The sequence below is a fragment of the Mesorhizobium sp. 1M-11 genome (assembly GCF_001303895.1).
GTDB lineage: Bacteria > Pseudomonadota > Alphaproteobacteria > Rhizobiales > Rhizobiaceae > Mesorhizobium.
This window is the reverse complement of the sequence record NZ_LJSD01000037.1, coordinates 1-54,559: the sequence shown is the minus strand read 5'-3', so window position 1 is coordinate 54,559 and position 54,559 is coordinate 1. Positions and strand designations below refer to the sequence as shown.

The 54,559-nt window shown below is 60.7% G+C and carries 57 protein-coding genes (1 of these 57 cut by a window edge); 38 read left to right on the top strand and 19 right to left on the bottom strand.

Features of this window, described 5'->3' with window-relative positions; all coding sequences use genetic code 11:
• The 3 genes in view from AO692_RS15235 to AO692_RS15225 are tightly spaced (at most 42 nt apart) and all read right to left on the bottom strand, a layout consistent with a single transcriptional unit that may run on beyond the window.
• Positions 1-613 carry the beginning of a GNAT family N-acetyltransferase gene (locus AO692_RS15235; protein WP_054310900.1) on the bottom strand. The gene continues 641 nt to the left of window position 1, outside the view, so 613 of the gene's 1,254 nt are visible here — the first part of the coding sequence; the start codon lies at positions 611-613; the stop codon falls past the left edge of the window.
• Positions 614-655: 42 nt separating this feature from the next.
• A complete protein-coding gene (locus tag AO692_RS15230) occupies positions 656-1,384 on the bottom strand; it encodes a glycerophosphodiester phosphodiesterase (RefSeq protein ID WP_054310899.1) in 729 nt (242 codons plus the stop codon).
• A gap of 12 nt (positions 1,385-1,396) precedes the next feature.
• Positions 1,397-1,861: a RidA family protein gene (locus AO692_RS15225; RefSeq protein WP_054310898.1), complete on the bottom strand. Its 465-nt coding sequence runs from the start codon at positions 1,859-1,861 to the stop codon at positions 1,397-1,399.
• Between the two features lie 136 nt (positions 1,862-1,997).
• Between AO692_RS15225 and AO692_RS15220 the strand changes: the two genes are divergently transcribed.
• The 5 genes from AO692_RS15220 to tsf all read left to right on the top strand — a co-directional run bounded on the left by AO692_RS15220 (position 1,998) and on the right by tsf (position 5,790).
• Complete coding sequence (locus tag AO692_RS15220; RefSeq protein WP_054310897.1) at positions 1,998-2,831, top strand: cell envelope integrity EipB family protein; 834 nt, start codon at positions 1,998-2,000, stop codon at positions 2,829-2,831.
• A gap of 19 nt (positions 2,832-2,850) precedes the next feature.
• Positions 2,851-3,129: a DUF4031 domain-containing protein gene (locus tag AO692_RS15215; RefSeq protein WP_054310896.1), complete on the top strand. Its 279-nt coding sequence runs from the start codon at positions 2,851-2,853 to the stop codon at positions 3,127-3,129.
• Positions 3,126-3,737 carry a LysE family translocator gene (locus tag AO692_RS15210; RefSeq protein ID WP_054310895.1) on the top strand — a complete coding sequence of 204 codons (612 nt, stop codon included), beginning with the start codon at positions 3,126-3,128 and terminating at the stop codon, positions 3,735-3,737. Before AO692_RS15215 ends, AO692_RS15210 begins: the two co-directional genes overlap by 4 nt.
• Positions 3,738-3,946: 209 nt before the next feature.
• Complete coding sequence (rpsB, locus tag AO692_RS15205) at positions 3,947-4,750, top strand: 30S ribosomal protein S2 (RefSeq protein ID WP_054310894.1); 804 nt, start codon at positions 3,947-3,949, stop codon at positions 4,748-4,750.
• A gap of 119 nt (positions 4,751-4,869) precedes the next feature.
• Positions 4,870-5,790, top strand: a complete 921-nt coding sequence (gene tsf, locus AO692_RS15200) for a translation elongation factor Ts (protein WP_054310893.1) — start codon at positions 4,870-4,872, stop codon at positions 5,788-5,790.
• 17 nt (positions 5,791-5,807) lie between these two features.
• Here tsf and AO692_RS15195 read toward each other — a convergent pair whose 3' ends face one another.
• Entirely contained in the window at positions 5,808-6,737 is a 930-nt protein-coding gene (locus AO692_RS15195; protein ID WP_054310892.1) for a LysR family transcriptional regulator, read from the bottom strand.
• Between the two features lie 97 nt (positions 6,738-6,834).
• Between AO692_RS15195 and AO692_RS15190 the strand changes: the two genes are divergently transcribed.
• The 14 genes from AO692_RS15190 (at position 6,835) to lpxB (ending at position 20,715) form a co-directional block, all read left to right on the top strand.
• Positions 6,835-7,566, top strand: a complete 732-nt coding sequence (locus tag AO692_RS15190; RefSeq protein WP_054311213.1) for an SDR family oxidoreductase — start codon at positions 6,835-6,837, stop codon at positions 7,564-7,566.
• Between the two features lie 53 nt (positions 7,567-7,619).
• The gene (locus AO692_RS15185; RefSeq protein ID WP_054310891.1) at positions 7,620-8,159 is read left to right on the top strand and encodes a nuclear transport factor 2 family protein; all 540 of its coding nucleotides are present in this window, start codon (positions 7,620-7,622) and stop codon (positions 8,157-8,159) included.
• A 46-nt stretch (positions 8,160-8,205) separates the two neighbouring features.
• Positions 8,206-9,312, top strand: coding sequence for an aldo/keto reductase (locus tag AO692_RS15180; protein WP_054310890.1), 1,107 nt, complete (start codon positions 8,206-8,208; stop codon positions 9,310-9,312).
• 159 nt (positions 9,313-9,471) lie between these two features.
• Positions 9,472-10,194 (top strand): UMP kinase, encoded by a 723-nt coding sequence (pyrH, locus tag AO692_RS15175; protein ID WP_054310889.1) that lies wholly within the window; start codon positions 9,472-9,474, stop codon positions 10,192-10,194.
• A gap of 55 nt (positions 10,195-10,249) precedes the next feature.
• Positions 10,250-10,804: a ribosome recycling factor gene (gene frr, locus AO692_RS15170; RefSeq protein ID WP_054310888.1), complete on the top strand. Its 555-nt coding sequence runs from the start codon at positions 10,250-10,252 to the stop codon at positions 10,802-10,804.
• 31 nt (positions 10,805-10,835) lie between these two features.
• Positions 10,836-11,555 (top strand): isoprenyl transferase, encoded by a 720-nt coding sequence (locus AO692_RS15165; protein ID WP_082407389.1) that lies wholly within the window; start codon positions 10,836-10,838, stop codon positions 11,553-11,555.
• Positions 11,552-12,379, top strand: coding sequence for a phosphatidate cytidylyltransferase (locus AO692_RS15160; RefSeq protein WP_054310887.1), 828 nt, complete (start codon positions 11,552-11,554; stop codon positions 12,377-12,379). The genes AO692_RS15165 and AO692_RS15160 overlap by 4 nt, the downstream gene beginning before the upstream one ends.
• Before the next feature lie 97 nt (positions 12,380-12,476).
• Positions 12,477-13,619: an RIP metalloprotease RseP gene (gene rseP, locus AO692_RS15155; protein ID WP_054310886.1), complete on the top strand. Its 1,143-nt coding sequence runs from the start codon at positions 12,477-12,479 to the stop codon at positions 13,617-13,619.
• A 220-nt stretch (positions 13,620-13,839) separates the two neighbouring features.
• Positions 13,840-16,233: an outer membrane protein assembly factor BamA gene (gene bamA, locus AO692_RS15150; protein ID WP_054310885.1), complete on the top strand. Its 2,394-nt coding sequence runs from the start codon at positions 13,840-13,842 to the stop codon at positions 16,231-16,233.
• A 75-nt stretch (positions 16,234-16,308) separates the two neighbouring features.
• Positions 16,309-17,361 (top strand): UDP-3-O-(3-hydroxymyristoyl)glucosamine N-acyltransferase, encoded by a 1,053-nt coding sequence (lpxD, locus tag AO692_RS15145; RefSeq protein ID WP_054310884.1) that lies wholly within the window; start codon positions 16,309-16,311, stop codon positions 17,359-17,361.
• Positions 17,354-17,824, top strand: coding sequence for a 3-hydroxyacyl-ACP dehydratase FabZ (fabZ, locus tag AO692_RS15140; RefSeq protein WP_054310883.1), 471 nt, complete (start codon positions 17,354-17,356; stop codon positions 17,822-17,824). Before lpxD ends, fabZ begins: the two co-directional genes overlap by 8 nt.
• 14 nt (positions 17,825-17,838) lie before the next feature.
• A complete protein-coding gene (gene lpxA, locus AO692_RS15135) occupies positions 17,839-18,672 on the top strand; it encodes an acyl-ACP--UDP-N-acetylglucosamine O-acyltransferase (RefSeq protein WP_054310882.1) in 834 nt (277 codons plus the stop codon).
• Complete coding sequence (gene lpxI / locus AO692_RS15130) at positions 18,647-19,549, top strand: UDP-2,3-diacylglucosamine diphosphatase LpxI (protein WP_054310881.1); 903 nt, start codon at positions 18,647-18,649, stop codon at positions 19,547-19,549. Before lpxA ends, lpxI begins: the two co-directional genes overlap by 26 nt.
• Positions 19,546-20,715: a lipid-A-disaccharide synthase gene (gene lpxB, locus AO692_RS15125; RefSeq protein ID WP_054310880.1), complete on the top strand. Its 1,170-nt coding sequence runs from the start codon at positions 19,546-19,548 to the stop codon at positions 20,713-20,715. Before lpxI ends, lpxB begins: the two co-directional genes overlap by 4 nt.
• 139 nt (positions 20,716-20,854) lie before the next feature.
• Here lpxB and AO692_RS15120 read toward each other — a convergent pair whose 3' ends face one another.
• The 4 genes from AO692_RS15120 to gltX form a co-directional block, all read right to left on the bottom strand.
• On the bottom strand, positions 20,855-21,283 hold the full coding sequence (locus AO692_RS15120) for a hypothetical protein (RefSeq protein ID WP_054311211.1): 429 nt from the start codon (positions 21,281-21,283) through the stop codon (positions 20,855-20,857).
• Positions 21,284-21,433: 150 nt separating this feature from the next.
• Positions 21,434-21,826 (bottom strand): DoxX family protein, encoded by a 393-nt coding sequence (locus tag AO692_RS15115; protein ID WP_054310879.1) that lies wholly within the window; start codon positions 21,824-21,826, stop codon positions 21,434-21,436.
• A gap of 270 nt (positions 21,827-22,096) precedes the next feature.
• A complete protein-coding gene (gene gltA, locus AO692_RS15110) occupies positions 22,097-23,386 on the bottom strand; it encodes a citrate synthase (protein WP_054310878.1) in 1,290 nt (429 codons plus the stop codon).
• A 176-nt stretch (positions 23,387-23,562) separates the two neighbouring features.
• Entirely contained in the window at positions 23,563-24,984 is a 1,422-nt protein-coding gene (gltX, locus tag AO692_RS15105; RefSeq protein WP_054310877.1) for a glutamate--tRNA ligase, read from the bottom strand.
• Positions 24,985-25,076: 92 nt separating this feature from the next.
• Here gltX and AO692_RS15100 point away from each other — a divergent pair, with 92 nt between their 5' ends.
• Positions 25,077-27,620 carry a ComEC/Rec2 family competence protein gene (locus tag AO692_RS15100; protein WP_054310876.1) on the top strand — a complete coding sequence of 848 codons (2,544 nt, stop codon included), beginning with the start codon at positions 25,077-25,079 and terminating at the stop codon, positions 27,618-27,620.
• Positions 27,621-27,641: 21 nt separating this feature from the next.
• Here the strand turns inward: AO692_RS15100 and lexA are convergent, their stop codons facing one another.
• A complete protein-coding gene (gene lexA / locus AO692_RS15095) occupies positions 27,642-28,364 on the bottom strand; it encodes a transcriptional repressor LexA (protein ID WP_054310875.1) in 723 nt (240 codons plus the stop codon).
• A 359-nt stretch (positions 28,365-28,723) separates the two neighbouring features.
• Here lexA and AO692_RS15090 point away from each other — a divergent pair, with 359 nt between their 5' ends.
• Positions 28,724-29,053: a DUF1236 domain-containing protein gene (locus AO692_RS15090; RefSeq protein WP_054310874.1), complete on the top strand. Its 330-nt coding sequence runs from the start codon at positions 28,724-28,726 to the stop codon at positions 29,051-29,053.
• A 65-nt stretch (positions 29,054-29,118) separates the two neighbouring features.
• Here AO692_RS15090 and glp read toward each other — a convergent pair whose 3' ends face one another.
• Genes glp through AO692_RS15065 form a run of 5 tightly spaced genes read right to left on the bottom strand, consistent with a single transcriptional unit; the run spans position 29,119 to position 34,536 of the window.
• On the bottom strand, positions 29,119-30,324 hold the full coding sequence (glp, locus tag AO692_RS15085; protein WP_054310873.1) for a gephyrin-like molybdotransferase Glp: 1,206 nt from the start codon (positions 30,322-30,324) through the stop codon (positions 29,119-29,121).
• Positions 30,324-30,809: a cyclic pyranopterin monophosphate synthase MoaC gene (gene moaC, locus AO692_RS15080; RefSeq protein WP_054310872.1), complete on the bottom strand. Its 486-nt coding sequence runs from the start codon at positions 30,807-30,809 to the stop codon at positions 30,324-30,326. The genes glp and moaC overlap by 1 nt, the downstream gene beginning before the upstream one ends.
• A 1-nt stretch (position 30,810) precedes the next feature.
• Complete coding sequence (gene trpC, locus AO692_RS15075) at positions 30,811-31,623, bottom strand: indole-3-glycerol phosphate synthase TrpC (RefSeq protein WP_054310871.1); 813 nt, start codon at positions 31,621-31,623, stop codon at positions 30,811-30,813.
• Positions 31,624-31,633: 10 nt separating this feature from the next.
• Positions 31,634-32,644, bottom strand: coding sequence for an anthranilate phosphoribosyltransferase (gene trpD / locus AO692_RS15070; RefSeq protein ID WP_054310870.1), 1,011 nt, complete (start codon positions 32,642-32,644; stop codon positions 31,634-31,636).
• Positions 32,641-34,536 carry a SurA N-terminal domain-containing protein gene (locus tag AO692_RS15065; protein ID WP_054311210.1) on the bottom strand — a complete coding sequence of 632 codons (1,896 nt, stop codon included), beginning with the start codon at positions 34,534-34,536 and terminating at the stop codon, positions 32,641-32,643. The genes trpD and AO692_RS15065 overlap by 4 nt, the downstream gene beginning before the upstream one ends.
• A gap of 117 nt (positions 34,537-34,653) precedes the next feature.
• Between AO692_RS15065 and tpiA the strand changes: the two genes are divergently transcribed.
• The 4 genes from tpiA (at position 34,654) to AO692_RS15045 (ending at position 36,980) form a co-directional block, all read left to right on the top strand.
• On the top strand, positions 34,654-35,421 hold the full coding sequence (gene tpiA, locus AO692_RS15060; protein ID WP_054310869.1) for a triose-phosphate isomerase: 768 nt from the start codon (positions 34,654-34,656) through the stop codon (positions 35,419-35,421).
• 141 nt (positions 35,422-35,562) lie between these two features.
• Positions 35,563-36,042: a preprotein translocase subunit SecG gene (gene secG / locus AO692_RS15055; RefSeq protein WP_054310868.1), complete on the top strand. Its 480-nt coding sequence runs from the start codon at positions 35,563-35,565 to the stop codon at positions 36,040-36,042.
• Between the two features lie 169 nt (positions 36,043-36,211).
• The gene (locus AO692_RS15050; protein ID WP_054310867.1) at positions 36,212-36,595 is read left to right on the top strand and encodes a rhodanese-like domain-containing protein; all 384 of its coding nucleotides are present in this window, start codon (positions 36,212-36,214) and stop codon (positions 36,593-36,595) included.
• Positions 36,596-36,701: 106 nt separating this feature from the next.
• Positions 36,702-36,980 carry a DUF1905 domain-containing protein gene (locus AO692_RS15045; protein ID WP_054310866.1) on the top strand — a complete coding sequence of 93 codons (279 nt, stop codon included), beginning with the start codon at positions 36,702-36,704 and terminating at the stop codon, positions 36,978-36,980.
• 63 nt (positions 36,981-37,043) lie between these two features.
• On the opposite strand, the gene plsY is transcribed toward AO692_RS15045, so the two are convergent.
• Both plsY and AO692_RS15035 read right to left on the bottom strand, forming a co-directional pair.
• Positions 37,044-37,721: a glycerol-3-phosphate 1-O-acyltransferase PlsY gene (gene plsY, locus AO692_RS15040; protein WP_054310865.1), complete on the bottom strand. Its 678-nt coding sequence runs from the start codon at positions 37,719-37,721 to the stop codon at positions 37,044-37,046.
• A 135-nt stretch (positions 37,722-37,856) separates the two neighbouring features.
• Positions 37,857-38,516 carry a DNA alkylation repair protein gene (locus tag AO692_RS15035; protein WP_054310864.1) on the bottom strand — a complete coding sequence of 220 codons (660 nt, stop codon included), beginning with the start codon at positions 38,514-38,516 and terminating at the stop codon, positions 37,857-37,859.
• Positions 38,517-38,807: 291 nt separating this feature from the next.
• Between AO692_RS15035 and AO692_RS15030 the strand changes: the two genes are divergently transcribed.
• The 3 genes from AO692_RS15030 to AO692_RS15020 all read left to right on the top strand — a co-directional run bounded on the left by AO692_RS15030 (position 38,808) and on the right by AO692_RS15020 (position 42,263).
• Positions 38,808-39,932: a L,D-transpeptidase gene (locus AO692_RS15030; RefSeq protein ID WP_054310863.1), complete on the top strand. Its 1,125-nt coding sequence runs from the start codon at positions 38,808-38,810 to the stop codon at positions 39,930-39,932.
• Between the two features lie 139 nt (positions 39,933-40,071).
• Positions 40,072-41,709, top strand: coding sequence for a CTP synthase (locus AO692_RS15025; protein WP_152979848.1), 1,638 nt, complete (start codon positions 40,072-40,074; stop codon positions 41,707-41,709).
• Between the two features lie 14 nt (positions 41,710-41,723).
• Positions 41,724-42,263 carry a DUF1697 domain-containing protein gene (locus AO692_RS15020; protein ID WP_054310861.1) on the top strand — a complete coding sequence of 180 codons (540 nt, stop codon included), beginning with the start codon at positions 41,724-41,726 and terminating at the stop codon, positions 42,261-42,263.
• 62 nt (positions 42,264-42,325) lie between these two features.
• Here the strand turns inward: AO692_RS15020 and AO692_RS15015 are convergent, their stop codons facing one another.
• The gene (locus AO692_RS15015) at positions 42,326-43,774 is read right to left on the bottom strand and encodes an NCS1 family nucleobase:cation symporter-1 (RefSeq protein ID WP_054310860.1); all 1,449 of its coding nucleotides are present in this window, start codon (positions 43,772-43,774) and stop codon (positions 42,326-42,328) included.
• Positions 43,775-44,052: 278 nt separating this feature from the next.
• Here AO692_RS15015 and AO692_RS15010 point away from each other — a divergent pair, with 278 nt between their 5' ends.
• From AO692_RS15010 to AO692_RS15000, 3 genes are all read left to right on the top strand, one after another.
• Positions 44,053-44,955, top strand: coding sequence for a VOC family protein (locus tag AO692_RS15010; protein ID WP_244483370.1), 903 nt, complete (start codon positions 44,053-44,055; stop codon positions 44,953-44,955).
• Positions 44,952-45,785, top strand: coding sequence for a 3-deoxy-8-phosphooctulonate synthase (gene kdsA / locus AO692_RS15005; RefSeq protein WP_054310859.1), 834 nt, complete (start codon positions 44,952-44,954; stop codon positions 45,783-45,785). The genes AO692_RS15010 and kdsA overlap by 4 nt, the downstream gene beginning before the upstream one ends.
• A 94-nt stretch (positions 45,786-45,879) precedes the next feature.
• On the top strand, positions 45,880-46,083 hold the full coding sequence (locus tag AO692_RS15000) for a dodecin family protein (RefSeq protein WP_054310858.1): 204 nt from the start codon (positions 45,880-45,882) through the stop codon (positions 46,081-46,083).
• A gap of 264 nt (positions 46,084-46,347) precedes the next feature.
• On the opposite strand, the gene AO692_RS14995 is transcribed toward AO692_RS15000, so the two are convergent.
• Entirely contained in the window at positions 46,348-46,767 is a 420-nt protein-coding gene (locus AO692_RS14995; RefSeq protein ID WP_054310857.1) for a carboxymuconolactone decarboxylase family protein, read from the bottom strand.
• Positions 46,703-47,131, bottom strand: coding sequence for a MerR family transcriptional regulator (locus AO692_RS14990; protein WP_054310856.1), 429 nt, complete (start codon positions 47,129-47,131; stop codon positions 46,703-46,705). The genes AO692_RS14995 and AO692_RS14990 overlap by 65 nt, the downstream gene beginning before the upstream one ends.
• Before the next feature lie 187 nt (positions 47,132-47,318).
• Between AO692_RS14990 and AO692_RS14985 the strand changes: the two genes are divergently transcribed.
• The 7 genes from AO692_RS14985 to AO692_RS14955 form a co-directional block, all read left to right on the top strand.
• A complete protein-coding gene (locus tag AO692_RS14985) occupies positions 47,319-48,308 on the top strand; it encodes a 2OG-Fe(II) oxygenase family protein (RefSeq protein WP_054310855.1) in 990 nt (329 codons plus the stop codon).
• A 121-nt stretch (positions 48,309-48,429) separates the two neighbouring features.
• On the top strand, positions 48,430-49,704 hold the full coding sequence (gene eno, locus AO692_RS14980) for a phosphopyruvate hydratase (RefSeq protein WP_054310854.1): 1,275 nt from the start codon (positions 48,430-48,432) through the stop codon (positions 49,702-49,704).
• A gap of 56 nt (positions 49,705-49,760) precedes the next feature.
• Positions 49,761-50,156: a DUF6636 domain-containing protein gene (locus AO692_RS14975; RefSeq protein WP_054310853.1), complete on the top strand. Its 396-nt coding sequence runs from the start codon at positions 49,761-49,763 to the stop codon at positions 50,154-50,156.
• A gap of 128 nt (positions 50,157-50,284) precedes the next feature.
• Positions 50,285-50,608 (top strand): septum formation initiator family protein, encoded by a 324-nt coding sequence (locus AO692_RS14970; RefSeq protein WP_054310852.1) that lies wholly within the window; start codon positions 50,285-50,287, stop codon positions 50,606-50,608.
• A 271-nt stretch (positions 50,609-50,879) separates the two neighbouring features.
• Positions 50,880-51,920 carry a pyruvate dehydrogenase (acetyl-transferring) E1 component subunit alpha gene (pdhA, locus tag AO692_RS14965; protein WP_054310851.1) on the top strand — a complete coding sequence of 347 codons (1,041 nt, stop codon included), beginning with the start codon at positions 50,880-50,882 and terminating at the stop codon, positions 51,918-51,920.
• A 15-nt stretch (positions 51,921-51,935) separates the two neighbouring features.
• Positions 51,936-53,321, top strand: coding sequence for a pyruvate dehydrogenase complex E1 component subunit beta (locus AO692_RS14960; RefSeq protein WP_054310850.1), 1,386 nt, complete (start codon positions 51,936-51,938; stop codon positions 53,319-53,321).
• Between the two features lie 18 nt (positions 53,322-53,339).
• Positions 53,340-54,559, top strand: a 1,220-nt coding sequence (locus tag AO692_RS14955) for a pyruvate dehydrogenase complex dihydrolipoamide acetyltransferase (protein ID WP_054310849.1), incomplete at its 3' end; no start/stop codon positions are given.

Here is a 54,559-nt window from a genome sequence, read left to right as displayed (position 1 = left end):
GGAAATCATCATAGTTGCCATAGGCTTCGTTGAAAAAGTGAAACTGCTGATCGGTGCGGTGCAGGAAACCGGCAGCTTCGAGCGTGGCGATATCATCCTCATCTGCGAAGGTGACGTGCGATGACGATACGCCGAGCCGCTCGGTGACGAGTTTCAGTCCCGCAGCCAGCGCCGCTTTCACGGTGCCGGCATCTTCGCCGTTCGAGACGAGCAGGCGAGGGCCTGTGGCGGGCGTGAACGGAACCGAACATTGCAGCTTGGGATAATAGCGGCCGCCGGCGCGCTCGAAAGCGTCAGCCCAACCGTGGTCGAAAACATATTCGCCCTGGCTGTGTGATTTTACATAGCAGGGAACGGCGCCGAGCAGCCTGCCGTCGGCCGCTTCGAGCCTGAGATGATGACCCTGCCAGCCGGTACGCGAAACGGCACAGTTGGACTCTTCCAGAGAGCTCAGAAAATCAAATGAAACGAACGGGTTGTAGTCAGTTTCCGATGCTCTTGTCGTGCCGGCAAGACCATCCCATTCCTCACGGGTGAAGGCGTCGATGCTGGCGGCTATGCGCACGGCATAGCCTGCCCCTTCCAGTTCCCTCACATCGTCGCCCTGGTCCATGGCCTGTTACTTATGGTCCTTTGGAGCGCGTGCAAGATGGTGTCAGGCGACACGTACGGGATCAGGCTCGAATCCTTCGAATGTCATCTGGTCGGCATATTTGAAGGTGAGGTCGATTGCCGGTTGGTCGCGGATGGTCCAGGTGATGACCGGCATGCCGAGCTTTTCCCGTACGAAGGAGACGAAGCGGTTGGGCAGGTCGCCGGCGGCATAGGAGGTAAAGACAATGCCGTGCGCCAGCATGGAAAAATGCGCCTCGGTCTCGTGGTTTCCTGTGCCATAGGCGGTCAAGCCGCCGGGAATACCGGGCGCCTCTGTCTCGAATTCACGGATCAGCCAGTGATCGAACGACATGATGGCAACCTGGCCTTCGTAGCGCCTGAGCAGACGCCCGACTGCCTTGACCAGCCCGGCGTCATGTCCAGGCGTGCCCTTGATCTCGATGACGAGCGGAACGCGCCCGTCAACGAGGTCAAGCAATTCACGCAGCGTTGGCGGATGGTCGTCAGTGCCGCCGACACGCAGTTGCGCCATCTCCGCAGCCGTCCGCTGCCAAACGAAACCCTCGGTGCCGGTCAGCCGGCGCAGATCGTCATCATGGATGACGATCGGCACTCCGTCGGCGGAAAGATGCACGTCGCACTCGATGGCATAGCCACGCTCGATCGCAGCGGAGAATGCGGAAAGCGTGTTCTCCCAACACTTGTCGTTGAGATCATGAAAGCCGCGATGCGCGATCGGTCGGGCGGTCAACCAGGAAATGTCGGTCATGACGGGGTCGGCCTATTCGACTTCCAGGATCGCTTCGATTTCGACGGGGGCATTAAGCGGCAGCGACGCACTGCCGACTGCGGAGCGAGCATGCTTGCCTTTTTCACCGAGCGCGGTCGCCAGCAGATCGGAAGCGCCGTTGGCGACAAGGTGCTGTTCAACGAAGTTGGGCGCCGAGGCGACGAATACAGTGATCTTGACGACGCGGCGGATCTTTTCGAGGTCGCCGAGTGCGGCCTTGGCCTGTGCGAGGATGTTGACCGCGCAATATTTCGCGGCTTCCTGACCAGCGGCAACGTCGACATCGCGGCCGAGGAGGCCGGTAGCGGTAAGCTTGCCATCCTTCAATGGCAACTGACCGGAGGTCAGCAGAAGATTGCCGCTGCGGGCAAACGGAACATAATTGGCGACTGGCACTGCGGGCACCGGCAAGGTGATGCCGATCTCGCTTAGCCGCTTTTCGATTGTTTCGCCCATGGTAATTCCCTATTGCTTGAAGGTGTTGCGTCGGTTGGGTCGAAACTGCATTGTTTGACACGCTTCCGCCACGACTTTTTGTGATGTGGATCATCTTTTGCGGTTCGACTGACAGCCGCGACCACCGGAGCTGCCCATGCGCGTGACGCGCCTTATCGCCAGTGCTTTTCTGCTCTCTACCGCTCTGCCCGCCGCTTCTGCATTTGCTGCGCCGCTGCTGCAGCCGCACCGAGCCGTCTATGACCTCGCCTTGGACAAAGCTTCCGATCGGTCCGGCATCACCGGCCTTTCGGGGCGCATGGTCTACGAATTCAACGGCTCGCCTTGCGAGGGCTATACGGTCAAGTTCCGGTTCGTGACTCAGATCGCGACAAACGACAACAACACGCGCCTTACAGACCAGCAGACGACGACCTTCGAGGACGCTCAGGGCAAGACCTTTTCCTTCGTGACGAAATCCTTCGTCGACCAGTCGATGGACAAGGAAGTGAAGGGCACTGCAACCAAGGAGCCCAAGGATCTCAAGGTCGAATTGGACAAGCCGGACAAGAAAACGCTGGAGCTGACATCAACCCAGTTCCCGACCCAGCATCTGGTGGAACTGATCGGCAAGGCCGAGAAGGGCGAGACCTTCTACGAAACCAGCCTGTATGATGGCTCCGACACTGCCGACAAGGTGATGACCACAACCGTGGTGGTCGGAAAGCCGGCGCCGGCGGCGAAGGACGATCCCGAGTTTTCGGCGCTCGCCAAGTTCAGCAAGGACAAATACTGGCCGGTCGACATCGCCTATTTCGACCAGACCGACAAGGTGGATGGCGAAGAACTGCCGTCCTACCGCATCTCCTTCAAGTTGCACGAGAACGGTCTGACGCGGGATCTCACCATGGACTACGGCGATTTCTCGATGACCGGCAAACTGGTCAATCTCTCTCTGTTCGACACGCCGCAGAAGCCCTGCAAGCAATAGCGGCGCTGCTTCCTGTTCCATGGCGGTCTATGTCGATGCGGCGATCTGGAAATGGGCTGGCCACCGCTGGTGCCATCTGCTCGCCGACGACGTCGATGAATTGCACGGTTTCGCAGCTCGGCTCGCCGTGAAGCGTTCTTCCTATCAGGGGCCGCCGAAGACATCGGCGCCGCATTACGATATTACCGGATTCGAGCGCGATCGTGCGGTGCGGCTTGGCGCCATCGAATGCAGCCGCGAAGAAATCGTCGCCGTGTTCCGGCGTGTTCGGGTCAAGAACGGGAAGGTGAGGACATGACGCTGACGGCCTTCCTTGCCTATTCAACGGCGGTTGTTCTGGCGGCGATGACACCAGGGCCTGCGATGTTCGCCGTGATCACCAATGGCGTGTCACGCGGTTTCGCACGCGCCTTCATGGCTGGTCTCGGCGTCGCGGCGGGCGACGCAGTGCTGGTTACGCTGGCGCTGCTCGGGCTTGTCACTCTGGTGCAGACTTTCGAATGGATCTTCCTGATCCTGAAATATGCCGGCGCGGCATATCTGATCTATCTCGGCGTCAAGATGTGGCGCTCCGCTGCGGCCAGTGCAGAAGAGGGCAGCAAGGGTGAAAGCAGGTTCGCCCGTTCCTTTGTGCTCGGTGCGTCGATCGCGCTCGGCAATCCCAAGGCGATCCTGTTTCACGCCTCGATCATGCCGCTGATCCTCGATCTCAATGCCATGACCTTCGCTGATGGCGTCGTGGTGGTCGCGGTCGTGGTTTCGGCCAATATCCTGACCATGGGTTTCTACGCGGCATTGTCGGGCCGCGCCTCACGCTGGTTCCGCGTACCCTCGCGCATGCGACTGATGAACCGCGTGGCCGGAGGCGCCATGATCGGTACAGGCGCCTTCATCGCCGCGCGGTAGCGGGCGAATAGCCAGAAGGCTTGCTTTTGCGCTGCAACACGGTTATAGGCGCGACCATTCCACACACGGGCTTTGGTGTCTGTCCGGGAGAAATCCGGCTGAAACCTCCGGTGGCGGCTCAGGCAAACCCCGAAAAGCAATGCGCTTTCGATCCGGTTTTCCAGAAACCGTCAAATGCCCGTGGAGGTCAACCGGAAAGGAACTAGACAATGGCTCTGCCAGATTTCAGCATGCGCCAGCTTCTCGAAGCTGGTTCACACTTCGGCCACCAGACTCACCGCTGGAACCCGAAGATGGCGCCCTACATCTACGGCGCCCGCAACAACATCCACATCATCGACTTGTCGCAGACGGTTCCGCTGCTGCACCAGGCATTGAAGCAGGTTTCCGATACCGTTGCCCGTGGCGGCCGCGTGCTTTTCGTTGGCACCAAGCGTCAGGCCTCCGACATCGTCGCCGATGCCGCGCAGCGTTCGGCACAGTACTACGTCAATTCGCGTTGGCTCGGCGGCATGCTGACCAACTGGAAGACGATTTCGAATTCGATCCAGCGCCTGCGCAAGCTCGATGAGCTGCTTTCCGGTGGCGAGGCCCAGGGCTTCACCAAGAAGGAGCGCCTGAACCTGGACCGCGAGCGCGAGAAGCTGAACAAGGCTCTCGGCGGCATCAAGGACATGGGCTCGACACCGGACCTGATGTTCGTGATCGATACCAACAAGGAAGCGAACGCTATTCTCGAGGCCAAGCGCCTCGGTATTCCGGTCGTCGCCATCATCGATTCGAACTGCGATCCGGACAAGATCGACTTCCCGATTCCGGGCAACGATGACGCCGCCCGCGCTATCCAGCTCTATTGCGACCTGATCGCCAAGGCCGCCATCGACGGCATCGCCCGTCAGCAGGGCGCTCTGGGTGTCGACATCGGCGCCGCCGCTGAAGCACCGAGTGAGCCCGTTCTCAGCGAAACCCCGACCGCCAGCGAGACACCGGCCGGCGAGACCCCGCAGGCATAAGGGCGAAGGCCGCTTCAGGCCTTCATCAATTTCATATCTTGGCGCGCTAAGCGCCTGAACGCGGCGCATCATCGAAGACTCGATGGTGCGCCAGCCTATTGCGAAACAAAGAGGCGACAATGAGCATTTCAGCAGCACAGGTCAAAGAACTGCGCGACCTCACCGGCGCGGGCATGATGGACTGCAAGGCGGCCCTGGCCGAAACCAATGGCGACATGGAAGCAGCGGTCGACTGGCTGCGTAAGAAGGGTATCGCCAAGGCCGACAAGAAGGCAGGCCGCACCGCCGCCGAAGGTCTGATCGGCGTTGACGCCGGCGTGCGTGAAGCCGCAATCGTCGAAGTCAATTCCGAGACGGATTTCGTGGCCCGCAACGATGCCTTCCAGGAGATCGTCGCCAATGTCGCCAAGGTCGCTCTGGCCTATGGCAAGACCGACGCCGTTGCCGCTGCCAAGTATCCGGGTTCCGACAAGTCTGTTACCGACACCATCAAGGATGCGGTCGGCACCATCGGCGAGAATCTCGGCTTCCGTCGTTCGGACAAGCTGACGGTCTCTGAAGGTGCAGTTGCGACCTATATCCACAATGCGGTTGCCGACAATCTCGGCAAGCTCGGCGTGCTGGTTGCCATCGAGACCGCTGGTGACGCGCACAAGGCCAGCGCCTTCGCGCGCCAGGTCGCGATGCATGTTGCGGCCACCAACCCGCTGTCGCTCGATGTCGACGCGCTGGACCAGGCCGCCGTGGAGCGCGAACGCGCGATCTTCTCCGACCAGGCCCGCGCCTCAGGCAAGCCGGAAAACGTCATCGAAAAGATGATCGAAGGCCGCCTGCGCAAGTTCTACGAGGAAGTCGTGCTCCTGAAGCAGGCCTTCGTGCTGAACCCGGACCTGACCGTCGAGCAGGCACTCAAGGCGGCCGAAAAGGAAATCGGCGCTCCGGCCAAGATCACTGCCTATCTGCGTTTCGCGCTCGGCGAAGGCATCGAGAAGGAAGAGAGCGATTTCGCCGCCGAGGTCGCTGCAGCGGTCAAGAAGTAAAGCTCCAGGCTTATTTTCTAGGTCTTTGATCGGCCGGGTGTCCGCGAGGATGCCCGGCCGATTTCTTGCGCGGTGTCGATGAAGGCGCGCAGTTTCGGCGCCATCGAGGCGCGGCGCGGAAAATAGAGGAAGAGGCCGGGTTCCTCGATAGATGTCTCGGGCAAGACCTCGACCAGCCTTCCGGCAGCGATGTCGGCCTGAAGAAGCGGCTCGAAGGCGTAAGCCAGGCCAATGCCGGCGAGCGCAAGGTCGCGTGCCGACATCGGGTCGCTGACGATTGCGGTGCCGCGTGTCGCAACGCTGATATCCTTGCCATCCTCCAAGAGGTCCCAGCGGTACAACGCGCCAGAGCGCAACAGGCGGTAGCCGATGCAGTTGTGATCGGCGAGATCACCCAGGCTCTTCGGTTTGCCGTTCCGGCCGATATAAGCGGGCGAGGCGACAATGGCGGTGCGGAAGGGCGGTGTCAGGCGCACCGTGACCATGTCCTGCGCGATCATCTCGCCGAGGCGCACGCCGGCATCGAAACCCTCTCCGACGATGTCGGTCAGGCGCTCGTCGGCGAATATCTCGACTGTCACATCTGGATAGCGCTCCGCCATCGCAGTCAGCACCGGTAACAGGGCGAGCGTCAATGCCACGCGAGACGTGTTGAGCCTGAGCAGACCACTGGCGCGGCCCTTCACGGCGCGGATGCGCTCCATGCGCTCGGCAATATCTTCCAGCGCCGGTTCGGCTGTGGCGACCAGGGCCCGTCCTGCTTCCGTCAGCGCGACGGAGCGCGTGGTGCGGGCAAACAGTGGCTGTCCGATCCGTTCCTCGACCAGCCGCACCGCGTGGCTGACCGCCGATGGGCTCATGCCGAGTTCCGCCGCTGCGGGGGCAAAGCCGCCGCGCCGCGCAACGGCGACGATGACGGGCAAATGGCTGAGCAGATCGCGATCCATTCATGAATAATATCGCATAATGATTGCCAATAAGGCGACATTATCAATCGATCTTCGAGTCTCCATCTTGAGCGTCGTCATCAAGCAGGAGCAGCCAATGTCGACGCAATTCCAAGGAAAGACCGCGATCGTGACCGGAAGCTCGCGCGGCATCGGTCGCGCGATCGCGGAACGGCTGGCCGATGGCGGCGCGACGGTCGTCATCAACTATCTCAAGAACGAAAGTCGTGCACGAGAAGTCGTCAACGGTATCGAGGCGAAGGGCGGAAAGGCAAACGCGGTTCGAGCCGATATGTCGAAGCTTGCCGAGATCCGCCGCATGTTCAATGAAGCGGAGGCCGCTTTCGGAAAGCTGGATATCGTCGTGGCGAATGCCGCGACAGCGATCATCAAGCCGCTTATCGACAGCTCGGAGGAAGACTACGACCGGGTGTTCGACACCAACACCAAGGGTGTCTTCTTCATCCTGCAGGAGGCGGCGAAACGGCTGCGCGACGGTGGGCGCATCGTGGTCATCTCGACCGGTGGCACAAAAATGTTCTTTAGCCAGACTTCGCTGTATCTCGGCAGCAAAGGTGCGGTGGAACAGTTCGTGCGGGTGCTGTCGCGCGAATTGGGACCGCGCAACATCACCGTGAACGCTGTTTCGCCGGGCTTTACCGACACCGAGCTCCTGCCGGAGCGGGATCGTGCCGTCGCGGCAGGCATGTCTGCCTTCGACCGCATCGGCAGCCCGAAGGAGGTTGCCGAAGTTGCCGCATTCCTGGCCAGCGACGCGGCGCGCTGGGTGACCGGCCAGAACGTTGGTGCGGGCGGCGGCGTTTTCTGACTTCCCCGATCGACAACGCCAATTGAACGAACGATCCGAATGGAGGAAAGACGATGAACACTTTGACGCGCCTGGCCCTTTATGCGGCCGTGACCGCTGCTCCGGACATGGGCGGTGTTGCAGCAGCCGAAATTTCAAACGCAGATCTGCAAAGGCTTGTAGACGAGCGTGCCTTGATCCGCATCGTCGATCAGATAGACCGCGCCGTGGACGCGCAGGATTGGACACGGGCGCGCGGCTATTTCGCCGAACGGGTGCGGGTCGACTTCAGCTCGTTGAGTGGCCAGCCCGAAACCACGATCCCGGCTGACGACCTGATCGCCGGCTGGGCCGGAAATCTGAAAGGCAACAAGACCAGCCTGCACCTGCGCACCAACCATGACATCGCCATTGATGGCGACCGCGCTTCGGTGAAGTCGAACGGCTACGCCTGGAACCGCATGGAAGGCAATGGTGACCCCCTGTGGGAAGTGTGGGGCACCTACACGGCGGAGATGGCGCGCGGGAGCGGCGGCTGGGAAGTCGACGCCTTTGCCTTCCACAAGACCCATGAGCGCGGCAACGATTGGGTGAAGACCACGCCCGGTCGGTGAACCTTGCCGTTCTCAACGCGACGCCTTGGACTTCAGGAGACTTCCAATGACCATGACCTATTACACGCTCGGCAACAGCGGCCTCAAAGTGAGTCGGCTGGCGCTCGGCACCATGACCTTCGGCACCGAGTGGGGCTGGGGCGCCGACAAGGCGGCAGCGCGGGTGCTGTTCGATGCCTATGTCGATGCTGGCGGCAATTTCTTCGACACGGCCGACGCCTATACTGGCGGCACGTCCGAGACCTGGCTTGGTGAGTTCATCGCCGAGAGGGGACTGCGCGACAGAGCTGTCATTTCGACCAAGTTCAGTATGAACCTGGAAGGGCCGGACCCCAACACCGGCGGCAACGGCCGCAAAAACATCGTGCGGGCGCTCGACGCTTCGCTGAAAAGGCTCGGCACCGACTATGTCGACCTCTACATTCTGCATTGCTGGGACCGGCTGACACCGCCGGAAGAAGTCATGCGTACGCTGGACGATCTGGTACGCGCCGGCAAGATTCGTCATATCGGTCTGTCCGACGTGCCCGCGTGGTATGCCAGCCGCGCGCAGGCAGTTGCCGAATTTCGCGGCTATGAGCCGATTTCGACGCTGCAGCTCGAATACTCGCTGGTCGAGCGCAATATCGAGCATGAATTCGTGCCGTTCGGCACCCGGCATGGTGCGGGCATCATGGTGTGGAGCCCTCTGGGCAGTGGGTTGCTCAGCGGCAAATATCATGCCGGCGACACAAACAAGGTAAGCGGTCGTCTCGAAACGGTACGCGGCACGACCAATCCCGGTTTCATGAAATTCAACGAGCGCAACTGGACCATCGTCGCCGAACTCGAAAAAGTTTCGGTCGAGCTCGGCAAGAGCATGGCGCAGGTGGCGTTGAACTGGGTGTCGACGCAGCCCGGCGTGGCGTCCATCATCATCGGCGCGACCAAGGTCGAGCAGTTGCACGACAATCTCGGTGCGTTGGATTTCGAAATCCCGGCCGAATTGCGGGTTAAGCTCGACCTCGTCAGTCGCCCTGCCACCCCATTTCCGTATTCCTTCTTCGGATCGGAAATCCAGGGCGGCATCACAGGCGGCGCCACGGTTGGCGGCAAGCCCGCAGGCTACCATCCGGATGTCCTGGTAGAGGGTACATACGCCGGCGTCCGTTGAAGGCAGCGGCCGGGCGCTGTCAACAGGTCCAGACCATTGCGCGGGCGCGGCGTGACATGGCCGCGCCCTTCGTGTATCGGGGGCAGCACATCGCCAACCTGCACGGGACAGCGCCGGCTTCGTCCGGGACCATCCCGCGACATGACCCCAGGGGATCCAATGACAACCAAACCGCTCTATCGACGTGTCCTGTTGAAAGCGTCGGGCGAGGCGCTGATGGGCGAGCAGCATTTCGGCATCGATGTGTCAGTAGTCGACCGCATCGCGTCCGACATCGCTGAAGCCAGGGCGCTCGGCGTCGAAGTCGGCGTGGTCATCGGTGGAGGCAATATCTTCCGCGGCGTGGCCGTCGCGTCCAAGGGAGGCGACCGGGTGACCGGAGACCACATGGGCATGCTCGCCACGATCATCAATTCGCTGGCGTTGCGCACTTCGCTCAACAAGATCGGTGTCGATGCGGTGGTGCTTTCGGCGATCGCCATGCCGGAACTCTGCGAGAGCTTCTCGCAACGCCAGGCGACCGCCTACATGAACCAGGGCAAGGTGGTGATCTTTGCTGGCGGCACCGGCAATCCCTTCTTCACCACCGATTCGGCGGCGGCACTGCGTGCGGCCGAAATCGGTGCCGATGCGCTGTTCAAGGGCACGCAGGTGGACGGTGTCTATTCCGCCGACCCCAAGAAGGACCCGACGGCGACCCGTTTTGATCGCATCACCCATGCCGAAGTCATCAATAAGGGTCTTTCAATCATGGATACGGCCGCGATTGCGCTTGCGCGGGAAAACAACATTCCGATAATCGTCTATTCGATCCACGAAAAGGGCGGTTTCGGCGAGATATTGAAGGGCGGCGGCCACTGCACGGTGGTTGCTGACAATTGAAAACAGGGCGCAGCCCTGACGCAAGTGGCCCGGACAGCGGGCCGGGGAGACGACAATGAGTGGCGACTACAACGATCTGAAGCGGCGCATGGACGGGGCGATCGCCGCCTTCAAGCATGACCTTGCTTCGCTTCGCACGGGGCGTGCGTCCTCCAATCTGCTCGATGCCGTGAACGTCCAGGCGTATGGCTCGGCGATGCCTATCAACCAGGTCGCAACCATTTCGGTACCGGAGCCGCGCATGATTTCGGTGTCGGTGTGGGACAAATCGATGGTCGGCGCGGTTGACCGGGCCATCCGCGAATCCAATCTTGGTTTCAATCCGATCGTCGACGGCACCAACCTGCGCATCCCGCTACCCGAACTCAACGAGCAGCGCCGCAAGGAATTGGTCAAGATTTCGCACGGTTATGCCGAAAACGCCCGCGTCGCTGTCCGTCATGTGCGTCGCGACGGCATGGATTACCTGAAGAAGGCGGAAAAGGACGGCGATATCAGCGAGGATGATCATCGCAAGGATTCCGATCTCGTGCAGAAGCTGACTGACGAGACGATCACCACCATTGACCGGCTGCTTTCCGAGAAGGAAGCCGAGATCATGCAGGTTTAGGCTCGGCCACGGCCGACGCGAAAGCAGAACCATGGCAACGCCCGCGCATGTCGCGATCATCATGGATGGGAACGGACGCTGGGCCAAGGCGCGCGGTCTTCCGCGCGTTGCGGGCCATCGTGCCGGTGTGGAGGCCGTGCGCCGCACCGTAAAGGCGGCTCCCGATCTTGGTATCTCATATCTCACGCTTTATGCGTTCTCCTCGGAGAATTGGTCGCGGCCAAAGTCCGAGGTTTCGGACCTCATGGGGCTGCTGAAACTGTTCATCCGTCGCGATCTCGCTGAATTGCATCAGAATGGCGTGCGGGTCAGGATCCTTGGCGATCGCGCCAGCCTGCAACCGGACATTCGTAAGTTGCTCGAAGAGGCGGAGACACTGACAGCGGGCAATTCGAGGCTGACACTGCTGATTGCCTTCAATTACGGCAGCCGCGACGAAATCGTACGCGCGGCACGCAAGCTGGCCGCCGCGGTCGCCCGCGGTGAGATTGCGCCCGATGAGATCGACGCCGACAGTTTCGTCGCGCGCCTGGATACGGCAGACATACCGGATCCGGAACTGATCATCCGCACCAGCGGTGAAATGAGGCTTTCGAATTTCCTGCTGTGGCAGGCTGCCTATAGCGAGCTTGTTTTCCTGCCGTGCTACTGGCCGGATTTCAGTCGCGAGCATCTGGCCGATGCCATTCGCGACTTCGGCGGACGCGAGCGCCGTTTTGGCGGTCTAGCAGCACAAGATGTTGCCTTATGAGCGCTGGGCTCAGCAACCTCCAGATTCGGGTCATATCCGCGGTGGTGCTCGGTGTCGCCGTACTGGCGTTGACCTGGTTCGGCGCCTTGCCGTTCCGGCTTCTTGCGGCAGTGATCGCCGGCGCGATCTTCTATGAATGGACCCTTATGGCCCGCGCCGGCGGTGCAAGCCGCCTCGGCTTTCTCCCGGAAGCCCTGATGCTGGTCTTTTTCGGCGTGCTCATCGCGGGCTTGCCAGCTTTGACGACGGCCGCCATCCTGGCTCTGCTGGTTGCTATCGCAGCTATTGGGGTGGCGATGCGCGGGACAGGGCAATGGGATGCCGCCGGTCTCGCCTATGCCGGCCTTTCCGGCTTTGCGCTGGCGTTTCTGCGCGATAGCGACTGGTCGGGCCTTGCGGCCATGCTTTTCCTGTTCGCTGTGGTCTGGGCGACAGACATCTTTGCCTATTTTGTTGGAAAGGCCGTCGGCGGGCCCAAGCTCGCGCCGGCGATATCGCCTGGCAAGACGCGGAGCGGCGCACTGGGCGGAGTGGTTTTCGGTGTCGCTGCGGGAGTTCTGGTTGCGGTCGTGCTCGGCCTGCCCAATCTCGCTACGCTCGCGCTCGTGGCGCTGGTGCTGTCAATCGTCGCCCAGGCGGGTGATCTGTTCGAATCCTGGATCAAGCGCCGGCATGGCGCCAAGGATTCCAGCACGATCATTCCGGGACATGGTGGTGTGATGGATCGGGTCGACGGGCTTGTGGCGGCCGCCGCGGCGCTGTACCTGATTGGCTGGATGGCGGGGTCGGCCGACCATCCGGCACAGGGGCTGTTTCCAGTCTGAAATTTCGACGTGCACCATGCATGGGTGCCACGGATTTGCCTGGATTGGTGTCACATTTGCGATGCGAGACCATAGGCCGGGACATTGAGGACGTGAATTGAACGAGTTTCTTCCCGCGCTGTTGAGTACCCAGGGCTTCGTGCTCGGCACGCTGGTGCCGTTCCTGTTCGTTTTGACCGTCGTGGTGTTCGTGCATGAGATGGGCCACTATCTCGTCGGCCGTTGGTGCGGCATCGGCGTGCGCGCTTTCTCTGTCGGTTTCGGCCCGGAATTGCTCGGCTTCACGGACCGTCGTGGCACGCGCTGGAAGCTATGCGCCATTCCGCTCGGCGGCTATGTGAAATTCGTTGGTGACATGAATGTCACTTCGAGCCAGCCCGGTGAGGAGGATATTGAGAAGCTCAGCGACAGCGAGCGCAAGGTTGCCTTCCACACCCAGCCTGTCTGGAAACGCGCGGCAACCGTGTTCGCCGGGCCGCTGTTCAATTTCCTTTTGACCATTGCCGTGTTTGCCGTGCTGTTCATGACTTTCGGCCGTTCCGTGCTGGAACCGGCCGTGGCAGAGGTTCGCCCCGGCAGCCCGGCTGCGGAGGCCGGTATCCTGCCTGGCGACCGGTTCGTCAGCATCGACGGCGCGAAAGTCGAGAGTTTTGCCGATGTGCAGCGCCTCGTTTCGGGCAGGGCGGGTGATGCGATCACCTTCGTGATGCTGCGTGACGGCCAGGACATCAGCGTCGTGGCTACGCCGCAATTGTCCGAACAGGAAGATGCGCTCGGCAACAAGGTCAAGATCGCCGTGATCGGGGTGACCACCAACAAGGAGGTCGGCCAGCCCAGGCACATCACCTATTCGCCGGGTGGCGCAGTCGTCGCGGCCGTGCAGGCGACCGGCCAGATCATCGAGCGCACCGGCTTGTTCATGAAGCGTTTCGCGGTCGGGCGTGAGGACAAATGCCAGCTGGGTGGCCCCGTGAAAATCGCCGGCATGGCGGGACAGGCCGCCAAGCTTGGCTTCGAGTGGCTAGTGCAACTTGCCGCATTGCTGTCTGTCGGGATAGGGATACTCAATCTCCTGCCGATTCCGCCACTGGACGGCGGTCATCTTCTCTTCTACGGGATCGAGGCTGTCATCCGGCGGCCGGTATCGGAGCGGATGATGGAGGCGGTTTATCGGACGGGAATGATTCTCGTCCTGGGGTTCATGGGTTTCGTGTTCTGGAACGATCTGTTTGGATGCTGAAATCATGAAGGAATTTAGCTCGTGGAGCGGCTTTGTTGAGGCGCCGTTTACCATGAGCAGGGATATGAGTGACGCGAAAGCCACGCTGGGAACGGAAGTAAATACAAATTAACCAGAAGCCTTGCGTGTAGGGAAAATCCGGTTAATACGGTACGGGAAAATGACCGCGACGTCCGGTTTTCTCGCCGTGGGGACTACGAGAAAAAGGTTTTATAGCCCGATGAAGGCAGCATCCAAGTTTCTGAGCGCCGCGTCCGCGGTGGCTTTGTCAGCCGCCCTGGTTGTTCCGGGTTCGCTCGCTGTTCAGTTTGTGTCCGTGTCTGCTGCCCACGCGGCCGTGGTGAGCCGTATCGATGTGAACGGCAACACGCGCGTCGATGCCGAAACGATCCGTAACTATGTGAAGATCAAGCCGGGCAAGTCGTTCTCGAACGCGGACATCGACGAGGCCGTGAAGGCGTTGTTCGGAACCGGATTGTTCTCCGATGTCCGTATCAATCAGGTCGGCTCGGCTCTGGTCATCAGCGTCTCCGAGTATCAGGTCGTCAATCAGGTCATCTTCCAGGGCAACAAGAAGATCAAGGATGCCCAGCTTTCGATGGGCGTGCAGCTGAAGCCTCGTTCATCTTATTCGCAGGCTGCGGTCGACGCCGACATCGAGGCGATCAAGGAGGCTTATCGCCGTATTGGCCGCGACGACGCCGGGGTCACCAGCCAGATCATGGATCTCGGCGAAAATCGCGTGAACGTCGTCTACAACATCAATGAAGGCGAACGCACCAAGATCGTTTCCGTCAACTTCGTGGGCAACAAGGCTTTCTCGAGCCGCCGCCTGACCGACGTCATCGGCACCAAGAAGTCGAGCTGGCTGTCGTTCATCCTGCGCGACGACGTGTTCGATCCGGATAAGCTCAAGGCCGACGAGGAACTGCTGCGTCGCTTCTACTACAATCGTGGCTATGCCGACTTCCAGGTCGTGTCCGCCACGGGCGACCTCGACAGCACCAACAACCAGTACAACGTCACGATCACCGTGGACGAAGGCGAGCGCTACGATTTCGGCGATATAAGCGTCGATAGCTCGATCCCGGAGGTTGATGCGCAGGCGCTGCAGTCGGTGGTCCAGACCTACAAGGGCGATACCTACAACGCCAAGAAGGTTGAGGATTCGATCATCGCGTTGACAGAACGGGTCGCTGGCCAAGGGTATGCCTTCGCGCAGGTGACGCCGCGTGGTGATCGTAATTTCGAGAATAAGACCATCTCGGTCACCTATACGATCGACCAGGGCGCCAAGGCCTATATCGAGCGTATCGAAATCCGAGGCAACGTCCGCACGCGCGACTATGTGATTCGACGTGAGTTCGACCTCAGCGAAGGTGATGCCTTCAACCAGGTGCTGGTGCAGCGCGCGAAAAAGCGCCTTGAAGGGCTTGATTATTTTGAGAAGGTCGACATTTCGACCCAGCCTGGCTCCGAGCCGGACCAGGTTGTTCTGGTTGTCGATCTGGTCGAGAAGTCGACCGGTGACTTCTCGGTTGGCGCCGGCTACTCGACCGGCGGCGAAACGCCCGGCCCGTCCGTGATGGGTTCCATTACCGAACGCAACTTCCTTGGCCGCGGCCAATTCATCAAATTGTCGGCTGGCGGTGGTCGTCATTCGCGCGACTACAGCGTGTCGTTCACCGAGCCGTATTTCCTTGGCCGCCGCATCGCAGCCGGCTTCGATATTTTCCGCTCGACGCGCGAATACGATGCCTATGATTCGGAAACGACGGGTGCAACCATCCGTTTCGGTCTGCCGATCACGCAAAACCTGACGACGCAGCTCGCCTACAACATCTCGCAGGAGAAGTATAAGTACGACGATGGCTGTTTCGACTCGAACGGCATCTTCAACCCGAATCTGTGTAACGTGTCGCTCGCGATCCAGAACGCGATCACCGATCCGCTGACGGGTCAGCCACGTGACGCATGGATCAAGTCGTCGGTCAGCGGTTCGTTGATCTACAACACCATCGACGACATGAAGAACCCGCACTACGGCATCTATGCCAATGCCGGCGTGGAAGTTGCCGGTCTCGGCGGCGACGCCAAGTTCGTCAAGCTGACGGCGCGCGGTTCGATGTACCAGACGCTGTCCGAAGAGCTGGATATCGTCGGTGTCGTTTCCGGTGGTGCTGGCCATATCGCAAGCTATGGCGACAAGGAACTGCGCGTCTTTGACATGTTCCAGAACAACGACCGCATGATCCGCGGTTTCGAGTTCAACGGTATCGGTCCGGCTGCAGCGCGTCCTGGCGGTGGCTACGATCACCTCGGCGGCACGACCTACTTCAATGCGTCGGCTGAGGCGCAGTTCCCGCTGCCGCTCGTTCCAGAGAGTCTTGGTCTGCGTGGTGCTGTTTTCGCCGACGCTGCGACGCTGTATGGCAACGACGTCTTCGGTGTCGACAAGTCGACGACCGGTTCGGGCCTGCGCGCTTCGGCTGGTATCGGCCTGATGTGGGCTTCGCCGTTCGGTCCTCTGCGTATCGACTATGCGATCCCGCTCAAGAAGGAAGACACGGACGACGTCCAGGAATTCAACTTCGGCATATCGACCCGATTCTGATTTGCGAACCGTGGCGGCTTCCGGACTTCTCTGTCCGGGAGGCCAGGGTCTGATTTGGCTGGATACCGCTCAGGAATGACCGAACCGGTGTTTTTTGTGCCTTCGCGCCGGTTCACGGTGGCCGAAGTCGCGAATCTGACCGGTTCGGCTTTGCCCAATGAGGCATATGCCGAGACCGTCATCGAGACGATCGCGTCGGCCACTGACACCAACGACAAGGCCCTGGTCTTTGTGGATGGCAAGCGCAATGCCGGCCTCATGCCGACATTGAATGCTGCGGCTGTGCTTTGCTCGGCAGATATCGCCGACAAGGCGCCGGCCGGCGTCGCGGTGTTGATCAATCCGCGCCCGCAGCAGGCTTTCGCCATGGTTGGTCGGCTGTTGTATCCTGATGCTGCCACCCCGGTTGCGCTGACCTCCGAAACCGGTGTTTCGCGTCACGCCTTTGTCGATGACACCGCCCATGTCGAAAAAGGGGCCATTATCGAGGCTGGCGCCGTGATCGGCGCGGGCGCATATGTCGGCAGCGGCACCGTTGTCGCGCCTAACGCTGTTATCGGACGCAACTGCCATGTGGGCCGCGATGGTTATGTCGGCCCGGGAGCGAGTGTCCAATATGCCTTGGTCGGCAATCGTGTCATCATCCATGGCGGCGCTCGGATCGGGCAGGACGGTTTTGGCTTTGCCGGTGGCGCCAAAGGCCCCGAGCGTATGCCGCAGATCGGCCGCGTCATCATTCAGGACGACGTCGAGATTGGTTCCAACACCACGGTGGACCGCGGCGCCATGGCCGATACGGTGATCGGGGAAGCAACGAAAATCGACAATCTGGTCCAGATCGCCCACAATGTGCGCATCGGCCGAGGGTGCATCATTGCCGGCCATTGCGGTCTCTCCGGTTCCGTGACATTAGGCGACTATGTCATGCTGGGTGGTCGCGTCGGCATCGCCGACCACATCACCGTGGGCGACAGGGTACAGGTGGCCGCGTCCTCCGGCTTGATGTATGACATTCCCGCGGGCGAACGCTGGGCCGGCATGCCCGCGCAGCCGATGCGCGATTTCTTTCGGGAGCTCTCGGCGATCCGCGCATTTACGAAGCATTCCAAGGGGGACAAGAATGGCTGATACGGCCGGTTCGACGCTCGAAGTCGTCGATCTGATCGGGCTGATGAAAATCCTGCCCCATCGTTATCCGTTCCTGATGATCGACCGCATAATCGATATCGATGGCGACAATTCCGCCATTGGGGTCAAGAACGTCACGGTCAACGAGCCGCACTTCATGGGCCATTTTCCGGAACATCCGGTGATGCCTGGTGTGCTGATCCTGGAGGCGATGGCGCAGACTGCCGGCGCCATCTGTATTCGCGCCGCAGGTGCGGAAAAGCCGTCGCTCGTCTATCTCCTGACCATCGATGGTGCCAAGTTTCGCAAGCCCGTTGTTCCGGGCGACCAGCTGCTGATCCATGTGCGCAAGCTCAAGAAGCGCGGCAATCTTTTGAAATTCGCCTGCGAGGGCAAGGTCGATGGCGTGGTCGTCGCCGAGGCCGAGGTTCAGGCGATGATGGTCGAAAACGAACGGCCATAAGCTTTCAGGTAAGCATGACAACCGAGACTTTCATTCATCCTGCAGCCGTCGTTGAATCCGGTGCTCAGATCGGCATAGGCGCCCGCATCGGTCCATTTTGCCATATCGGGGCCGATACGGTCGTCGGCGATAATGTCGAGCTGGTGAGCCACGTTTCCGTGCTTGGCGGCACGTCCATTGGCGCTGGCACCAAGGTGTGGCCGATGACCGTACTTGGCGGACCGCCGCAGAACACGAAACACAAGGGTGGCCGCACGACACTGGTTATCGGTGCCAATTGCACCATCCGTGAAAATGTGACGATGCATCTTGGCACCGACAACAGCCGTGGCGAAACCACTGTCGGCGACAACGGCAATTTCCTTGCTTATGCACATGTCGGTCATGATTCCGTGGTGGGCAAGAATGCCACCTTCGCCAATGGCGCTACGCTCGGCGGTCACTGCGAGATCGGTGACAATGTCTATATCGGCGGTCTGAGTGCTGTTCACCAGTTCGTCCGCGTCGGCGACAACGCCTTCCTGGCTGGCTGCTCGGCGTTCGTTGGTGACGTTATCCCTTACGCCATTGCCGTCGGTAACCGCGCCAGTCTGCGTGGCCTGAACATCGTCGGCTTGAAGCGTGCGGGCCTGCCACGCTCCGAAATCTACCTGCTGCGCCGGGCGTACCGCATGATCTTCGATCGCTCCCGCACCGTGGCTGAGAATGTCGAACTGGCCAAGGCCGAGTTTTCCGGCTCTGCTGCGGCGATGAAAATCATCGACTTCATGACCAGCCGCGGCAAGCGGCACTATGCCGTGCCACCGCTGAAAGGCGGGGCCGATGACGACGCCGACGACGAAAGCTGAGGGCGCCGGCCGCCTTCAGCTCCCACCGGGTGCCAAGGTCGGCATCATCGCCGGCGGCGGCAAGCTTCCGATCGATGTCGCCAATGGGCTCGATGAACTGGGACATAAGCCATTCATCCTCATGGTGCAGGGTGAGGCGCTGCCGGAAAGCGAACTCGGGCAGTTCGAGCACGAGGTGCTTTCACTCGAAAATCTCGGCTCGCTGATCGGCATCCTGAAACGCCGCGGCACGACGCATGTCGTTCTCGCCGGCGAAATCAAGCGCCGGCCGCGGCTCGGCGCCATGCGCTTCAATCTCGGTCTGCTGGCCATTGTTCCGCTTGTGATTTCCGCACTGGCGCGTGGTGACGACGGTCTCCTCAAGGTGGTCGTTCGTGGGCTGGAGGCGCGAGGGTTCACCGTCGTTGGGGCGCATCAGATCGTTCCGAATCTGACCGCCAGCGAGGGGGCGTTGACGCGCGTTGCGCCCTCCAAGGCCGATTGGATGGATATCGAAGCCGCGCACAAGGCCGCCCTCGCCATTGGCGCGCTTGATATCGGGCAGGGTGCGGTGGCAATCGGCGGCCGTGCGATCGCCCTCGAGGGCATAGAAGGCACCGACGGTCTGCTGGAGCGGGTGAAGGATCTGCGCGGTCACGGTCGCTTGGCGGGTAAAGCCGGCGGCGTGCTGGTCAAATGCGCCAAGCCGGAGCAGGAGCTCAGGGTCGACCTGCCTTCAATCGGCATACAGACCGTAGAAGGCGCATATGCTGCCGGTCTTGCGGGAATTGCCGTTGAAGCTGGCCGCTCTCTTATTCTGGACAGCTCAGCGGTGATTTCCCGCGCCGATGCTCTTGGGCTCTTTGTGGTTGGCCTGCCGACCGGAGAGCACTCATGACCGTTGAACCGCTGAAGGTCGCGATTGTTGCAGGCGAAGAGTCTGGCGATCTGCTTGGCGCCGATCTGATTGCGGCTTTGAAGGTAATGACGGGCCGTCAGATCCAACTCGTCGGTCTCGGTGGACGCCATCTGGAGGCACTTGGTCTCAAGCCCGCGTTTGATGCGAGTGAGATCGCGTTGATGGGTTTTAGCGCGGTGCTTGCCGGTTTGCCGCGCTTGATCCGTCGTATCGGTCAGACGGCTGCGTTGATCGCGGCCGAAAATCCGGACTGTCTCATCACAATCGATAGCCCCGATTTCTCTCTGCGCGTGGCGAAAAAGGTGCGGGCTGCCAACCCGAACATCCCGATCATACACTATGTTTGTCCGAGCGTGTGGGCCTGGCGGCCGGGTAGGGCGCCTGCAATGAAACCCCACGTCGATCATATCCTTTGCATCCTGCCGTTCGAGGTGAAGGCGCTGGAGCGTCTCGACGGGCCGCCGGGAACCTATGTCGGGCACAGGCTGAGCCATGACGCCGACGTGTTGCGGGCGGCTACTGTACAAGCTGCGCCCCGCGACCTCAGTGAAAATCGCGAAAAGACGCTTTTGCTCCTGCCGGGCTCTCGGCGCGGCGAGGTGAGGAAACTTCTGGAACCGTTCGGGGAAACCGTCACGGCGCTCGCCGAACGCGGCCACAAGATGCGTCTGTTGCTGCCTACCGTGCCACATGTCGCGGAATTCGTACGCACCACCGTTTCTTCCTGGCCGCAGCAACCGGAGATCATCCTGGACGCGGTACGCAAATGGCAGGCATTCGGCGAGGCCGACGCTGCTCTGATTGCGTCCGGCACGGTGTCGCTGGAACTGGCGTTGTCAGGTGTGCCGATGGTATCGACCTACAAGCTCGACCCCGTGGCAAAGCTGCTTCAGAAACTCATCACCACGTGGTCGGCACTGTTGCCGAACCTCATTGCTGATCGAGCGCTGGTGACTGAATTCTACGACATTTATGTGCGGCCGCAGAACCTTGCCCGCCAAGTCGAGGCCTTGTGGTCCGACGGTGGCCTGCGCGCTTGGCAAAAGGATGGTTTCGCCGAGGTGCGCCGCCTTATGGCGACAGACCGTCCGGCAGGTGAAATCGCCGCTGAAGTCGTGCTGGCGGAAATCGCCAGGCGTCGATAGGCAGCTCAGCCAGTTGCCATTTTCACGGAAATGCGGAAACGCTCTAACTCTTTTGTTTTACGCAATTCCGGACGGAAAACCGCTACGAACTTTTCCTGGAATTGCTCTAGGTGCGGAACCGAACCGAACATCGGGCCAGCTACTTCTTCCAGTCGCCTGTCGTGTTCCACCAGCGATTGGGGTTCTGGCTGTCGTCCAAGCCCTTCGACCTACTGCTGAGAACCGTCTGTAGACGGATGACCGGCTCCTGATAGCTGTGCGTCTGAAAAATCATTTCAACAACCTTTTCAGCCAGTGCCTGATCTTCAATGATCTCGAACGACACGTCGACGACGCCTGGCCTTTTGCGGAGTTCGCTTTCCGCCCCGGCGGCGGCGCCTTCCAATGGGCGATAACGCTCCGTCCCTTCGGCTGACTGATAGGAATTGCTGTCATACTTGCCCATGGCAAGGGGCACGATGGTGGTGACCGCCGCCATGATGCGGTCGACGTCTTCTGTCGGTGCCTGAAACATCACCAACAGCATGGATTGCAAGGTCGTCGATCGTGTCTCGAATGCATTCAACATCGCAGCGTGCTCCGTGAAACGAAGAAACAATCGACGATAACCTTTCCACCCTGACAGGCTTGAGTCAGGAGCAGTCGGATCCGGAGCAAAAAAAACAGCCAGCGTTTTGGGGCCGGTTGCATGTTCGCGGTCGTTGTTATCGCACGCGGATTATTTGTCCTTGCCGAGCGCAGCGTCCATGCTCCACGCACCGGGGCCGGCAGCGGCAATAAAAAGGAATACGAAGCAGAACAGCATGGCGGCTTCACCACCGTTGAGCACCGGGAAGAAGCCCTGCGGAGCATGCGCAATGAAATAGGCGAACGCCATCAGGCCGGAGAGGATGAAGGCCACGGGCCGCGAAAACAGGCCGATGACCAGCAGCACACCGCCAATGATCTCAAGTGCGGCAGCCGTGGTGGTGAGGCCGTTGAGCGGATAGGGGAACGGAGCGGGCCAAGCGAGCAGCTTCATGGTGCCATGCGTCAAGAACGTGGCCGCGGTGATGATGCGCAAGATGCTGAGCAGTTGTGGCGCCCAGGACTGCAGAAAACCAAGTTTCATAATATCCCTCAATATCTTGGTTGAATGGTTCGGGTGATCTCAAATGCAGCGTGTGCTGCCAGTTCGCACCTAGCGAGGAATCGCGTCGGAGGCCACCGGCGCACGGTCAAATGGCAGGCCTCGCAAATCAACAGTTGTTGAGAATGGCGTGATGGTCCCGGCCGCGTTGCAAGGCAGGAATGCAGTTCGTTATGTCTTTAATTACAAACGGAAACCGCCCTTGACGCGGCTGCATCAAGGGCGGTGGCATGTCAGCCTGAGTGTGGATGGTCAGCGCTTGGCGATGGGTACATAGTCACGCTCTGGCGCACCGGTATAGAGCTGGCGCGGGCGACCGATCTTCTGGTGCGGATCCTCGATCATTTCCTTCCATTGCGCGATCCAGCCGACCGTGCGGGCGACGGCAAACAGCACGGTGAACATGGTGGTCGGGAAGCCGAGTGCCTTCAGCGTGATGCCGGAATAGAAGTCGATATTCGGATAGAGCTTCTTCTCGATAAAATATTCATCGGTCAGCGCAATCCTTTCGAGCTCGATCGCCACGTCGAGCGTCGGATCGTCCTTGATGCCCAGTTCGCCAAGCACTTCGTGCGTGGTCTTCTGCATGATCTTGGCGCGTGGATCGTAGTTCTTGTAGACGCGATGGCCGAAGCCCATCAGGCGGAACGGATCGTTCTTGTCCTTGGCGCGGGCGATGTATTCCGGAATGCGGTCGACGCTGCCGATCTCGGACAGCATGTTGAGCGCTGCCTCGTTGGCTCCGCCATGTGCAGGCCCCCACAGACATGCGATGCCGGCGGCGATGCAGGCGAAGGGATTGGCGCCCGACGAGCCGGCAAGACGCACCGTTGAAGTCGAGGCGTTCTGCTCGTGGTCGGCATGCAGGATGAAGATCCGCTCCATGGCGCGCGCAAGCACTGGATTGACCTTGTATTCCTCACAGGGCACGGCAAAGCACATGTGCAGGAAGTTGGCGGCGAAGTTCAGCTCGTTCTTCGGATAAACGAAGGGCTGGCCGATATGGTACTTGTAGGCCATCGCCGCGATGGTCGGCATCTTGGCGATCAGGCGCACGGAAGCGACCATGCGCTGGTACGGATCGGAAATGTCGGTCGAGTCGTGATAGAAGGCTGATAGCGCGCCGACGACGCCGCACATGACCGCCATCGGGTGGGCGTCGCGGCGGAATCCCGTGAAGAACCGGGTCATCTGTTCGTGCACCATGGTGTGGCGCGTAACGCGGTAATCGAAATCGTCTTTCTGCGCCTTGGTCGGCAGTTCGCCGTAGAGCAGCAGGTAACAGACTTCCAGGAAATCGCCGTGCTCGGCGAGCTGGTCGATCGGATAGCCGCGATGCAGAAGTACGCCGGCATCGCCGTCGATATAGGTAATGCCGGACTCGCAGCTAGCCGTCGAAGTGAAGCCGGGATCGTAGGTGAAAGCGCCGGTGGTCGAGTAGAGCGAGCCGATGTCGATCACATCCGGGCCGACCGAACCGCTTCGGACCTTGAACTCGTGCGTTTTGCCGTCGAGTTCCAGTTTTGCCGTCTGTCCGGTCATCGCAAACTCCTTTTGTTCCCTTGTCTGCAAGCCAAGACGATCCGCTACGCGGAACGCCCCAAGCCCTTGAAATGCGCGAGATTACAGCCGCCGGGATAAATAGGGCTGATTGATCCGGCGGCAATGTTGCACCGCAAAAGAAACCTTTCAATGCTAAAGTTCTTGGACCAGAACTCCTAATCGATTTGATCTGCGATGCGAGCAAGACTTTCGTCGCGGCCAAGCACGGCAAGCACGTCGAAAACGCCCGGCGAGGTGCTGCGGCCGGTCAGGGCGGCGCGCAAAGGCTGCGCCACCTTGCCGAGTTTGACGCCCGCCGTTTCGGCATAGGCACGCACGGCGGCTTCGGTGGTCGTGACAGTCCACTCGCCGAGCTCCTGGAAATGGCCAAGCACTGCCTTCAGAACGGCTTTGGCGTCGGCATCGAGCAGGGAGGCTGCCTTTTCATCCAACTGCAGCGGGCGATGGGCCGCGATGAAATAGAGACTGTCGGCGAGCTCGACCAGCGTCTTGGCGCGCTCCTTCAGGCCCGGCATCGCCTGCAATATCTGTGCTTTCTTTTTCTCGTCCAACTGGGCGGCCAGGGTCTCGCCATTTGGCAGGTAAGGCAGTGTGTCGAAAAACACCTTGGTCAGCGCCGCATCGTCCATGCCACGCATGTGGACACCGTTCAGCGCCTCGAGTTTGGCGAAGTCGAAGCGGGCAGCACCCTTGTTGACGTCGACGATGTCGAACCAAGACACCATTTGGTCGATCGACATGACTTCGTCGTCGCCGTGGCTCCAGCCAAGGCGGGCCAGATAGTTGAGCAGTGCCTCCGGCAGATAGCCCATGGCGCGATAGGCCTCGACGCCAAGCGCGCCGTGGCGCTTGGACAGCTTGGCGCCATCGGCGCCGTGGATCAGCGGAATATGCGCCATCTTTGGCACATCCCAGCCCATGGCACGGTAGATCGCGGTCTGGCGTGCGGCATTGGTCAGATGATCGTCGCCTCGGATGATATGAGTGACGCCCATGTCGTGATCGTCGACCACGACGGCGTGCATGTAGGTCGGTACACCGTCCGAGCGCAGGATGATGAAATCGTCGAGATCCTTGTTGGGAAAGCGCACCTCGCCCTGTACGAGATCGTCAACGACGGTCTCGCCCTCGCGCGGCACCTTGATGCGGATTGCACCTGCCACGCCCTTCGGCGCCTCGGTGTTATCGCGGTCGCGCCAATGGCCACTGTAGCGCGGTGGCAACCCTTGTGCGCGAGCGGCTTCCCGCATCGCGTCTAGCTCCGCGGGCGTCTCGTAGGCGTAATAGGCCTTGCCCAGCCGCACCAGTTCTTCGGCGACCTCGCGGTGGCGCGCGGCGCGCTGGAATTGCGAGATGGCCTCGCCGTCCCAGTTAAGGCCGAGCCAGGTCAATCCATCGAGGATAGCGGTGGTCGCTGCCTCGGTCGAACGTTCGCGGTCCGTGTCTTCGATGCGCAGCAGCATCTTGCCGTTGGTGTGCATGGCATAAAGCCAGTTGAACAGTGCTGTGCGCGCACCACCGATGTGCAGGAAACCGGTAGGCGAAGGGGCGAAACGGGTGACGACCTGATCGGACATGGAACTCTCTGGGAGAAGCGCCAGAAGCGCGGACTTTCGTTGTTTGGGCGTTCATGTAGCATAGGAGGTCAGGGGCGCAAGGGGCAGGCCCGATGGCTGGAGCGGGGAGGGGTGGGCGAGAGGCCATTGATGCCGAACACGGCATCAATGAGCGTCTTTTGTTTGCTTCCCAAAAGGGTGACGGCGGCGATGCCGCAGCCGCATCCACGGACACTCTGACGATCGGAGGGCAGTCGGCGCTCGATGACCTGGTTTCTGCTCGCCAGCGTCTTCGTTCTGACACGCATGCCGGGCGTTCCGACGAACCTTCATGGTTCGAGGCTGGCCGGCGACGCCTGACAAAACTGGTCGGCAGAGACCCGCGTGGTCTCTTCGCCAAGGCGGTCGCTTTGGAACTCGATCGTGGCGTCGCCTTCCTGTTTGTGCCTGTTTTCCTGGCGGCCGGGGCGACGGTCTACTTCTCACTCGATCGGGAGCCGGCCTTCCCGCAGTTGGTTGCCGGCGGCCTGGTTCTTGCTGTCATTGCGCTGTTTTCACGCCGCCGTCTCGGCGCGCATCTCGCAGCGATGGCTGTGCTTTTCTTCGTACTCGGCATTCTTGCCGCCAAGATCGAGACGTGGCGCATGCCCGGCAACATGTTGGGCGCACAGGTTTCAACCAGGGTGACGGGGCGGGTGATCTCGGTCGAGCCGATGGCGAGCGGGCGCACACGGCTGACGCTTGACGTCATCGCCACCGAGCGGCCCAAGCTGCGATACCAACCGGAGCGCGTGCGGCTTTCGGCGCTGGGGATGCCGGCCGACATCCGTGCCGGATCGATCGTATCCGGTTACGCCCGCTTGATGCCGCCGGCCGGCCCGGTGCGACCTGGTGGCTACGACTTCTCCTTCGAAAGCTATTTCGACGGCATCGGCGCGACCGGCTTCTTCATGGGCAAGCCGAAGCTCGCACCAGATGGGGAGAGTCCTGCGCCGCTCACCACACGGCTGTCGGTTGCGGTCGAACGCGCGCGCGAGGTGATCGCCGATCGCATTCGCGCCTCGATCGGTGGATCGGAGGGCGAGATTGCGGCAGCGCTGATCGTCGGTGTGCGCGCCGGCATTCCAGATTCCGTCAACGAAGCGATGCGAAGGACGGGCATCTATCACATCATCTCGATCTCCGGCCTGCACATGGCAATGGTGGCCGGAGCTATTCTGCTGCTGCTGCGCGGCACATTCGCCCTGTTCCCCGATTTTTCGACACGTCGACCGGTCAAGAAATACGCCGCCTTCGCTGCCCTCTGTTCGATTGCTGCGTATCTCGCGATCTCGGGTGTGGTGGTGGCGGCCGAGCGCAGCTTCATCATGCTGGCGGTGATGCTGATTGCGGTGCTGTTCGACCGAGCCGCGCTGTCGATGCGCAATCTTGCAATCTCGGCTGTGATCGTGATCCTGACCGCGCCGCATGAGGTGGTTGGTCCATCTTTCCAAATGTCGTTTGCGGCGACCGCCGCGCTGATTGGAGCCTACGCGGCTTGGGCAGAGCGTCGTAGTGCAACGCCTAGTGCCCCGCCGCCAGCGCGCTCGTTTGCGGGGTTCCTCGCGCACAAGTCGCTGATTGCGGTAGGTGGCATGGCAGCGACCTCGATCGTTGCTGGGCTGGCAACGGCACTCTTCGCGGTCTGGCATTTCCAGCGTGTCTCGCCCCTCAGCCTGTTCGCTAATCTGGCCGTGATGCCGGTGGTTTCGCTCATCATGCTGGCTGCCATTTTCAGCGCATTTGCCATGCCGTTTGGCGCCGACTGGCCGTTTCTCTATGTGATGGGCAAGGGACTGACGGTGATGATGGCGATCGCCGAATGGATTTCCATGCGCTCCCCTGTCGACGGAGTAGGGCTCGTCTCGACCCAGTCAGTGCTCTTCGTCACCGCAGCGCTCGCTATCGGCGCGATGACCACGACATGGTTGCGCTGGCTGGCGCTGCCTTTTGCGCTCGCCGGTATGCTGACGATGAGCAATGTCGAAACGCCCGACGTGCTGATCTCCGAGGATGCGCGCCTCGTCGCGCTGCCGATCGGCGACGATGAGGTCGCCGTCAGCCGAGCGCGGCCCAATGTTTTCACGCTGGACAATTGGCGTCGCGCACTCAATGTGGAGACGACGGTCTTGCCGGAGGATGTTTCGGCTGACGTTGAAATGACCGTTCAAAATGTGCTCGACATGCCTTTCGGCACACCCTTCCTATGTGCACGGCGCCTGTGTTTCGCGCGCCATCCGTCGGGTGCGGTCGTGGTGATGACTGCATATGCCGATGCAGCGAAATCGGCTTGTGGGGTCGCCTCACTCATTGTCATCGACGATGCCACTGCATCCGACCCCTGCAACGACCCGGCGATCTTGGTGGTTACCAAGAAGGATCTCGCCCGCACCGGCAGTGCGGCGGTACGATTTGATGTTTCTGCTGATAAGTCGGCTAATATCCTGTTCGCGCTCGAGAGCACAAATCGACCCTGGCATGTACAGCGCTTGTTCACCCGCGAGGCGAGGGGGCTGCCACCGCTTCCTAAAAAAACGTTCAAATCCAAACGCCGGGATGATCAGCCTCACCTGGCTGCAGAACCTGCCACAATTCCTGATGTGCGGCCGGCCAAGTGACTGCGAAATTAGGCCGTTCACTCAATAGCGGCGGATCAACCCAACCAGCTTGCCTTGTACTTTGACCCGGTCCGGGCCAAAGATGCGGGTCTCATAGGCTGGATTGGCGGCCTCCAGCGCGATCGAGGCACCTTTGCGACGGAATCGCTTGAGCGTCGCTTCTTCCTCGTCGACGAGCGCCACGACGATTTCGCCAGGATTGGCCGTATTGGCATTGCGGATGATGACCGTGTCGCCGTCGAAAATACCGGCCTCGATCATGGAGTCGCCTTTGACTTCCAATGCATAGTGCTCCCCCCCCGCAATCATATCGGGAGGCACGGAGATCGAATGGGTGCGGTGCTGGATCGCGTCGATCGGTACGCCGGCGGCGATGCGACCCATGACTGGGATGGAAACGGAAGCCGTGGCATCGTCGTCATTGCCTGGGGCCTGCAGGCGTTGCGGTTCCTTGGGTGCAGGCCGCCCCAGACTGCCCTGGATGACAGCGGGCGAAAATTTTCTAGCCGCGTTGAGGCCGGGCGCGATCGAATCGGGCAGCCTCAGCACTTCCAGCGCACGCGCCCGGTTTGGCAGTCGGCGAATGAAGCCGCGCTCTTCCAGAGCGGTTATGAGGCGGTGGATGCCGGACTTCGAGGCAAGATCCAGCGCTTCCTTCATCTCGTCGAAAGAAGGCGGAATTCCGCTTTCCTTCAGCCGTTCATGGATGAAGAGCAAAAGCTCATGTTGCTTGCGTGTCAGCATAGCCACCCTCCGTGGAACGGAACCAGAATCAGAAAAACAAATCCAGAACAAACACTATCTGTTCCATTTGTGTTCCGCAACCTTTTAAAGTTTAGTGAATTTGTTGACGCTTTGTTCAGCTAACGATCGGGCAACTCCCAGTCTGTTTCGAAACGTCCGGTGTTGAATCCTCCGAAAGTCTTTCTGCATGAGCCCATGCCGGCGGCGAGTAAGGCTAATTCGTCTACAGCCCTTATCGGCGGGACCTTGCCGTGTGGTTTCGGCACAAAGTTGCCGCAACAAGACCTTAATTCATTAGGAACGGGGCCGTTGACGTCCGCATTCTTCCTTCGGGCAATCGTGCTTGAAAGGAGAAAACGATGAAAACGCTTCTTCCGATATATGCCGTTTGCGCAGTCCTTGCAGGCGCTGCTGCCAGCCACGCACAGGATACCGTGGTGGTCCCGGCACAACGGCCAGGTTCAGTGGTGATCCAGCCGGAGCAGAAGACCGTCATCCGCGAGTATGTCCGCAAGAACCCCGTGGCTTCGATCAATGTGCTCGGGTTGGAACTCAATCTGGGTTCGAGAGTACCGGAAACGGTAACGCTCCATGAAGTTCCCGATACACGATATCGTTACACCGTCATCGACAACAGGGCGGTTCTTGTGGATCCGGAAACGTATGAAATCGTTGAGGTCTTGAACTGATCCGATGGTTGAAGCCCTGGCTGCCGAGAGACAGCCGGGGCTTTGCTATCTGCCTTCTTCCCAGATCAGCGCAGCATCAGCACCTGGCAGGTGGAGCCGGCTTCGGCCTTGGGTGCATGTGGCGGGCGAATGATCAGCCCGTTGGCATCCGATAAAGCACGCAACATCGAGGAATCCTGAACGCCGAACGGCGTCGCGGCCAATCTGCTGCCATCCTGTTCGATCCGGGCGCGGATGTAGTCCTGCCTGCGGTCGTTGGCCGCCATATCGGTTGTGAGGCTTGCCTCGCGGATATCCTGGCTGAAGGGGCGGCCGCCAAGACGGGCAAGCAGGGGTTTCAGGAAAAGCTGCGAGCAGACCAGGCTAGCCACCGGGTTTCCAGGCAAGCCGATGCAACGGATCGCACCCATGCGGCCAAACATCAGCGGCTTGCCTGGGCGCATGGCGAGCTTCCAGAAATCCAGCGTCATGCCTTCGCCGGTCAGAACGTCGTGCACGAGGTCGTGGTCGCCGACGGAGGCGCCGCCTAGGGTGACGATGACATTGGCGCCAGCTTCGACAGCCTGTCGTACCGCCGCGGCGATAGCATCCTTGCGGTCTGGCGCAATGCCAAGATCGAGCGCGAGCGCGCCGACGGAATGAGCTGCAGCTGCTACGCCGTAGGCGTTGGAAGAAATGATCTGGTCTGGACCAGGTGTGCTACCTGGCGGCAGAAGTTCGTCACCCGTGGCGATGATGGCAACCAGCGGCCGGCGCACCACGGCAAGTGCCGGATGGTTTGCGGAAGCGGCCAGCGACAAGGCTGCGGCGTCGAGCACGCGGCCTTTTTTGAGCAGAACGTCGCCAGCGTTGAAATCCAGCCCTTTGCGGCGGATGTTGCGGCCTTCGGATGCGGATTCCAACACTTCAACGGAGCCATCGCCCAAGTCGCGCACGTTTTCCTGGATGACGATGGTGTCGCTGCCGGCGGGCAGCGGTGCGCCGGTGAAGACGCGCACGGTCTCGCCGGTACCAACGGCGCCCTGAAACGCACGGCCGGCTGGCGCACTGCCGATCACCTTCAACGTCACCGGCGTTGCGGCCACATCGGCGGCCTTTGCCGCATAGCCGTCCATAGCGGAGGCATCGAAAGGCGGCTGTGTGCGCAACGCCGCCAGGGGAGCTGCCAGCACCCGATCAAAGGCATCGGTCAATGCGACGGTCTCCGCAGCGAGTGGTTCAGCGTCGTCCAGCAGTCGTTGCAGCGCTTCTTCGACCGGCAACAGCGACATCAGGTTTCCACCCTGTAGTCGCCTGATTTACCCCCGCTCTTTTCCACCAGGCGGATACCGGAAATAACCATGGCACGGTCCACTGCCTTGGCCATGTCGTAGATGGTCAGGCATGCAACCGAGGCGGCGGTGAGCGCCTCCATTTCGACACCGGTCTTGCCGGTAACGCGCGCAAGCGCGGTGACTTTCAGGCCGGGCAGAGCAGGGGCTGGCTCGATATCGACAGAAACCTTGGTCAACAGCAGCGGATGGCAGAGTGGGATCAGGTCATGTGCCTTCTTGGCTGCCATGATGCCGGCGATGCGAGCAGTGCCCAGAACGTCGCCTTTCTTGGCATTGCCATCGAGTATCATGGCGAGCGTTTCAGCCTGCATCGAGACGAATCCTTCGGCCACCGCCGTGCGCATGGTCTCGGCCTTGTCACCGACATCGACCATGTGCGCCTCGCCTTGCGCACCGAGATGGGTGAGGGTGTTCCCGGACATCTCAGACGGCCTCGGCCCTGGTTTCGAGGCCCAGCAGCGCCCGTGTCGCCGCAGTCACATCGGCCTGCCGCATCAGGCTTTCGCCGACGAGGAAAGTGCCGATGCCGCTCTTTTCCATGCGGCGGCAGTCGTCATGGGTGAAGATGCCACTTTCGCTGACCAGCAGGCGGTCGGCAGGCACCATCGCCGCCAGCCGCTCGGAGGTTTCGAGACTGGTCTCGAACGTGCGCAGATTGCGATTGTTGATGCCGAGGAGGCGCGATTCGAGTTTTAGGGCGCGCTCCGTCTCCTCTTCATCATGGACTTCTACAAGCGCGTCCATGCCGAGCGAAAGGGCAGTTTCTTCAAGTTCCGAAGCCAGTTGATCGTCGACGCTCGCCATGATGATGAGAATGGCGTCCGCACCCCAGGCACGAGCCTCGTAGACTTGATAAGGATCGAACAGGAAATCTTTGCGTAGCGCAGGCAGATTCACCGCCTTGCGAGCGGTGGTGAGGAATTCCGGCGCACCCTGGAAAGATGGCGAATCGGTCAGAACCGACAGGCAGGCGGCGCCGCCTGCCTGATAGGCCTGTGCCAGCGACGGTGGGTCAAAATCGGCGCGGATCAGCCCCTTTGACGGGCTCGCCTTCTTGATCTCGGCGATCAGCGCAAAGGCGCCGGCCGCGCGTTTGGCTTCAAGCGCGGCCAGGAAACCGCGCGGACGGTCGGCATCGGCTGCACGTGCCTTGATCTCGGCGAGCGGCAGGCGCGCCTTGGCGGCGGCGATCTCTTCGCGCTTGTAGGCTTCGATCTTGCGCAGGATATCGGCCATTGTCCTGACCCTATTCGTTGGAGACCTTGACCAGCGTTTCCAGCACAGCCCAGGCTTTGCCTGTGTCGATCGCTGCTGCGGCTTGTCTCACGCCGTCTTCCAGCGTCGCGGTCCTGCCAGCCACCACGAGGCCTGCGCCGGCATTCATCAGCACCGTATCACGATAGGCCCCCGGCACACCGGAAAGCAGCTTGCGCAAGGCTTCGGCATTGTAGGCTGCATCGCCACCGCGCAGGTCCTGTTTGTTATGGCGTTTCAGCCCGACCATCTCCGGCGTCAGCTTGAAGGTGCGGATCGCGCCGCCGACCAGTTCAGCAACTTCCGTCTCTCCGGTCGTGGTGATCTCGTCATAACCGTCGCCATGCGCCACCCAGGCGTGGTCCGCACCTAGTGCCTTCAACGTTTCTGCCACCGGAACGATCCATTCCGGCGCGAACACGCCGACCATTTGACGGCCGACGCCGGCCGGATTGGAGAGGGGCCCAAGCAGGTTGAAGATCGTGCGGGTGCCGAGTTCGCCGCGCACCGGGCCGACATGTTTCATGGCAGGATGATGCGATGGCGCGAACATGAAGCCGACACCGGCCCTGGCAATGCAATCACCGATTGCTTCAGGCGTCAGGTCGATCTTGATGCCGAGCCCGGTCAGCACGTCGGCCGAACCGGTTTGCGAGGACAGGCCGCGATTGCCGTGCTTGGCCACCGGTACGCCGGCGCCGGCAATGACGAAAGCGGATGCCGTCGAAATGTTGAGCGAATGCGAGCCGTCGCCGCCGGTGCCCACGATATCGACCGCGCCCGCCGGTGCCTCGACACGCAGCATCTTGTCGCGCATGGTCGCCACCGCGCCGGAAATCTCGCTGACGGCTTCGCCACGCACGCGCAGCGCCATCAGAAAACCGCCGATCTGGCCAGGTGTGGCATCGCCCGACATGATGATGTCGAAGGCCTCGCGCGCCTCGTCGAAAGAGAGGGTGTTGCCGGCCGCGACCTTGGCGATATGAGGCTTCAGCGCACTCATTGGATCTGCTGGGCCTGCTCGATCGCGACCTGGTCGACCTTGACGCTGAACTGGGACTGCAACTGCGCGACCAGTTCCTCCAACAGATCGTCGGACATGCCGGATGCGAAGGACTTCTTCACATCGTCTGGAACTGCCGAGGCATCGGCACCGGCCGGTTCGAACACTTCGGCGACCTTGAACAGGATCTTGGCCGTACCTGTCGGGGCCGAGACGATGCCGGAACCACCTTCCGCCACGGCAAATACAGCCGCCGTGCCATCCTTGCCGAAATCGGCGTCATCTGCCTCGCGTTTCAGGCCGCGCTTGGTCTGCTTTTCGAGCTTCAGTTCGCCTGCGACGGCGTCGAGAGTCGCACCTGACTTGACACTCTTCTCGAGCTCCTCGGCCTTGGCGGCAAGCCGCTTCTCGGCCTCGGCCTCGGTCCAGTCGGCAACCACCTTCTGGCGCACTTCGTCCAGCGTGCGGTCACGAGCAGGGGTGACGCCGTTCAGCTCATAGAAGACATAGCCATTGTCGGCGGTGGTCAGCCCCTCGTTCTCAATACCCTGCTCGGCATCGAAGACGGCGCGGATGAGCGACACCGATTCCGGCAGGCCGGTGACGACGGTGCCGTCCGGCTTCTGGCCGGTACGGTCGATGGCCTCGATGGGAACCATCTTCAGTTTCAGCTTTTCGGCAGCCTCCTGCATGGTGGAGCCACCAGCGCGGGCGTCTTCATAAGAATCATGCGTGTCGAGCAGGATGCGGCTCGCTTCATTGACAGCCAGTTCCTTGCGGATCTGATCGGACACCTCAGCGATCGGTTTCACCACCTCAGGCTTGATCTCGGTGACGCGAAGCAGCAGGGGGCCGAAGGCACCCTTGACGACCGGGCTCACCTCATTGGCCTGGAGAGCGAAGGCGGCGTCCGCGACGGCCTTATCGGCGATCTTGTCCTTGGCCAGCGTGCCAAGCAGCGTATCGGCCTGGGTCTTGCCTTCCGCTGTCACCAGCTTGTCGAAGGTCGCGCCGCTCCGCAGCGAATCGAACGCGGCCGTTGCCGCTTCCGGCGACTTGAAGACAAGCTGTTCAATGGTGCGTGTTTCAGGCGTCGTGTAGCGGGCCTTGTTCTTCTCGTAGTCGTCCTTGATCTGCTGCTCGGTCACCGCGGAAAGATCCATGATGTCCTCCGGCTCGAGACGGACATAGGAGAACTTGCGGTATTCGGGGGCGGCATACTTCTTCTTGTTGGCTTCGAAATAGGCCTTCAGATCACCGTCGGACGGCGCCGAGATCGGTTCGACCAGGGATTTCGGCAGAACCAGATAGTCGATGGTGCGGTCCTCGCCCCGATAGAGTGCAACGGCCTTGAGGAAAGTATCCGGCGCTTTCATGCCGTCGGATACGGCCTCGACGATCTGCTGGCGGGTCGCTACCTGGACGCGGTTCTTCAGATAGTCTTCCGGCCGCATGCCGATCTGGCGCAGCACATAGTCGAACAGACGGCGATCGAACTGGCCATCGCCGCCCTTGAAGGCGGGGTCCTCGCGGGTGAGTTCGGCGACGCGGTTCTCGGAGAGGCCGAGGCCAAGCTTGCGGGCCTGTTCGTCCAGCACGGCGCCTGAAACCAGCTGAACCAGCACGCGGTTGTCGATGCCGAGCGCTTTGGCCTGCTCTCGCGTCAGCCGCTGGCCGAACTGCTGTGACATAACGTTGAGCTCGCGGTCGTAGGCGAGGCGGTATTCGGTGACGGAAACGGACGTGCCGCCTGTATTCAGCACACTGTGGTGACCGGCAATCGTGCCCATCACGCGGCTGGAGATACCCCAAACGGCGAAGCTGACCACCAAGAGGGAGAGCAGGGCTTTCGCGACCCAGGTTCCCGCCGCGCTTCGCAATGTAGAGAGCATGATGTTGTCCGTATTGAAGTAAGCCAAGCGCAATAGCGTCCTTCAAGCCTACTGTCGATTGCTTTGTGGTCTGTTTTTGATAGGGAAGGCCCGACAGAACGATCGGAGAACCGCAGAATGACGCCAGACATACGTCCCCTCGTGGCAGGCAACTGGAAGATGAACGGAACCGGCGCTTCGCTTGGCGAACTGCGTTCAATCGGCCATGGCTTCATGGGCGCCCTCAACGCGAAAGCGGATGCGCTAGTCTGTGTCCCGGCGACCCTGCTGTCGCGCGCCGCAGAAGTGCTCGCGGGCACGCCAGTCAAGGCTGGCGGCGAGGACTGTCACGCCAAGGAGAGTGGCGCGCACACTGGTGACATCTCGGCGGAGATGCTGAAGGACGCCGGCGCCAGCCACGTCATCGTCGGTCATTCCGAGCGTCGCACCGACCATGGCGAGGACGATGCGGCTGTCCATGCCAAGGCGCAAGCCGCCTGGCGCGCCGGGATCGTCGCCATCATCTGCATCGGCGAGACCCGGGAACAGCGTGAGCAGGGCGCTACGCTCGACGTTCTGTCGCGCCAGATCGCCGGTTCGGTGCCCGCAAATGCGACAGCCGTCAGCACGGTCCTGGCCTATGAGCCGGTCTGGGCGATCGGCACCGGTTTGACGCCGACCACCGCCGATGTGGCGCAAGCACATGCGCATATCCGCGCCAAACTCGCCGAAAAACTCGGGGCTGCAGAAGCGGGCAAGGTCCGCATTCTATATGGCGGTTCGGTCAAGCCATCCAATGCAGTCGAGTTGTTGGGTGTCGCCAATGTCGACGGCGCGCTGGTCGGTGGCGCCAGCTTGAAGGCGACCGATTTTCTCAGCATCGCCGAGGCCTATCTCAGCCTTTGAGGGCAGGGGCGGCGGTTGCAATGACAACCCCGCTCCCCATATTCGGGTGCCGGGCTTGGAAATGCCACGAAAGCATTGTATGAGCCGCCACCTGTTCACCGGTCGCCACTGGTGTCCGCGCCAGTTTTGCCAAGGTAGACAATGCAAACCGTCCTGATCGTCATCCATCTCATGATCGTGCTCGCGCTTGTCGGCGTGGTGCTTCTGCAACGCTCGGAAGGTGGCGGCCTCGGCATCGGCGGCGGTTCCGGATTCATGACCGCACGTGGTGCCGCCAATGCGTTGACCCGTGCAACCGCGATCCTGGCGGCGGCGTTTTTCGCTACTTCGCTGATCCTGTCGATCGTTGCCCGCTATAGCCCGGGCGCAACGGATTTCCTTGATCGCGCACCAGCTTCGCAGTCGCAGACCGGCGGCAAGGGTGTGCTCGACCAGCTTCCAGGCAATGTGACGCCGGCTGCTCCGGCTGGCAACCAGACCCCGCCTTCGGGTGATGCTGCGACCAAGCCGCAATCGACGCAGCCTGCGGCACCCGCCAACGGCACCGCTGCTCCTGCGGCCAACGGCACGACGGCTCCGGCAACGCAGCAACCTGCCCAGCCGCAGGTTCCAAACCAGTAGGCTCTCCGCCTCGTAACTCCTACTCACGAGCGCCCGCCAGACACACCGGTCTGGCGGGCGTTTTATTTGGTAGCGACTGTCCACGAGGCGTAAGCCTTTCGAGCATCTATCCGCGGCCTCCGGGGTTCATTAGGCTTTCCTGAGATCAGGGAGACGGAAGGAGACAGAGATGCCGAGCAACGTCAAAGACATGATGGCGGCCGCGAATGCGGTGGTGCCGAAGATCACGGCGGATGAAGCCCGAAAATTGATTGCCGGCGAAAATGCCCTGGTCGTCGACGTACGCGACGCTCCCGAAGTTCAGGCCAGCGGCAAGGTGAAGGGCGCCATCAACATCTCCCGCGGCATGCTGGAATTCCGCGCAGATGCGGACACGCCCTACCACAATGCCGAGCTGCGTAAAGATCGCCCGGTCATCCTCTATTGCGCCTCCGGTGGCCGCTCGGCGTTGAGCGGCAAGCTGCTCAAGGATATGGGCTACCAGAAGGTCTATAACCTCGGCGGCTTCAAGGATTGGGCCGAAAACGGCGGCGAAACCGAACCGGCCAATTAAGTCGAGGCGGCAGGCCTCCGCGCAATTCGTTACCGGAAAATCTGTCCACCGTGTCGGAATGACTGTCCATGCTGCGTCCTTGATGAGATCATTCAGGAGACGAAAGATGGCAGAATTTCTCGACGCATCCTTTGACGCGCAGATATTGAAAAGCCCGGCTGCGGGCGGCTGGACCTACGTCATCTGGCCATATTCGGCCGAATTCTTTGGAACGAGAGGGCTGGTGAAGGTTCGTGCAGCCGTTGACGGTGTCGCGTTCCAGAGTTCCTTCATGGCGCTTGGCGATGGCAATCACAAACTGCCACTCAAGGCAGATCTGCTGAAGATGATCGGCAAGCGCGCCGGCGACCGGGTTTCGATCACCCTCACCGAGCGCTTGAAGTAAAGAATTGCCAATGGCAGCGGACGGGCCTGCCCCGTCATAATGAGAGCCACTTTTACAAATCTACTAGGCCGCTTTCGGTCCCGAGCCACTCTGCCCCAGCCGCGGTTCCGACCCGGAAAAAAGCCGGAGGATATTGGCGCGATGACGCACAATCACGTACATGCCCCCCGCGATCACCAGCAATCGGTAGGGCAGCGGTAGCTCGAAACAGAAGACGAGTACGACTGCAGTCAATGCGGCCAATATCGAGCTGAGGGAAACGATCCGAAAAATAGCCAGAACGACGCTCCAAACAGCCAAGGCGCCTAGACCCACGGGCAGAGATATCGCCAACAAGACACCAAGTCCCGTGGCGGCGGATTTCCCACCTGTAAAGTTCAACCAGATCGAACGTCCATGCCCCAACAGCACCGCCAGTCCCGATAAGCACACAGCCCATGGCAACAAGGCGTGGACATCAATTGCTGTCGATGACGGGAAGGGCGCTTGCGGAAGGAGCCAGGCGTAAAACCAGCGGGCAAAGACGATTGCAGCCACACCCTTCAACACATCTATGAGAAGAACCACCAACGCTGGCCATTTGCCCAGAGTTCGCAGCACGTTGGTTGCCCCGGTGGATTTGGAGCCATGCTCCCGGATATCGAGACCCCGAAGCAGTTGACCCGCCAGGTATCCTGTGGGGATGGAACCAAGGAGATAAGCGATAACCAATCCAATGGCATTTCCCAACCAAAATGCCATGGAACCTCCGATCGAGGATACCGTCATGATGCGTTGACTAGACGGTCCTTCCGCCAGCATCAAGTCAAATGCCTAACTCACAAAGTGATTGCGCTTGACGCAAAGTCGCCAGCAAACAAGGGAAACTCGGCTAAGTCAGCCCTCATGGCGCCGCACCATCTCGGCAATCCAGATGGGGGCGTATGGGGGCGTGCAGCCGGGCGAGGCAGGATAGTCGATCAAAACCTTGAGCTTCTCGCCGATACCGATGGCGCGGACACGATGCCTAGGCTGACGGATGCCAATTTCGGCAAGGCAATGATTCATCGACCACTGCTTGGGTCCGGGCGCGTCCTTCATCTCCTGCTCGATCTGGTCGAGCAGGCCGACGATGTTCAATCCATCGTCATTTTTGATCACGCGGTCGGTCGTCAGACTCCAGCCAGCCCGCCCGACCAGATCCGTATCGTCTTTCCAGCTCAGCCGCAGCTCTTCCGCATGCTTACCGGGCTTGACGAGATTGACAACGAACCAGTCCAGAAGCTTTGGCGCGTGAATGTGGCGGATCATCGAGTCGAGTTCTTTGGCAGAGAAGGCTTTTGGCCTCGCAATCAATGTTGCCAATAGTTGCGCAGCCGTATTGCCTGTAGCCCAAAGCTCTTTTGCCAGCTCGTTCTGGACCTTCAGCCGCTTGGCGATCCCGCGCAAGGCAGACAGGTTGACGCCGTGATCGTCGCCGCGCTCCTCATTGGCTGCCCGCATTTTCGGGTTTTCCAGAGCAGCGAGTTCGGCCATGACATCGGCAATTGTGGACATGAAGATCCTCCATAATCGCCTTGGCGGGCACGGTTTCAACGATTGTCCCGTTTGGGCGCAATCGCCAAGCAAGTAACAGCCCCCAATGGCACAGTAACATTATTACCTGTTGTTCCTGGAACACAGTTGCTGCAAATGCGGTGCCATCACGAAGATTCGATCTTGCACCATGGCAAAGGCGCTTGAGCCGCCGCAGCCTATTCGATTATAGCGAAATTGCGGCAATTGGGGCGCCTTGAGGGCGCCGGCTGTTGCCGTGGGCAACACGATTCTTCTGGACGGAACTTCGCCATGCGGCTTCGCAGTTTCATTCTCGCCGGCCTTTGTGCCGCGCTCACCATCGGTGCGCCTGCCTATGCGGCGGCACCCGCCAACCCCAAGGCAACCAAAGCCGACACCGCCAAGACAAAGAGCGCGGCTGTCGAGCTGAAACAGCTCAAGAAGAAAAAGAAACCGACCGAGGCCGACCTCGCTCGCATCCAGGAGTTGGAAAAGCAGGTCAAGATCGAGCGCGAACTCGCCAAGGAAAAGGCGATCGAAGCACGCAAGATGGCGATGCGCGAAGCAGCGAGGGCCAAGGCTGAGGCTGCTCGCGAGGAATTTCTGGCCAAGAAGGGCCAGAAGCCGGTCATCCAGTCGGCGGAGCCCGCTGAAGATGCCAAGCAGGCCAAGAAACTGGCTAAGCTTGAGCTGGCCAAGCCGGTCGAGCCTGTTCCCGCAGTTGTTGAAGAGCCGCTCCCGGCCGAGGCCGTGGATGTTGTTGCGAACGGCAACAATGGTGAGTTGCGCAGCGAGCCACGTGCCGGTGAAGTCCGTCCGCGGACCAATACTGGCCTGTTCGCGGGACTTTTCGGCGGCAACTCCGGTTCATCCTCGATGGCCATGCTCCCGCAGACGCGTGCGCTGGACGCTGTCATGGACAAGAAGTCGGCCAAGAAGCCGTTCAAGGTGAAGCCCGAATACGAGCCGCAGGAAGTGACGTTCTCCGGCTATGAGCCTGGCACCATCGTCATCAATACGGCGGAACGCCGTCTCTATCTGGTCGAATCTTGGTCCACTGCCCGCCGTTATGCAATCGCGGTCGGCAAGGAAGGTCTGCAGTACAAGGGTGACACCACTGTCGGCGACAAGCAGGAATGGCCGCGGTGGATTCCGACCAAGGACATGCAGGAGCGCGAGCCGAAGAAGTACGGTCAGTACAAGGACGGCATGCCTGGTGGTGGCCAGAACCCGCTCGGCGCGCGCGCAATCTACCTTTATGACGGCAAGAAGGACACGCACCTGCGCATCCATGGCACCATTGCTCCGCAGACGATCGGCACCAGCTCGTCCAACGGCTGCTTCCGCATGATCAACGATCACGTCATCGAGCTGTACAATCGCGTCAAGATGGGCACCAAGGTCGTCGTCCTGTAACGTGATACGAACAATTGGCAAAAGGGCCGGCTCCAGCCGGCCCTTTTGTTTTGGCCATGACCGGCCTTGTTAGTACTTCCGGGAAAAACCACGCGCGGCGGTTTTTCCACTGGCGGAATCGATCAGGCCGCGCTAAGCGATGGTTCCCATGGCGCGATATGTATTCATCACCGGCGGCGTGGTTTCTTCCCTTGGAAAAGGCATAGCCGCAGCGGCTCTCGGAGCCCTGTTGCAGGCGCGCGGTTACCGCGCGCGCATCAAAAAACTCGATCCGTATCTCAACGTCGATCCCGGCACGATGTCGCCTTATCAACACGGCGAAGTGTTCGTGACCGACGACGGTGCCGAGACCGATCTCGATCTTGGCCATTATGAGCGTTTCACAGGGCGTTCGGCCAACCAGAACGACAACATCACCACCGGCCGCATCTACAAGAACATCATCGAGCGCGAACGGCGCGGCGATTACCTTGGCGCTACCGTGCAGGTCATTCCGCACGTCACCGACGAGATCAAGAATTTCGTCCTCGACGGCAATGACGACTACGACTTCGTGCTGTGCGAGATCGGCGGCACGGTGGGCGACATCGAAGCGATGCCGTTCCTGGAGGCTATCCGTCAGCTCGGCAACGACCTGCCGCGCAACAATGCCGTCTATGTGCATCTGACGCTGATGCCCTATATCCCGGCAGCTGGCGAGCTGAAGACCAAACCGACGCAGCACTCGGTCAAGGAACTGCGTTCCATCGGCATTGCGCCCGACATCCTGCTCGTGCGCGCCGATCGCGCGATCCCCAAGGAAGAGCGCCGCAAGCTGTCGCTGTTCTGCAATGTGCGCGAATCGGCCGTCATCCAGGCGCTGGACGTCGGACATATCTACGACGTGCCAATGGCCTATCACAACGAAGGGCTGGACACGGAAGTGCTCGCCGCCTTCGGGATCGAGCCGGCGCCGAAGCCGCGCATGGAGCCGTGGCAGGGTGTGGCGGAACGCATCCACAATCCGGAAGGCGAAGTCACCATCGCCATCGTCGGCAAATATACCGGCCTCAAGGACGCCTATAAGTCGCTGATCGAGGCGCTGTCGCATGGCGGTATGGCCAATCGCGTCAAGGTCAAGCTCGACTGGATCGAAAGCGAGGTCTTCGAGAAGGAGGACCCGGCGCCGTTCCTGGAAAAGGTGCATGGCATCCTGGTGCCTGGCGGCTTTGGGGAGCGGGGCTCGGAAGGCAAGATCCTGGCCGCCAAATTCGCCCGTGAGCGCAAGGTGCCGTATTTCGGCATTTGTTTTGGCATGCAGATGGCCTGTATCGAGGCGGCTCGTTCGCTTGCAGGCATCGAAAATGCCTCGTCGACGGAATTCGGTGCGACCAAGGAACCGGTCGTCGGCCTGATGACGGAGTGGTTGAAGGGCAACATGCTGGAGAAGCGGCAGGCGGCCGGCGATCTCGGCGGCACCATGCGGCTCGGCGCCTACGATTCACGGCTGGCATCCGGCTCCAAGATCGCCGCGATCTATGGCGATACGGAGATTTCCGAACGTCATCGCCATCGCTATGAGGTCAACATTGACTACAAGCAGCGGTTGGAAGATTGCGGGCTGGTCTTTGCGGGCATGTCTCCCGATGGCGTGCTGCCCGAGACGGTCGAATATCCAGACCATCCCTGGTTCATCGGCGTGCAGTACCATCCGGAGCTGAAGAGCCGTCCGCTGGATCCACATCCGCTGTTTGCTTCCTTCATCGAGGCAGCGGTCGAACAGAGCCGGATGGTATAAGGCAAGGCAGGGCGGTGCGGACCTATATTGCGCTGCTCTATTCCATTGTGCTGACGCCCCAGCGTCGCGTCGTGATGGCCGATCTCAAGGCCATGGCCGAGGGGCTGGGGTTCAGCAATACGCGCACGCTCGCCGCCAGCGGCAACCTGGTGTTCGACGCACCGGAAGTGCCGATAGGCGAACTGGAGAGCCGGCTGGAGGCTGCATTTCCTAGCGCCTTTGGTCGGCATGTCGACATCATTGTTCGCGATGCGGCCGCCTGGCCGGCATTTGCGGCAAGCAACCCATTTCCGAAAGAGTCCGCCGAGACGGCGGATCAGGTGGCTGTGCGTGTCATGCGCCAGCCGGTGCCGGAAGCTGCACTCGAGACGTTGAAGCCTTATGCGGCACCAGACGAAAAGATCGCGTTGGTGAATGGCGACATCTGGATCGTCTTTTCGCGCGAGAGGCCCAATTCGCGCCTGCTCACTGCTGTCGGCCACAAGCGGCTTGGTATCGGAACCTCGCGCAACTGGAACACGGTGCGCAAGCTGGCCGAGATGGTAAGAGCGTAGTTACGATCACTATTGGTTTGGAAGGACGGGGCGCGCCTTGCGAACGCGCCCCCGCAAATGCGTCAGGCCCTTGCCGGTACGCGGACCGAGGCGGAGCGCAGGATGTAGTAGAGGATGCTGGCGATCGCGACGCCGAAGAACCAGCCATAGACACCCCACCACGTCGGCAGCCAGTTGGTGAAATTGGGCAGGATCGACGAGAAAATGGCGCCGATGCCTGCGGCGACGAAGGCATTCACATGCCAGCCGTTCTGGAACCGGAACTCGCCGTCTTCGCGGTAAAGCGCATCGACGTCGACCTCGCCTTTGCGGATCAGGTAGTAATCCACCATCATCACACCGAAGATCGGACCCATGGTGGCGCCGATAATGCCCACAAAGGACGCCGCGCTGCCTTCCCAGGGCGCGAACGGGTAGAGCACAAGGGCAATCAAGGCCGCGATGTAGCCGCCTTTCTTGAAGTCGATCTGCTTCGGAAAGACATTGGCGAAGTCGAAGGCCGGTGAAACGAAATTCGCCACCACATTGATACCGAGCGTGGCCACAGCGAAGGTCAGTGCCGCCAGCAGCGCCAGGAACCAGCTGTCGAACTTGGCCGAGATCTGGTCGGGATGCAAAAGCACCTCGCCGTAGACATCGTATGCCGCGATGGTGGTTACACCGGCAACCAGCGAGAACAGGATGAGATTGACCGGCAGGCCCCAGATGTTGCCCTTGCGCAAGGCTGCCTTATCGGGCGCATAGCGAGCGAAGTCGCAGAAATTCAGATAAAGCGCCGAGAAATAGGTGACCCAGATGGCGGCGACGCCAAAAAGCGCCGTCCATGAGCCTGGATCGCCCGGAATGCCGGCGTCCTTGGTTTTTTCGCGCAACACATCCAGCGGGATGTCGCTCGTGAAGGCGAATTTACCCGACTTTACACAGAGATAGACGGCCAGGATCAGCATCATCACCCAAACCGCAGGCCCGGCCCAGTCCTGGAACCGACGCACCGTTTCCATGCCCTTCTGGATGATGAGCAGCTGCAGCGCCCAGATCACCACAAAACAGATCACCTCCAACGTCGAATGGCCGAGCATGTGGCTGTTCTGGTGGAATGCGAGCATGCTTTCGTTGCGGACAAGCAGCGCCACGATGGCGCCGGAAGCTGCGGCCGTCTGCGCGCCGTACCAGAAACAGGCGACTATGGCCCGCACCAGCGCCGGTATGTTGGCGCCCCAGATGCCGAAGGAAGCACGGGCGAGCACCGGGTAGGGCACGCCAGTCTTGACCCCGGCATAACCGACCATGTTCATCAGCGCATAGATGATGAGCGAGCCGATGCCGATGGCGACGATGAAATTGAAGAAGCCGCCACAGAACAGAAACAGGCTGGCGGCCAGATAATAGCCCCACAGGCTGTGGACGTCAGACGTCCACACGTTGAAGATAGAAAACGGTCCCCAGTTGCGAACCTTGGCAGGTGCCAGGTCCTCATTGTAGAGATTGGGTGACGCACCAGGTATGGTCATAGCAATTCCCCTCTGATGACCTTATTTTTTGGGCAGGAAGATTATGCCTGCCGTTGGGGAAGGGGAAGAAACCGATTTGCGGGTTTTCCCAAAAAAGATATTCAACAAGAAAAAGGCTTCTCGCCGGACGATTTAGCGGATCGGCCCAAAAAGGAAGTGAGTCGATATTCCGTGTGTCAACGGCGCATTTGTCTGCGAGCGTCACGCGGCTGACGCAGGATCGTGGCAGGGGACAGTGGCGCGCCTGAAGAGCCATTTTTCTTGAACCGGCAGCCGGAATGATGCACACCGCCGCCAACATGCAGCGACCAATCCATCCGCTTGATCATATCGTCTTGCCGACAGCCTCGCTCGAAAGTGCCGAGGCGCGTCTCACGGCGCTGGGGTTCACAGTGGCTCCGCGTGGCGTTCATCCATTCGGTACCGAAAACTGCTGCGTGTACCTTGCCGACGGTACTTTCCTGGAGCCGCTTGCGGTCGGCGATGCAGAAGTGGCGGCGCAGGCGATCATGGCCGGCAATGTCTTCGTTGCTCGGGATCATACCTATCGCGAGGATCATGGTGCCGAAGGGTTTTCAGCAATCGTCTTCGGTACAGAAGATGCCGACACCGATCACCGAGCCTATGTCGAGGCTGGCATTTCGGCGGGCGAAAAGCTCGATTTCTCACGTCCTTTCACCGATCGCTCCGGCAAGAGCGATACTGTTTCGTTCAGGCTTGCCTTCGCGTCCGGTCGTGACACCCCCGACGCCTTCGTCTTCACTTGCCAGAGGATCAATGCACCGAACGTGGATCGTGCGACCCTGCAAGTTCATGCCAATGGTGCAATTGCCATACGGTGCATCGCGGCTGTCAGCGACGATCCGGCTGGGCAGCAAGCTCTTCTGGCCAAGGCTGCTGGCGGCAGCCATGTGTCGGCTTTGCCAAATGGCCGGTTGGTGTTGCCAAACGCGGATGTGGCGGTGATGCGGCCGGAGGAACTGGAGACCGAGTTCGGGATTGCCGCCGGTGGGCGCACCGCACTTCGTTTCGTCGCTGTGATCTTTTCCGTGGCCGACCCTAGAGGGACCGAACGTCTGCTTGTTTCCGCCGGCATCACGCACCATCTGCGGGACGGCCGGCTTGTCGTGCCGCCCGCACCGGGCCAGGGTGCAGCCTTCATCTTCGAGGATGTGAAATGACCAAACCCAATGCCAAGGTGACTGTCGGCCAGACGTTGTTCGCCAATGATGCGCCGCTGTCGCTGATCGCCGGGCCATGCCAGTTCGAATCGCGCCAGCATGCCTTCGATATGGCGGGTGCGTTGAAAGAACTGACGGGAAAGCTGGGTATCGGCTTTGTCTACAAGTCCTCGTTCGACAAGGCCAATCGCAGTTCGCTGAGCAGCACACGTGGCGCCGGGCTGGAAGCAGCGTTGCCGGTCTTCTCGGACTTGCGCAGGGAACTTGGCGTGACGATCCTGACGGATATCCACACAGAAGAACAATGCGCGATCGTGGCGCCGCATGTCGACGTGCTGCAGGTCCCGGCATTCCTGTCGCGGCAGACCGATCTGCTCGTTGCCGCCGCCAGGACCGGCAAGGTCGTCAATGTGAAGAAGGGGCAATTCCTTGCTCCCTGGGACATGAAGAACGTGGTGACCAAGCTCACCGATTCAGGCAACCCGAACGTACTGGTGACGGAGCGCGGAGCCTCGTTCGGTTACAACACGCTGGTTTCCGACATGCGGGCCTTGCCGATCATGGCCGACATCGGCGCGCCGGTGATCTTCGATGCCACCCACTCCGTGCAACAGCCGGGTGGGCAAGGGGCCACTTCGGGCGGCGAGCGCCGCTTCGTGGAAACACTGGCGCGTGCGGCAGTGGCCGTGGGTGTGGCCGGGGTGTTCATCGAAACGCATGAAGACCCCGATAATTCGACATCGTCGGATGGACCCAACATGGTGCCGTTCAAGGACATGCCGGCGCTGCTGGAACGGCTGATGGCGTTCGACAAGGTGGCCAAAGCTTGATCGCAGGGAGAGCAGCGAGACTATCTTCGATTGCAGGGGGTGTTGCCCGGTTGTAGGCTCGCCGGGCAAATTGGCTCGTCGTCAGGAGTAGGACATGTCCGTCGCCCGCGTTACCGAGATCACCGCTTCCTCCAAGAAAAGCTTCCAGGATGCCATCGAGAAAGGCATCGAGCGCGCCGCCAAGACCCTCAAGAATGTCGAAGGTGCCTGGATCCAGGACCAGAAGATCGTGGTCGAGGGCGGCAAGATCGTTGCCTACCGCGTCAACATGAAGGTCACCTTCATTCTCGCGGACTAGGCATTGGACCAATCAGTGCGCAGCCGTCCGTATCCGGGGCGACGCGAACGATATGGTCGCCTGAGCAGTAGCGCCCCATGGCGTCGATAGCGATGCCGGCAGGAGGGGTGACCCCTTCAGCACGGTCGAGCGCATCCCGTCTTGAGTGATCCGCTCGACCGTGCCGTCCCCCCAATTTGATCCGTGGACCGCGCCATCAGAATGGGCGGCTATTCCGGTCGCGGAGAGAGCAAGAGCGCGCAGGTCAGGGAGCGAGAAGGTTGATCATGCCGTTTCCCCCTGATGGACGGGGAACCGGGCGGCGAAGACTTCCTTGGCCGCAAACAGCCCGTTGAGCGCCGCAGGAAAGCCGGCATAAACCGCCATCTGGATGATGGTTTCGGTGATTTCGGCCTTGGTCAACCCGACATTCAGTCCTGCCTCGATATGGATCTTCAGTTGCGGGGTCGCGGTTCCCATCGCCGTCAGCGCTGCGATGGTCGCGATCTCACGGGCGCGCAGATCGAGGCCGGGCCGGCTGTAAATGTCGCCAAACGAGAACTCGAACACATAGTTTGCGAAGTCGGGAGCAATGTCAGCCAGCGCGGCAATGACATTGTGGCCCGCTTCGCCGTCGATTTCAGCGAGCGCCCGCTTGCCGCGTTCCAGCCGGCTTTCGCTGATGTTCGGGGATTGATGCGTCATAGTCTTTCATCCTCTGTTCCACGCCGGCATATCCGGCGATCTTGTTGTCGAGGACTAGAAGGCAGGCTTGCAGTTTGGCCACATGTGCACGGACACGCTCGCGGTGCTGATCGAGCAACGCGCCGCGCTCTGCTTCCGTGTTGACGCCGCGCTCCCGCAAGGCTGCGTAACGCAGCATTTCCCGAATAGGCATCCCAGTCGTTTTGAGACGATCGAGAAATTCTATCCAGGTCAGGATCGATGCGTCGTAGTCACGTTGGCCCGATTGGTCCCTGTCGGCATGGGGAAGCAGCCCGATCCGCTCATAGTAGCGGATGGTGTAGGCAGACAGTCCCGAACGCTTCGCCAGCTCGCCAATCTTCATCAATGCCCTCGTTCGTCACGACGCACAGAAAGCTACGGGTTAGAGTACGCTCTAAGTCAAGGGCCTGGCTCATGCCGAATTTTGGGTTCACAGCCTGGTGCGGCTGGCTGGAACAACGCTTCGTCGTTGAAGCAACTCCCACGAAAGTTATGCTCACACTGGAACCAAAATCCGATGGGAGTGGAAAATGGTTGCGGCGTTTCCGGTTTTCGATCTTTCCCGTTTCGAACAGGCGGATGCCGCCGGCCGCAAGGCGCTCGGCCGTGAGGTTGATGCGATTTGCCGCGCGACAGGTTTCCTGGCAATCAGCGGGCATTCGGTGCCGCAGTTCGTGATTGACGGCGTGTGGTCAAAGGCGATGGCCTTCTTCGACCAGCCTCCCGAACTCAAGGACAGAGTGAGGGCGCCCTATCCGGGCTACCCCTATGGCTATCTCGGCCATGGGGCCGAAGCCTTGGCCAAATCCAAGGGTGCCGATACGCCGCCGGATCTCAAGGAGAGTTTCAACGGCGGTCCGCTTTCGGTTCCGGAAGGGCTGACCGATCCGCAGGCACTCGCATTCTGTTATGCTGAAACGATCTGGCCGGAGGCGCCCGACGGTTTTGCCGATGCCTGGAAGGCATACTACGCCGCGATGGAAGATCTTGCCGCACGCATCATGCGGGTCTTCGCGGTCGCGCTCGACTTGCCGGAAGACTATTTCCAGCCGATGATCGATCGGCCGATCAGCGCCTTGCGGGCGCTGAACTATCCTGAGACAGATACGCCGCCGCTTGCCGGTCAACTGCGTGCCGGCGCGCATACCGACTATGGCAGTCTGACCATCCTTTTGCCGCAGCCAGGCTCCGGTGGCTTGCAGATATTCACTCCGGAGGGCGATTGGCGTGAAGTGCCGCCCGTGGAAGGCGCCTTCGTCATCAACATCGGCGACCTGATGGCGCTTTGGACGAACGACCGCTGGGTGTCGACGCTGCACCGGGTCGTCAATCCGGACATTGGCGCGATGAAATCGTCGCGACGCCAGTCGCTCGCCTTCTTCCACCAACCAAACTGGCATCAGGAGATCTCGTGTATCGATACCTGTCTGGAGCCAGGGGAGGCGCCACGCTACCAGCCGGTCCAGTCCGGGCCCTACCTGATGGGCAAATTCAACGCGACGGTGAAGCCTGCCGCCTGAGAAAGGGCGAAAACTGGTCTTCTGTGCGTTGCGTTTCGCGAGGCTTTGGCTATTGAGTTTGCGCAGCGTCACCCCGCCGATGCACCTTGCGCATCGTCCCCATCCCAAGCAGGAGCCTCAAATGACCGCCATCATCGACATAGTTGGCCGTGAAATCCTCGACAGCCGCGGCAACCCGACAGTCGAGGTCGACGTCGTTCTCGAAGACGGCTCGATGGGTCGCGCCGCCGTGCCTTCCGGTGCCTCCACCGGCGCTCATGAAGCGGTTGAATTGCGGGACGGCGGTCCGCGATATCTCGGCAAGGGCGTGGAGCACGCTGTCGAGGCCGTCAATGGCGAGATATTCGAGGCGATCGGCGGCATGGAGGCCGAACACCAGATCCAGATCGACCAGACCATGATCGAACTGGACGGTACCGCCAACAAGAGCCGGCTCGGCGCCAACGCCATCCTCGGTGTTTCGCTGGCTGTCGCCAAGGCTGCGGCCGAGGCGTCCGGCCTGCCGCTCTATCGTTATGTCGGCGGCCCCAACGCCCGCGTATTGCCGGTACCGATGATGAACATCATCAACGGCGGCGCGCATGCCGACAATCCGATCGATTTCCAGGAATTCATGATCATGCCGGTCGGCGCGCCGACGCTGCGCGACGCCGTGCGCTGGGGCTCCGAAATCTTCCACACGCTGAAGAAAGGCCTCAAGGAGGCCGGCCACAACACCAATGTCGGCGATGAGGGCGGTTTCGCGCCGAACCTGAAGAGCGCTCCACTGGCACTCGACTTTGTCATGGCCTCCATCGAGAAGGCCGGCTTCAAGCCTGGCCAGGACGTCGCGCTGGCACTGGATTGCGCAGCGACCGAATTCTTCAAGGACGGCAACTATGTCTATGAAGGCGAGAAGAAGACCCGCGACCCCAAGGCACAGGCCAAGTATCTGGCCAAGCTCGCGGCGGACTATCCAATCATCTCGATCGAGGACGGCATGGCCGAAGACGACTGGGAAGGCTGGAAGTATCTGACCGACCTGATCGGCAAGAAGGTGCAACTGGTCGGCGACGATCTGTTCGTCACCAATTCGGCGCGTCTGCGTGACGGCATCAAGATGGGTGTCGCCAATTCGATCCTGGTCAAGGTCAATCAGATCGGTTCGCTGACCGAAACGCTGGAGGCCGTGGAGACCGCGCACAAGGCAAACTACACCGCCGTGATGTCGCACCGCTCCGGTGAGACGGAGGATTCCACGATCGCCGATCTCGCCGTTGCCACCAATTGCGGACAGATCAAGACCGGTTCGCTGTCGCGTTCCGACCGTATGGCGAAGTACAACCAGCTGATCCGGATCGAGGAAGAGCTCGGCAAGCAGGCTCGCTATGCCGGCACTTCGGTTCTCCGGGCCTGATGGCAGGACCGGACAGTGCCTATTGCCAGCGACTGACTGGAAAGGTCGGTCTCTGGATGATCATACTTACGAAGGCCGCCGTCTGTCAGACGGCGGCCTTTGCACAGGAGCCTCCAAAGGGTTTCCGTTCACCGACCGGCAATATCCAGTGCCTGTTCTACGACGTCTCATCGGTCCGCTGCAGCATCGCCACGGTTTCGAACCGATTGGCGCATCGGCCGGCCGACTGCGAGCTGGAATGGGGGCATGATTTTGGCCTCGAAGCGAGTTCGAAGGAAGGCGAGTACCTGTGCGTGGGCGATACCATCGCCGATGACTATCCGGTGTTGCCTTATGGAGAGAGTGCGCGCCATGGCGCCGTCACCTGCCGTTCTGCGCGCAAAGGTGTGACCTGCACCAATATCGAGGGCGCCGGTTTCGAATTGTCGCGCTCGCTGCAGCGTGTCTTTTGATAAAATCTCAGTGTCCGCGCCGTCCAGACGGAAGGGGCATTGCGGACGCCTATCACGGCATCCAGGCTGCCATCGTAACCCTCCATTAAGCACAATCGAGCGACAAGAGGTGGACGAGGAGTCGCGCCATGTGGACACGCCAGCATAAGCAGACAAATGCCGGACGGCTGATCGTGCCGACGCTCTGCGCTGTCGTTTTGAGCTATTTCGGCTACCATGCCTATCATGGCGCCTTCGGCATCAATTCAAGGGCCAGGCTCCAGGAGCAGGTCGCAAGCTTGCAGCAGCAGCTTGCGGTGGTGAAGGAGCGCCGCATGGAGATCGAGCAGCGTGTCAGGCTTCTGCATGACGGTTCGATCGAGAAAGATATGCTGGACGAGCAGGCGCGGCGGGCGCTGAATGTGACGAGCGCCAATGAAGTCGTCATCATGTTGCCGTCAAAAGCCAATTAACTCGATATCGGTTAATCGGCGTTATTTCCAATATTTCTAAGTGCTTACATGCATGCCAGCCATGCATTTTTCCGCATGGCGTAACGGCATCTTGCATGCTAGCCTTTTCCCAATCGGTGGGGAGACGCAAAACATCTCCCTGGAGCAATTCCAGCAAAAGTGCGCAACGGTTTTGCGTTCGGAATTGCGCAGAGCCGAAGAATTAGAGTGTTTTCCGTGAAAAACGCAAACACTCTAGGGTCCGCGAAGAGACGCCAACAGGGAGTGAAGCATGGCAACCGCCGCCAGAAAAGCGCCTGCCAAATCCAAATCCAACGGCAAATCGCCTAATTTGACACCCCCCAAACCTCTGGACTTCACCAAGGAGCAGGATCTCGCGGCTTACCGCCAGATGCTCCTGATGCGTCGCTTCGAGGAAAAAGCCGGCCAACTCTATGGCATGGGTTTCATCGGCGGCTTCTGCCATCTCTATATTGGTCAGGAGGCGGTCGTTACGGGCCTCAAGATGTCTCTCATCGATGGCGACCAAATGATAACCGCCTATCGCGATCACGCCCACATGCTGGCGATGGACATGAGCCCGCGCGGCGTGATGGCAGAGCTGACCGGACGCCGTGGGGGCTACTCCAAGGGCAAGGGCGGCTCGATGCACATGTTCTCCAAGGAGAAGAATTTCTACGGTGGCCACGGCATCGTCGGCGCTCAGGTGTCGCTGGGCACGGGACTGGCCTTTGCCAACCGATATCGCGGCAACAAGAATGTTTCGGTGACCTATTTCGGCGACGGTGCCGCAAACCAGGGGCAGGTCTATGAGAGCTTCAACATGGCCGCGCTCTGGAAGCTGCCGGTCATCTATGTGATCGAGAACAACCGTTACGCCATGGGCACCTCGGTGACGCGTTCGTCCGCCGAAACCGATTTCTCGCAGCGCGGCCTGTCGTTCCGCATCCCTGGCATTCAGGTCGACGGCATGGATGTGCGTGCGGTCAAGGCCGCGGGCGATCTCGCTACCGAATGGTGCCGCTCCGGCAACGGCCCGATCATCCTCGAGATGCAGACCTATCGCTATCGCGGTCACTCCATGTCGGATCCGGCGAAATACCGCACCAAGGAAGAGGTGCAGAAGATGCGCTCCGAGCATGACCCCATCGAGCAGGTCAAGGCACGTCTTGCGGCCAAGAAATGGGCGAGCGAGGACGATCTCAAGGCTATCGACAAGGAAGTGCGTGACATCGTTGCCGATGCCGCCGACTTCGCGCAGACCGATCCCGAGCCGGATGTTTCCGAGCTGTGGACGGACATTCTAGTATAAGGGGAGGGTGCGACCATGCCGATCGAAATTCTCATGCCCGCGCTCTCGCCGACCATGGAAGAGGGCAATCTGTCGAAATGGCTGAAGAACGAGGGTGACAAGGTTGCCCCGGGCGACGTCATTGCCGAGATCGAGACCGACAAGGCGACCATGGAAGTGGAAGCCGTAGACGAAGGTACGCTTGGAAAGATCCTGATCGCCGCCGGTTCGGAAGGCGTCAAGGTCAACACGCCGATAGCGGTCCTTTTGCAGGAAGGCGAAAGCGCCGGCGATATCGGGAAGGCTGCCGCTCCGGCGAAGACCGAGGCGCCTGCCGCTGCAGAGCCCGCGCCGGCTGAAAAGCCTGCCGCCGCTGCTCCCGTAGCCGCCGCCCCCAAGTCCGAAGTGGCCGCCGATCCCGATGTTCCGGCCGGGACCGAAATGGTCTCGACCACCGTGCGCGAAGCGTTGCGCGACGCCATGGCCGAGGAAATGCGCCGCGACGCGGATGTCTTCGTCATGGGCGAGGAAGTCGCCGAGTACCAGGGTGCCTACAAGATCACCCAGGGCCTGCTGCAGGAATTCGGCCCGCAACGCGTCGTCGATACGCCGATCACCGAGCATGGTTTTGCCGGCGTCGGTGTCGGTGCCGCCATGACCGGCCTGAAGCCGATCGTCGAGTTCATGACCTTCAACTTCGCTATGCAGGCGATCGACCAGATCGTCAATTCGGCGGCGAAGACGCTTTATATGTCCGGTGGCCAGATGGGCGCTCCGATCGTGTTCCGTGGCCCGAACGGCGCGGCAGCCCGCGTTGCGGCGCAGCACAGCCAGGACTATGGTGCCTGGTACAGCCACATTCCCGGCCTCAAGGTCGTGCAGCCCTACAGCGCGGCTGACGCGAAAGGCCTGCTCAAAGCGGCGATCCGCGATCCGAACCCGGTCATCTTCCTCGAAAACGAGATCCTCTACGGCCACTCCTTCGATGTGCCGAAGCTGGATGATTTTGTTCTGCCCATCGGCAAGGCACGCATCCACAAGGCCGGCAAGGATGTCACCATCGTCTCGTGGGGCATTGGCATGACCTATGCGGTCAAGGCCGAGGCGGAACTTGCGAAGCTGGGGATAGATGCCGAAATCATCGATCTGAGGACCATCCGGCCGATGGACCTCGACACGATCATCGCCTCGGTGAAGAAGACCAATCGTCTGGTCACGGTGGAAGAGGGCTTCCCGCAGTCCTCGGTCGGCGATTTCATCGCCAACCAGGTATCGCGCCAGGCTTTCGACTATCTCGATGCGCCGGTCATCACCATCGCTGGCAAGGATGTGCCGATGCCTTACGCGGCCAACCTTGAAAAGCTGGCGCTGCCCAATGTCGCGGAAGTGATCGAGGCGGTGAAAGCCGTCACCTATCGCTGATCTGGCCGGGAGGACAACATGCCGATCAACATTACCATGCCGGCCCTCTCGCCAACCATGGAAGAGGGCAATCTCGCCAAATGGCTGGTCAAGGAAGGCGATAAGGTTTCGCCGGGAGACGTGATCGCGGAAATCGAGACCGACAAGGCGACAATGGAAGTCGAGGCGGTTGACGAAGGCACCGTCGCCAAGCTGATCGTCCCGGCCGGCACCGAAGGCGTCAAGGTCAATGCCGTGATCGCCGTTCTGGCTGCCGAAGGTGAGGATGCAAACGCTGCCGCCAAGGGCGGCGAAGCTGCGCCTACCAAAGCAGAGACTCCCAAGGCCGAAGCAAAGGCGGAGGCCCCTAAAGCTGAAGCAGCAAAGGCTGAGCCTGCCGCAGCACCTGCTGCGCCGAAACCGGCCGGTAATGGAGCTGCGCCGGCCGCCGGCGAACGGACCTTCGCTTCGCCGCTTGCCCGCCGCATCGCCAAGGATGCCGGCGTCGATGTCGCGGGCATCACCGGTTCCGGCCCGCATGGTCGTGTGGTGAAGGCGGATGTCGAGGCGGCGATTGCCGGTGGTGGCGTGGCGAAGGCTGCTCCAGCTGCGGCGCCTGCCGCTGCTCCGGCTGCTGCACCTGCTGCCAAGCCGATGTCGGACGAGGCGGTGCTCAAACTGTTCGAAGAGGGCTCCTACGACCTTGTTCCGCACGACAATATGCGCAAGACCATCGCCCGGCGTCTGGTCGAGGCAAAGTCGACCATCCCGCATTTCTACCTGACCTTGGATTGCGAGCTGGACGCACTTTTGAAGCTGCGCTCCGAGCTCAATGCCGCTGCGCCGATGAAGAAGACCGAAAAGGGCGATGTCCCAGCCTACAAGCTCTCGGTCAACGACATGATCATCAAGGCGATGGCCCAGGCACTGGTCGCCGTGCCGGATGCCAATGCGTCGTGGACGGAAACGGCCATGGTCAAGCACAAGCACGCCGATGTCGGGGTGGCGGTATCGATCCCGGGCGGGCTGATCACGCCGATCGTGAGGAAGGCCGACCAGAAGACGCTGTCGGTGATCTCCAACGAGATGAAGGACCTCGCCAAGCGCGCCCGCGATCGCAAGCTGAAGCCGGAAGAGTATCAGGGCGGCACCACGGCGGTGTCGAACCTTGGCATGTTCGGCATCAAGGACTTCGCCGCCGTCATCAACCCGCCGCATGCGACGATCCTGGCAGTGGGTGCAGGCGAGGAGCGCGCGGT

Excerpts from the sequence above, each read along its gene's own strand:
- AO692_RS15230 (WP_054310899.1), bottom strand. The coding sequence starts at position 1,384 with ATGACCGACATTTCCTGGTTGACCGCCCGACCGATCGCGCATCGCGGC.
- AO692_RS15225 (WP_054310898.1), bottom strand. The coding sequence starts at position 1,861 with ATGGGCGAAACAATCGAAAAGCGGCTAAGCGAGATCGGCATCACCTTG.
- AO692_RS15220 (WP_054310897.1), top strand. The coding sequence starts at position 1,998 with ATGCGCGTGACGCGCCTTATCGCCAGTGCTTTTCTGCTCTCTACCGCT.
- AO692_RS15215 (WP_054310896.1), top strand. The coding sequence starts at position 2,851 with ATGGCGGTCTATGTCGATGCGGCGATCTGGAAATGGGCTGGCCACCGC.
- AO692_RS15210 (WP_054310895.1), top strand. The coding sequence starts at position 3,126 with ATGACGCTGACGGCCTTCCTTGCCTATTCAACGGCGGTTGTTCTGGCG.
- rpsB (WP_054310894.1), top strand. The coding sequence starts at position 3,947 with ATGGCTCTGCCAGATTTCAGCATGCGCCAGCTTCTCGAAGCTGGTTCA.
- tsf (WP_054310893.1), top strand. The coding sequence starts at position 4,870 with ATGAGCATTTCAGCAGCACAGGTCAAAGAACTGCGCGACCTCACCGGC.
- AO692_RS15195 (WP_054310892.1), bottom strand. The coding sequence starts at position 6,737 with ATGGATCGCGATCTGCTCAGCCATTTGCCCGTCATCGTCGCCGTTGCG.
- AO692_RS15190 (WP_054311213.1), top strand. The coding sequence starts at position 6,835 with ATGTCGACGCAATTCCAAGGAAAGACCGCGATCGTGACCGGAAGCTCG.
- AO692_RS15185 (WP_054310891.1), top strand. The coding sequence starts at position 7,620 with ATGAACACTTTGACGCGCCTGGCCCTTTATGCGGCCGTGACCGCTGCT.
- AO692_RS15180 (WP_054310890.1), top strand. The coding sequence starts at position 8,206 with ATGACCATGACCTATTACACGCTCGGCAACAGCGGCCTCAAAGTGAGT.
- pyrH (WP_054310889.1), top strand. The coding sequence starts at position 9,472 with ATGACAACCAAACCGCTCTATCGACGTGTCCTGTTGAAAGCGTCGGGC.
- frr (WP_054310888.1), top strand. The coding sequence starts at position 10,250 with ATGAGTGGCGACTACAACGATCTGAAGCGGCGCATGGACGGGGCGATC.
- AO692_RS15165 (WP_082407389.1), top strand. The coding sequence starts at position 10,836 with ATGGCAACGCCCGCGCATGTCGCGATCATCATGGATGGGAACGGACGC.
- AO692_RS15160 (WP_054310887.1), top strand. The coding sequence starts at position 11,552 with ATGAGCGCTGGGCTCAGCAACCTCCAGATTCGGGTCATATCCGCGGTG.
- bamA (WP_054310885.1), top strand. The coding sequence starts at position 13,840 with ATGAAGGCAGCATCCAAGTTTCTGAGCGCCGCGTCCGCGGTGGCTTTG.
- lpxD (WP_054310884.1), top strand. The coding sequence starts at position 16,309 with ATGACCGAACCGGTGTTTTTTGTGCCTTCGCGCCGGTTCACGGTGGCC.
- fabZ (WP_054310883.1), top strand. The coding sequence starts at position 17,354 with ATGGCTGATACGGCCGGTTCGACGCTCGAAGTCGTCGATCTGATCGGG.
- lpxA (WP_054310882.1), top strand. The coding sequence starts at position 17,839 with ATGACAACCGAGACTTTCATTCATCCTGCAGCCGTCGTTGAATCCGGT.
- lpxI (WP_054310881.1), top strand. The coding sequence starts at position 18,647 with ATGACGACGCCGACGACGAAAGCTGAGGGCGCCGGCCGCCTTCAGCTC.
- lpxB (WP_054310880.1), top strand. The coding sequence starts at position 19,546 with ATGACCGTTGAACCGCTGAAGGTCGCGATTGTTGCAGGCGAAGAGTCT.
- AO692_RS15120 (WP_054311211.1), bottom strand. The coding sequence starts at position 21,283 with ATGTTGAATGCATTCGAGACACGATCGACGACCTTGCAATCCATGCTG.
- AO692_RS15115 (WP_054310879.1), bottom strand. The coding sequence starts at position 21,826 with ATGAAACTTGGTTTTCTGCAGTCCTGGGCGCCACAACTGCTCAGCATC.
- gltA (WP_054310878.1), bottom strand. The coding sequence starts at position 23,386 with ATGACCGGACAGACGGCAAAACTGGAACTCGACGGCAAAACGCACGAG.
- gltX (WP_054310877.1), bottom strand. The coding sequence starts at position 24,984 with ATGTCCGATCAGGTCGTCACCCGTTTCGCCCCTTCGCCTACCGGTTTC.
- AO692_RS15100 (WP_054310876.1), top strand. The coding sequence starts at position 25,077 with ATGGCTGGAGCGGGGAGGGGTGGGCGAGAGGCCATTGATGCCGAACAC.
- lexA (WP_054310875.1), bottom strand. The coding sequence starts at position 28,364 with ATGCTGACACGCAAGCAACATGAGCTTTTGCTCTTCATCCATGAACGG.
- AO692_RS15090 (WP_054310874.1), top strand. The coding sequence starts at position 28,724 with ATGAAAACGCTTCTTCCGATATATGCCGTTTGCGCAGTCCTTGCAGGC.
- glp (WP_054310873.1), bottom strand. The coding sequence starts at position 30,324 with ATGTCGCTGTTGCCGGTCGAAGAAGCGCTGCAACGACTGCTGGACGAC.
- moaC (WP_054310872.1), bottom strand. The coding sequence starts at position 30,809 with ATGTCCGGGAACACCCTCACCCATCTCGGTGCGCAAGGCGAGGCGCAC.
- trpC (WP_054310871.1), bottom strand. The coding sequence starts at position 31,623 with ATGGCCGATATCCTGCGCAAGATCGAAGCCTACAAGCGCGAAGAGATC.
- trpD (WP_054310870.1), bottom strand. The coding sequence starts at position 32,644 with ATGAGTGCGCTGAAGCCTCATATCGCCAAGGTCGCGGCCGGCAACACC.
- AO692_RS15065 (WP_054311210.1), bottom strand. The coding sequence starts at position 34,536 with ATGCTCTCTACATTGCGAAGCGCGGCGGGAACCTGGGTCGCGAAAGCC.
- tpiA (WP_054310869.1), top strand. The coding sequence starts at position 34,654 with ATGACGCCAGACATACGTCCCCTCGTGGCAGGCAACTGGAAGATGAAC.
- secG (WP_054310868.1), top strand. The coding sequence starts at position 35,563 with ATGCAAACCGTCCTGATCGTCATCCATCTCATGATCGTGCTCGCGCTT.
- AO692_RS15050 (WP_054310867.1), top strand. The coding sequence starts at position 36,212 with ATGCCGAGCAACGTCAAAGACATGATGGCGGCCGCGAATGCGGTGGTG.
- AO692_RS15045 (WP_054310866.1), top strand. The coding sequence starts at position 36,702 with ATGGCAGAATTTCTCGACGCATCCTTTGACGCGCAGATATTGAAAAGC.
- plsY (WP_054310865.1), bottom strand. The coding sequence starts at position 37,721 with ATGGCATTTTGGTTGGGAAATGCCATTGGATTGGTTATCGCTTATCTC.
- AO692_RS15035 (WP_054310864.1), bottom strand. The coding sequence starts at position 38,516 with ATGTCCACAATTGCCGATGTCATGGCCGAACTCGCTGCTCTGGAAAAC.
- AO692_RS15030 (WP_054310863.1), top strand. The coding sequence starts at position 38,808 with ATGCGGCTTCGCAGTTTCATTCTCGCCGGCCTTTGTGCCGCGCTCACC.
- AO692_RS15025 (WP_152979848.1), top strand. The coding sequence starts at position 40,072 with ATGGTTCCCATGGCGCGATATGTATTCATCACCGGCGGCGTGGTTTCT.
- AO692_RS15015 (WP_054310860.1), bottom strand. The coding sequence starts at position 43,774 with ATGACCATACCTGGTGCGTCACCCAATCTCTACAATGAGGACCTGGCA.
- AO692_RS15010 (WP_244483370.1), top strand. The coding sequence starts at position 44,053 with ATGATGCACACCGCCGCCAACATGCAGCGACCAATCCATCCGCTTGAT.
- kdsA (WP_054310859.1), top strand. The coding sequence starts at position 44,952 with ATGACCAAACCCAATGCCAAGGTGACTGTCGGCCAGACGTTGTTCGCC.
- AO692_RS15000 (WP_054310858.1), top strand. The coding sequence starts at position 45,880 with ATGTCCGTCGCCCGCGTTACCGAGATCACCGCTTCCTCCAAGAAAAGC.
- AO692_RS14995 (WP_054310857.1), bottom strand. The coding sequence starts at position 46,767 with ATGACGCATCAATCCCCGAACATCAGCGAAAGCCGGCTGGAACGCGGC.
- AO692_RS14990 (WP_054310856.1), bottom strand. The coding sequence starts at position 47,131 with ATGAAGATTGGCGAGCTGGCGAAGCGTTCGGGACTGTCTGCCTACACC.
- AO692_RS14985 (WP_054310855.1), top strand. The coding sequence starts at position 47,319 with ATGGTTGCGGCGTTTCCGGTTTTCGATCTTTCCCGTTTCGAACAGGCG.
- eno (WP_054310854.1), top strand. The coding sequence starts at position 48,430 with ATGACCGCCATCATCGACATAGTTGGCCGTGAAATCCTCGACAGCCGC.
- AO692_RS14975 (WP_054310853.1), top strand. The coding sequence starts at position 49,761 with ATGATCATACTTACGAAGGCCGCCGTCTGTCAGACGGCGGCCTTTGCA.
- AO692_RS14970 (WP_054310852.1), top strand. The coding sequence starts at position 50,285 with ATGTGGACACGCCAGCATAAGCAGACAAATGCCGGACGGCTGATCGTG.
- pdhA (WP_054310851.1), top strand. The coding sequence starts at position 50,880 with ATGGCAACCGCCGCCAGAAAAGCGCCTGCCAAATCCAAATCCAACGGC.
- AO692_RS14960 (WP_054310850.1), top strand. The coding sequence starts at position 51,936 with ATGCCGATCGAAATTCTCATGCCCGCGCTCTCGCCGACCATGGAAGAG.